This is a genomic window from Geodermatophilus sp. SYSU D01176 (assembly GCF_054050015.1).
This window is the reverse complement of the sequence record NZ_JBJGYN010000043.1, coordinates 1-41,073: the sequence shown is the minus strand read 5'-3', so window position 1 is coordinate 41,073 and position 41,073 is coordinate 1. Positions and strand designations below refer to the sequence as shown.

The 41,073-nt window shown below is 74.9% G+C and carries 35 protein-coding genes; 11 read left to right on the top strand and 24 right to left on the bottom strand.

From position 1 onward, the window contains the following. Window positions 1-220: 220 nt before the first annotated feature. The 3 genes from ACI78Z_RS19435 to ACI78Z_RS19425 form a co-directional block, all read right to left on the bottom strand. The gene (locus tag ACI78Z_RS19435; protein WP_457038188.1) at window positions 221-2,869 is read right to left on the bottom strand and encodes a hypothetical protein; all 2,649 of its coding nucleotides are present in this window, start codon (window positions 2,867-2,869) and stop codon (window positions 221-223) included. A 71-nt stretch (window positions 2,870-2,940) separates the two neighbouring features. Further along, entirely contained in the window at window positions 2,941-4,665 is a 1,725-nt protein-coding gene (locus ACI78Z_RS19430) for a reprolysin-like metallopeptidase (RefSeq protein WP_457038187.1), read from the bottom strand. Window positions 4,666-4,847: 182 nt separating this feature from the next. Next, window positions 4,848-6,251, bottom strand: a complete 1,404-nt coding sequence (locus tag ACI78Z_RS19425) for an NAD(P)H-quinone dehydrogenase (RefSeq protein WP_457038186.1) — start codon at window positions 6,249-6,251, stop codon at window positions 4,848-4,850. 117 nt (window positions 6,252-6,368) lie between these two features. Between ACI78Z_RS19425 and ACI78Z_RS19420 the strand changes: the two genes are divergently transcribed. Beyond that, window positions 6,369-6,842: a gamma-glutamylcyclotransferase gene (locus ACI78Z_RS19420; RefSeq protein WP_457038185.1), complete on the top strand. Its 474-nt coding sequence runs from the start codon at window positions 6,369-6,371 to the stop codon at window positions 6,840-6,842. A gap of 120 nt (window positions 6,843-6,962) precedes the next feature. On the opposite strand, the gene ACI78Z_RS19415 is transcribed toward ACI78Z_RS19420, so the two are convergent. From ACI78Z_RS19415 to ACI78Z_RS19375, 9 genes are all read right to left on the bottom strand, one after another. Next, on the bottom strand, window positions 6,963-7,367 hold the full coding sequence (locus ACI78Z_RS19415) for a hypothetical protein (RefSeq protein WP_457038184.1): 405 nt from the start codon (window positions 7,365-7,367) through the stop codon (window positions 6,963-6,965). Window positions 7,368-7,442: 75 nt separating this feature from the next. After that, window positions 7,443-7,682: a hypothetical protein gene (locus tag ACI78Z_RS19410; protein WP_457038183.1), complete on the bottom strand. Its 240-nt coding sequence runs from the start codon at window positions 7,680-7,682 to the stop codon at window positions 7,443-7,445. A 108-nt stretch (window positions 7,683-7,790) separates the two neighbouring features. Next, entirely contained in the window at window positions 7,791-8,018 is a 228-nt protein-coding gene (locus tag ACI78Z_RS19405; RefSeq protein WP_457038182.1) for a hypothetical protein, read from the bottom strand. 74 nt (window positions 8,019-8,092) lie between these two features. Continuing rightward, a complete protein-coding gene (gene meaB / locus ACI78Z_RS19400; RefSeq protein WP_457038181.1) occupies window positions 8,093-9,088 on the bottom strand; it encodes a methylmalonyl Co-A mutase-associated GTPase MeaB in 996 nt (331 codons plus the stop codon). Next, a complete protein-coding gene (scpA, locus tag ACI78Z_RS19395) occupies window positions 9,088-11,313 on the bottom strand; it encodes a methylmalonyl-CoA mutase (RefSeq protein ID WP_457038180.1) in 2,226 nt (741 codons plus the stop codon). Before scpA ends, meaB begins: the two co-directional genes overlap by 1 nt. Further along, window positions 11,310-13,217, bottom strand: coding sequence for a methylmalonyl-CoA mutase subunit beta (locus tag ACI78Z_RS19390; protein WP_457038179.1), 1,908 nt, complete (start codon window positions 13,215-13,217; stop codon window positions 11,310-11,312). Before ACI78Z_RS19390 ends, scpA begins: the two co-directional genes overlap by 4 nt. Before the next feature lie 37 nt (window positions 13,218-13,254). Beyond that, window positions 13,255-14,502, bottom strand: coding sequence for an amidohydrolase (locus tag ACI78Z_RS19385; RefSeq protein ID WP_457038178.1), 1,248 nt, complete (start codon window positions 14,500-14,502; stop codon window positions 13,255-13,257). A gap of 13 nt (window positions 14,503-14,515) precedes the next feature. After that, window positions 14,516-15,721, bottom strand: a complete 1,206-nt coding sequence (locus ACI78Z_RS19380; RefSeq protein ID WP_457038177.1) for a glutamate--cysteine ligase — start codon at window positions 15,719-15,721, stop codon at window positions 14,516-14,518. 10 nt (window positions 15,722-15,731) lie between these two features. Continuing rightward, complete coding sequence (locus ACI78Z_RS19375; RefSeq protein WP_457038176.1) at window positions 15,732-17,255, bottom strand: hypothetical protein; 1,524 nt, start codon at window positions 17,253-17,255, stop codon at window positions 15,732-15,734. Window positions 17,256-17,366: 111 nt separating this feature from the next. Here ACI78Z_RS19375 and ACI78Z_RS19370 point away from each other — a divergent pair, with 111 nt between their 5' ends. From ACI78Z_RS19370 to ACI78Z_RS19345, 6 genes are all read left to right on the top strand, one after another. Continuing rightward, the gene (locus ACI78Z_RS19370; protein WP_457038175.1) at window positions 17,367-18,176 is read left to right on the top strand and encodes a purine-nucleoside phosphorylase; all 810 of its coding nucleotides are present in this window, start codon (window positions 17,367-17,369) and stop codon (window positions 18,174-18,176) included. Between the two features lie 37 nt (window positions 18,177-18,213). Next, window positions 18,214-19,029 carry an NAD-dependent epimerase/dehydratase family protein gene (locus ACI78Z_RS19365; RefSeq protein ID WP_457038174.1) on the top strand — a complete coding sequence of 272 codons (816 nt, stop codon included), beginning with the start codon at window positions 18,214-18,216 and terminating at the stop codon, window positions 19,027-19,029. Then, window positions 19,026-20,651, top strand: coding sequence for a phospho-sugar mutase (locus tag ACI78Z_RS19360; protein ID WP_457038173.1), 1,626 nt, complete (start codon window positions 19,026-19,028; stop codon window positions 20,649-20,651). Before ACI78Z_RS19365 ends, ACI78Z_RS19360 begins: the two co-directional genes overlap by 4 nt. Continuing rightward, complete coding sequence (locus ACI78Z_RS19355) at window positions 20,651-21,343, top strand: haloacid dehalogenase type II (RefSeq protein ID WP_457038172.1); 693 nt, start codon at window positions 20,651-20,653, stop codon at window positions 21,341-21,343. The genes ACI78Z_RS19360 and ACI78Z_RS19355 overlap by 1 nt, the downstream gene beginning before the upstream one ends. A 167-nt stretch (window positions 21,344-21,510) precedes the next feature. Beyond that, window positions 21,511-22,092, top strand: coding sequence for a DUF6318 family protein (locus ACI78Z_RS19350; protein WP_457038171.1), 582 nt, complete (start codon window positions 21,511-21,513; stop codon window positions 22,090-22,092). 464 nt (window positions 22,093-22,556) lie between these two features. Further along, on the top strand, window positions 22,557-23,009 hold the full coding sequence (locus ACI78Z_RS19345; protein WP_457038170.1) for a hypothetical protein: 453 nt from the start codon (window positions 22,557-22,559) through the stop codon (window positions 23,007-23,009). Window positions 23,010-23,103: 94 nt separating this feature from the next. Here the strand turns inward: ACI78Z_RS19345 and ACI78Z_RS19340 are convergent, their stop codons facing one another. The 3 genes from ACI78Z_RS19340 to upp all read right to left on the bottom strand — a co-directional run bounded on the left by ACI78Z_RS19340 (window position 23,104) and on the right by upp (window position 25,115). Next, on the bottom strand, window positions 23,104-23,508 hold the full coding sequence (locus ACI78Z_RS19340; RefSeq protein ID WP_457038169.1) for a DUF805 domain-containing protein: 405 nt from the start codon (window positions 23,506-23,508) through the stop codon (window positions 23,104-23,106). Between the two features lie 84 nt (window positions 23,509-23,592). Next, window positions 23,593-24,489: a Gfo/Idh/MocA family protein gene (locus tag ACI78Z_RS19335; RefSeq protein ID WP_457038168.1), complete on the bottom strand. Its 897-nt coding sequence runs from the start codon at window positions 24,487-24,489 to the stop codon at window positions 23,593-23,595. 2 nt (window positions 24,490-24,491) lie between these two features. Further along, complete coding sequence (gene upp / locus ACI78Z_RS19330) at window positions 24,492-25,115, bottom strand: uracil phosphoribosyltransferase (protein WP_457038167.1); 624 nt, start codon at window positions 25,113-25,115, stop codon at window positions 24,492-24,494. Between the two features lie 106 nt (window positions 25,116-25,221). Here upp and deoC point away from each other — a divergent pair, with 106 nt between their 5' ends. The 4 genes from deoC to ACI78Z_RS19310 are packed head-to-tail and all read left to right on the top strand — an operon-like array spanning window position 25,222 to window position 30,014. Next, a complete protein-coding gene (deoC, locus tag ACI78Z_RS19325) occupies window positions 25,222-26,217 on the top strand; it encodes a deoxyribose-phosphate aldolase (RefSeq protein WP_457038166.1) in 996 nt (331 codons plus the stop codon). Then, the gene (locus ACI78Z_RS19320) at window positions 26,217-27,662 is read left to right on the top strand and encodes an aldehyde dehydrogenase family protein (protein ID WP_457038165.1); all 1,446 of its coding nucleotides are present in this window, start codon (window positions 26,217-26,219) and stop codon (window positions 27,660-27,662) included. Before deoC ends, ACI78Z_RS19320 begins: the two co-directional genes overlap by 1 nt. Further along, the gene (locus tag ACI78Z_RS19315; RefSeq protein ID WP_457038164.1) at window positions 27,659-28,525 is read left to right on the top strand and encodes an aldehyde dehydrogenase family protein; all 867 of its coding nucleotides are present in this window, start codon (window positions 27,659-27,661) and stop codon (window positions 28,523-28,525) included. Before ACI78Z_RS19320 ends, ACI78Z_RS19315 begins: the two co-directional genes overlap by 4 nt. A gap of 58 nt (window positions 28,526-28,583) precedes the next feature. Further along, window positions 28,584-30,014, top strand: coding sequence for a hypothetical protein (locus tag ACI78Z_RS19310; RefSeq protein ID WP_457038163.1), 1,431 nt, complete (start codon window positions 28,584-28,586; stop codon window positions 30,012-30,014). Between the two features lie 151 nt (window positions 30,015-30,165). Here ACI78Z_RS19310 and ACI78Z_RS19305 read toward each other — a convergent pair whose 3' ends face one another. The 9 genes from ACI78Z_RS19305 to ACI78Z_RS19265 form a co-directional block, all read right to left on the bottom strand. Beyond that, window positions 30,166-31,704: a DEAD/DEAH box helicase gene (locus ACI78Z_RS19305; protein ID WP_457038162.1), complete on the bottom strand. Its 1,539-nt coding sequence runs from the start codon at window positions 31,702-31,704 to the stop codon at window positions 30,166-30,168. Between the two features lie 213 nt (window positions 31,705-31,917). Then, window positions 31,918-32,994 carry an adenosine deaminase gene (locus ACI78Z_RS19300; RefSeq protein WP_457038161.1) on the bottom strand — a complete coding sequence of 359 codons (1,077 nt, stop codon included), beginning with the start codon at window positions 32,992-32,994 and terminating at the stop codon, window positions 31,918-31,920. A gap of 80 nt (window positions 32,995-33,074) precedes the next feature. Next, the gene (locus tag ACI78Z_RS19295; RefSeq protein ID WP_457038160.1) at window positions 33,075-33,896 is read right to left on the bottom strand and encodes an ABC transporter permease; all 822 of its coding nucleotides are present in this window, start codon (window positions 33,894-33,896) and stop codon (window positions 33,075-33,077) included. A gap of 67 nt (window positions 33,897-33,963) precedes the next feature. After that, a complete protein-coding gene (locus ACI78Z_RS19290; protein WP_457038159.1) occupies window positions 33,964-34,782 on the bottom strand; it encodes an ABC transporter ATP-binding protein in 819 nt (272 codons plus the stop codon). Between the two features lie 259 nt (window positions 34,783-35,041). Next, window positions 35,042-36,322, bottom strand: coding sequence for a thymidine phosphorylase (locus ACI78Z_RS19285; protein ID WP_457038158.1), 1,281 nt, complete (start codon window positions 36,320-36,322; stop codon window positions 35,042-35,044). Further along, a complete protein-coding gene (locus tag ACI78Z_RS19280) occupies window positions 36,319-36,744 on the bottom strand; it encodes a cytidine deaminase (protein ID WP_457038157.1) in 426 nt (141 codons plus the stop codon). Before ACI78Z_RS19280 ends, ACI78Z_RS19285 begins: the two co-directional genes overlap by 4 nt. Continuing rightward, on the bottom strand, window positions 36,744-38,021 hold the full coding sequence (locus tag ACI78Z_RS19275; protein ID WP_457038156.1) for an ABC transporter permease: 1,278 nt from the start codon (window positions 38,019-38,021) through the stop codon (window positions 36,744-36,746). Before ACI78Z_RS19275 ends, ACI78Z_RS19280 begins: the two co-directional genes overlap by 1 nt. After that, on the bottom strand, window positions 38,018-39,229 hold the full coding sequence (locus ACI78Z_RS19270) for an ABC transporter permease (protein ID WP_457038155.1): 1,212 nt from the start codon (window positions 39,227-39,229) through the stop codon (window positions 38,018-38,020). The genes ACI78Z_RS19275 and ACI78Z_RS19270 overlap by 4 nt, the downstream gene beginning before the upstream one ends. Then, window positions 39,226-40,794 carry an ABC transporter ATP-binding protein gene (locus tag ACI78Z_RS19265; protein WP_457038154.1) on the bottom strand — a complete coding sequence of 523 codons (1,569 nt, stop codon included), beginning with the start codon at window positions 40,792-40,794 and terminating at the stop codon, window positions 39,226-39,228. The genes ACI78Z_RS19270 and ACI78Z_RS19265 overlap by 4 nt, the downstream gene beginning before the upstream one ends. Window positions 40,795-41,073 lie beyond the last annotated feature (279 nt).

Genomic DNA, 41,073 nt, shown 5'->3' with positions numbered 1-41,073 from the left:
TGTGCGCGGGGGGGGGCCCACGTGACAGTCGCGGGGGGAAATTTTCACCTTGGCCCGCGGGTGTTACCCCCCCGGCCACCGGGGGCCCCCCCCCTTGACCGGGGGGGGCGCCCCCTCGTCGGTCCCGTCCCGAGGCCCACCCCGAGGGGTGAGGAGGACGGGCGGCCCCCTGCAGGGTCCCGCCGTGAGCTCGCGAGTGGCGGGGCGCTGGGGTCCTTGGTCAACCGGTGGTGGTCTCGATCCGCCCGTCGGTCCGCTCGGTGACGACGCCGTGCTGGAAGCGGACCTGCCAGCCGCCACCGCCGGGCAGCGCGGCGTGGCCGGTGACCGGGAACCCGAGCGGCCCGGTGGGTCCCCCGGTGGCCAGCCAGTGGGCGAGGATCCCGCCCCGGACGGCGTGCGCGCCGGTGTCCGGCGACCAGTAGACCGACCCGCCGGCGAAGTGCGACACCCGCCCGCCGGGCACCGACAGCTCGTCACTGGTCGGATAGCCCAGCGCCCCGGTCTGCGCCCCCAGCTCCCGCCAGCGCGCCAGGATCGCCCCGAACACCACGTGCGCCCCGGTCCGCGACGACCAGTAGACCGCCCCGCGCTCCAGCCGCACCAGCGCCCCGGTCCCGTCGGCGGTCCCCCCGTCGTCGGCGACCGGGAACCCCAGCGCCCCCGGCCCGCCCGCGGCCACGTACCGCTCCAGGATCGCCCCCCGCACCAGCCGCGGCCCGGTCGCCGGCGACCAGTAGACCGACCCGCCGGCGAAGTGCGACACCCGCCCGCCGGGCACCGACAGCTCGTCACTGGTCGGATAGCCCAGCGCCCCGGTCTGCGCCCCCAGCTCCCGCCAGCGCGCCAGGATCGCCCCGAACACCACGTGCGCCCCGGTCCGCGACGACCAGTAGACCGCCCCGCGCTCCAGCCGCACCAGCGCCCCGGTCCCGTCGGCGGTCCCCCCGTCGTCGGCGACCGGGAACCCCAGCGCCCCCGGCCCGCCCGCGGCCACGTACCGCTCCAGGATCGCCCCCCGCACCAGCCGCGGCCCGGTCGCCGGCGACCAGTAGACCGACCCGCCGGCGAAAGCGGTGAAGGCACCGCCCGGGAGCGGGGCGTCCCCGCCCAGCGGGAAGCCGAGCGCTCCGCGGACCTCCCGCCAGCGGGCCAGGATCGCGCCGCGCACCACGTGCGCCCCCGTCGACGGGGACCAGACGATGTCGCCCTCGGGGAAGGAGACGGTGCGGCCGGTGGTGCCCCCGAGGCTCAGGTCGGTCTCGTCCCCCAGGGGGTAGCCGAGCCAGGTGGGTCCGGCGAGCAGCTCGTACCGCTGGGCGACGGCGGGGCTGAGCAGCGTGACCCGACCGTTCCTGGGGTTCCAGTACAGCGACCCCTTCGCGTAGGCCCGGCGGCAGCCGCCGTCCCGCAGCCCGCAGACGCGAGCCGACGTCGGCTCGCCGAGCACCGCGCTGCCACCCAGCCGCTCGTAGGCCGCGTCGATCGGGTGCGGGGCGATCCGGATCCGCGCCCCGGAGGCCGTGGCTTCCAGCACCGTCACCGTGAACGGCGCGTCCCCGACCGACACCGGCCTGTTCCCGGGCACCGCGACGGCCAGATCCGAGGGCCACCAGGCTTCCTGGGGCGGGGTCCCGTCGAGCAGGAACGAGGTGTTCTCGCCGTCGTTGCCGCCGACGAGCCGGACCAGCACGCCGGTCTGGAGCTCGGGCCAGTTGGCCGCCGTGCCCAGGAAGGCGTCCCGGCCGGTCGCCGTCCGGTACTCCAGCCAGTACACGTCCCCGTCGCCGTCGTCGAGCCTGACCGCGCGCGTGCCGGTCCGAGCTCCGACCGGCGCGAGCAGGAACTCCGTGGTGGCAGCGCCCGCGGCCAGGGTGGGGGCGGCCGCAGCGGGCAGCACCCCGAGCAGGTCGGCGTGCGGCGCGCTGAGGGAGCCGACCTCGTCCCAGGAGACGCCCATGACGTCGTACATGTCGTAGTAGGAGCGGATGTAGCAGGCGGCGCCGTGCACCACGCCGGCGCACTGGAGGTGGGAGGCGTGGCCGAGACCGAGGTTGTGCCCGAACTCGTGCGCGATGAGCGAGGTGGCCGTCGCCCGCACGTACGCCAGGCCGCCGGAGCCGACGCTGCCGGTGCCGATCGTGCCGAGTCCGTACGAACACCCCGACGAGCCGTGGGGGACGTAGACCAGCAGGTGCTTGTCCGGCCCCGCGGTCCACCCGGCGCGCGTGGCCGCCTCCTCCCAGAGGGCGAAGGGATCGGCGCAGGTGAGCGCGGAAGGCTCCGTCGGCCAGTCGAAGCCGGCCACGGTGCCGAACCGGACCGCCCCGTCGGTCTGCTCCGCCCAGAAGTCGGCGACGGGGCCGTCCACCGCCGCTCTCACCTGCGCCAGGGTGGTGGCGTCCCGGGCAGCTCCGGCCGGCTGCAGCATCACCACCGTGACCTCGTGGTTGATCGCGCCGGTGGCGGGAGCCGTCCTCGGCTCCTCCGGCGCGGAGACGACCTCGCTGGCCAGCACGTCCATCGCCGGCTCGAGCCCCTCCGCGGTCGCCTCGTCCGCGACCGGCTCGCCGAGCACCACCTCGACCGTGGAGCCGGCCTCGACGTCCTCGACGTCCTCGGTCGGTACCCGCACGGCCTCGCCGTCGTCGGACCGCACCCAGCTGAGCAGCGTGCCGTCGTCCTCGTGCGCGTCATCGGCGACCTCGGCCGGGGCCGGGTCGGCGTAGCCCTGGACGAGCTCACCGACGACCGTGTCGCCGGCGGCGGGAGCCTCCTCGGCGGTGGCCGGTGGTGCGGTCAGCACCGGGAGGACGGCAGCGGCCGCGACGGTGAGCGCCAGCAGCCGGGGGGAGCGCACAGGGGGCACGGACGGTCTCCAAGCGAGAGGGGGCCGGTCCCCCTCATCGGCAGGTCGGACCCGGAACTGGAGGTGGGCGCTCAGTCCCGGGCGCGCGCGCCACGCTTCCGGGTGACCGTCCAGCCGGTGAGCGCGACGGTGGCCAGGCCCACGGCGCCCGCGGCCGGCGTGGCCCAGCCGGTGCCCGAGGCGACCCGGACGGCGGCCGGCGCCGGCTCGGCGACCAGCGCGTCCTCCACGACCGGCGCCGCAGGGACCTCCGGCGCGGCGGCACCCTCGGGCAGCGGGGTCACCGGGACGGACGGCGCGGCCGGCACCGCGGCCGGGACCGCGGCCGGCGCGGTGGCCGGCCCGGCGGCCAGGACCTCCGGCGCGGCGTCGCCCTCGGGCAGCGGGGTCACCGGGACGGCGGCACCGGCGGCGGGGACGACGGTCAGGGTCGCCCCGGCCGCGGTGACGGCGTCCACGGTCACGGTGAAGGCGCCACCGGCGACCGGCACCGGCACGCCGACGGGCAGCGCGGCCTGCAGGTCGTCGTCCCACCGCGCGGCGGGTGACGGGGTGCCGTCGAGCAGCAGCGCGGTGTCGGGCATCCGGCCGGTGCGGTGCAGCAGGACGCCGGCGTCGAGGCCGAAGCGGTTGCCGGCCGAGGCGAGCCAGGCGTCGCGGCCGACGGCGGTGCGCAGCTCCAGCCAGTAGGTGCTCCCCGCCGCGTCGGTCAGCCGCAGCACCCGGGTGCCGGCCCGCGAGCCGAGCGGGGCGAGGGTGGCCGTCGTCACCGGCCCGGTCGCGGCGACCGCGAGCTGGGCGGAGGCGGGCAGCACGCCCAGCTGCGCGGCCTGGGGGGCGTTGAGCGACCCGACCTCACGCCACGAGGCGCCCATGACGTCGTAGTAGTCGCGGTAGGGGGCGGTGCGGCAGATGCTGGTCTCCACCGCGTCGTCGCACTGGTGCCCCGAGGAGTGGCCGAGGCCGAAGTTGTGGCCCAGCTCGTGGGCGATGACCGCGGGCAGCACGTCGCGGACGTAGACCCGCCCGCCTGCGCCGACCCCGGTGCCGACCTGGCCGAGCGCGTAGGAGCAGCCGGGGAGGTCTCGCGGCCGACTGCTGACGTAGACGAGGAGGTGCCGGCCGGGCCCGGGCTCGAAGCCGGTGCGGTCGGCGGCCTCGTGCCACATCGCGGTGGGGTCCGCGCACCCGGCGGTGGTCTGCAGCCAGTCGTGGGCCTCGGTCACCCCCAGCCGGACGGCGCCGTCGGTCTCCCCCGCCCAGAACTCGGCCACCGGCCCGTCGACGGCGGTCACCAGCTGGGCGAGGGTCGCGCCGTCCGCCGTCCCCCCGGCCGGGACCACCATCGCCACGGTGACCCGGTTGGTCAGCCCGGCCACCCGCGCGGCGCGGACCTCCGGCGCCTCCTGCAGCAGCTGGGCGTCGAGCACGTCGCGGGCGGGCTCAAGGCCGTCCTGCCCCGCGGCGTCGGGGACGGCGCCCCCCACGGTGACCTCGACGGTGGCGCCGACCCCGATGCCGGCGACCGCCTCGGTGGGCACCCGGACGGCCTCGCCCGTCGCGCTCTCCACCCAGGTCAGCGGGGCCTCGGCGTGCTCCTCCGCGTCGGAGCCGGCCAGCTCACCCTCGGGCCAGGCCTGCACGATCTCGCCGACGACGGTGTCCGGGCCCACGGCCTCGTCGGCCCGGGCCGCCGTCGCCGGCAGCGCCAGCGAGAGGGCCAGCGCGGTCGCCGCACCGGCCAGCGCCCGGAACGGGCGGCGGCGGGGGGTGGGGGTGTTCCGGTGGGGGCGCATCCCCCCTGTCCTCGGCGGCCCGCGCGCGGATCGGCACCGGCGGCCGGGAGTCCACCCGAACCCGCCGTCACATCCGCCCCGCGGCTCCCCCGCGCCCCCGCCGTCCCGAGAAGGACCCCGTCCTCCCCACCCCTCGCAAGCTCGGGGCGGTGCCCTGGACGGGGCCGAGGGCAGAGGGTCCTTCAGGCCAGCGCGTCGGCCCTCATCAGCCGCCGCCCGGCCTCGGTGATCGACCCCGACAGCGACGGGTAGATCGCGAAGGTGTGCGCGAGGTCGCTGACCGTCAGCCCCTTCGTGACCGCCAGCGCGATCGGCAGGACCAGCTCCGACGCCCCCGGGGCGACGACGACCCCGCCGACGACCACCCCGGTCGCCTGCCGGGCGAAGAGCTTCACGAAGCCGTCGCGCAGGTCGGCCATCTTGGCCCGCGCGTTGGTGGCCAGCGGCAGCCGCACGACCTCGATGTCGGCGCCCTCGGACAGCGTCTTCTCCTGCACGCCGACCGTGGCGATCTCCGGGTGGGTGAAGACGTTCGCCGAGACGGTCTTGAGCCGGATCGGGGTGACCGCCTCGCCGAGGGCGTGCCACATCGCGATCCGCCCCTGCATCGCGGCGACCGACGCGAGCTGGAAGACCCCGGTGACGTCGCCGGCGGCGTAGATGCCGGGCACGCTGGTGCGCGACACCCGGTCGACGACGACGTGCCCGGACGGCGCGAGCTCCACCCCGACCCGCTCCAGGTTGAGCTCGGCGGTGTTGGGCACCGTGCCGACGGTCATCAGCGCGTGCGAGCCCTCGACGGTGCGCCCGTCGGTGAGCTCGACGACGACCCCCTTCTCGGATCGCCGGACGCCGGCGGCCCGGCCGCGTTCCAGTCGGCCGCCGCGGGACTGGAAGACGTCCTCGAGCACCTCGGCGGCGTCGGAGTCCTCCCCGGGCAGGACCCGGTCGCGCGAGGACACCAGCGTCACCGGGACCCCGGCCTCGAGGTAGCCGGAGGCGAACTCCGCACCGGTCACGCCCGAGCCGACGACGACCAGGTGCTCGGGCATCTCCTGGATGTCGTAGACGTCGCGCCAGTCGAGGATCCGCTCGTGGTCGGGCTCGGCGCCGGGCAGCACGCGGGGGTCGGCGCCGGTGGCGATGAGGACGACGTCGCACTCCAGCGTGTCGGTGACCGCGCCGTCGCCGTCCACCACCTCGACCCGGTGCTCGGCCAGGCCGCGGACCTCGTCCGAGAGCCGGCCCTGCCCGGGGAGGACCCGCACGCCCTCGGCGACCAGCCGCGCCCGGATGTCGGCGGACTGCGCCACGGCCAGCCCCTTGACCCGCTGGTTGACCGCGGCCAGGTCGATGCCGACGGTGGCCAGCTCCGAGCCCTGGACGCCGAGCGCGGCCGAGTCGCGCACGTTGGTCATCGCGCCGGCCGAGGCGATGAAGGTCTTGGACGGGACGCAGTCGGTGAGCACGCTGGCCCCGCCGACGCCGTCGCGCTCCACCACGGTGACCTGGGCACCGAGGGATGCGGCGACCAGCGCCGCCTCGTAGCCGGCAGGGCCACCGCCGATGATCACGATGCGGGTCATGGGAGTCCTTCTCGGTGCGGTGCGGACACGTGCCGCGCGCCATTCTCCCCGTTCCGGGTGACGACGTGGCCCCTCTCCCTCCGAGGGTCCTGCCACACCGCCGTAGGCTGCCCGGTGATGGGCCTCTACGCCGCCTACGGGTCGAACATGGACCCCGCACAGATGCTCCGGCGCTGTCCGGCCTCCCCGCACACCGGCACCGGCTGGATCCAGGGCTGGCGGCTGACGTTCGGCGCCGAGGAGTACGGCTGGGAGGGCGCGCTGGCCACCCTCGTGCCGGACGACACCGCACCGGGCGGATCGCTGTCCCCCGGCGTCTTCGTGGCCCTCTACGACCTCACCGAGACCGACGAGCAGGAACTCGACGCCTGGGAAGGCGCCGACCGGGGGCTCTACCGGAAGCTGCACCTGCGGGTGCACACCCTCACCGGTGACCAGGTGGCGTGGGTCTACGTGCTCGACGCCTTCGAGGGTGGGCTGCCCTCGGCGCGGTACCTGGGCGCGCTCGCCGACGCCGCCGAGGCCGCCGGTGCGCCCGACGACTACCTCGCCGAGCTCCGCGCCCGGGAGTGCCGCTCCACCGGCGTCTGACCCGAGGCCCCTCCCCCGCGATCATGGCGTCGTGACGACCGCCAGGCGGCGACCGGTGGTCACAGCACCATGATCGTCCGGCGGGGGCGCCATGATCGCGGGGGGCGCGAAGACCCCGGCTCAGGCCGGCGTCTCCAGCAGCTTGCGCAGCGCGTCGTCCACCTGCTCGACGTAGGACGGCGAGAGCCCGAACAGCGCGGCGTGGCCGTGCACGTCCTCGATCACCCGGAAGTCGCTGTCGGGGATCAGTTGCTGCTCGGCGGCGCAGTCCTCGGGCGGGAAGAACTTGTCGGTGCTGATCGGCATGACCACCGTCCTCGCGGTGATCCGTCCCAGGGCGGCGGCGAGGTCCCCGTCGGTGTGCCGGCTGACGTCGCCGTGCTGCCACTTCCACGCCTGGGTCAGCAGGTCGCCGGCGTCCATGGGCTCGAAGTAGGCCTCCAGGAAGCCGACTCCGAAGTCCTCCGGCGAGCTGAAGCCCAGCGCCCGCCAGTGCTCCCCGGTCCAGAACTCGTTGGACAGCACGTGCAGGGCGAACAGGCCGGCGTGCCGCTGCAGGCCGCCGCGGACGTCCCCGGGGTCGCGGTACCAGCCCCCGGCCTACCCCGGGTCGGAGGTGAGGGCGTCGACCAGCGTCTGCGCCCAGATGACGCAGTGCTGGTACATCCGCGCGGTACCGGCCAGGGGCGCGGCCCGCTCGACCCGGTCGGGGAACCGGACGGCCCACTCGTAGGTCTGCTGGGCACCCATCGACCTGCCGAAGACCAACGCCAGCTCCTCGACGCCGAGCACCTCGCGCAGCAACCGCTCCTGGGCGACCACGTCGTCCGCGATGCGCACCCGCGGGAAGCGGCCCCGGCCGTAGGGGGCCGGCCAGGTTGTGCGGCGAGGTGCCCAGCCCGCTGCCGATCTGGTTGACCAGGACGACGAAGTGCTCCGCGGGGTCGATCACCCGGCCCGGCCCGACGTAGGTGTCCCGCATGACCGAGTGGTTGCCCCGGACCAGGTCGGGATCAGGACCGCGTTGTCCTTCGCCGCGTTGAGCGTGCCGAGGGTCTGGTAGGCCAGCTGGCAGCCGCGGAGGGTGACGCCCTCCTCCAGCACGAGGTCGCCGATGTCGGCGACCTCGAACTCGCCGTGGACCGCAGCGGAGTAGTACGGGTTGTCGATCGGCATGGGCGGCCTCGTCTCGGCGGCGGGCTGGACCGCGGGCGCGGTCCAGCCCGGACGCTGACGACCCGTGACGGCGCTCACACCTCGGGCGCGGCGAGGAAGGTCTCCAGCAGCTGCTGGGCGGCCAGCGCCGGAGTCAGCTCGCCGGCCAGCACCGCCTTCTCCAGCTCCGGCACGGCGGCCCGGACGCCGGGGTGGGCGCGCAGCCGGTGCTCCAGCCCGTCGCGCACCAGCTGCCGGGTCCAGCGCACCTGCTGGGTGCGCCGCTGCTCGTCGAACGCGCCCGAGGCCTTGCGCCGGTCCTGGTGCTCGACCAGCTTGGCCCACACCTCGTCGAGCCCCTCTCCGGTCAGCCCGGCGCAGGTGAGCACCGGGACGTGCCAGTCCTCGCCATGGCCCCGCAGCATCCGGATCGCCCCGGCCAGCTCGCGGGCGGCCTTGCGCGCGTCGGCCGCACCCGGCCCGTCGGCCTTGTTCACGGCGATGACGTCGGCGATCTCGAGGATGCCGCGCTTGATCCCCTGCAGCTGGTCGCCGGTGCGGGCCAGCGTCAGGAACAGGAACGAGTCGACCATCTCGGCGACGGTGATCTCCGACTGCCCGACGCCGACGGTCTCCACCAGGACGACGTCGTGGCCGGCCGCCTCGACGACGACCATCGACTCCCGCGTCGCCTGCGCGACCCCGCCGAGCGTGCCCGACGTCGGCGAGGGCCGGATGAAGGCGTTCGGGTCGACCGACAGCCGCGCCATCCGGGTCTTGTCGCCGAGGATCGACCCGCCCGAGCGGGCGGACGACGGGTCGACGGCGAGCACCGCAACCTTCGACCCGGCGGCCGTCAGCATGACCCCGAGCTGGTCGATGAACGTCGACTTCCCCACGCCGGGGACGCCGCTGATCCCGACCCGCCGGGCGTTCCCGGCGTGCGGCAGCAGCTCGACCAGCAGCTCCTGCGCCCGCTCCCGGTGGTCGGCGCGGTGGGACTCCACGAGCGTGATGGCCCGCGCCACGGCCCGCCGGTCGCCCTCGAGCACGCCCTCGACGAGCGCGGGGACGTCGACCGACCGCGCCATCAGTGACCGAGGCGCGAGGACAGCGTCCGCAGCAGCCCCTGCGCCGCCTCGGCGACCACCGTGCCGGGCAGGAACACCTCGGCCGCGCCCATCTCCTTGAGCGTCGGCACGTCGTCGGGCGGGATGACGCCGCCGACGACGATCATGACGTCCTCGGCCCCGAGGTCGGCGAGCGCCTGCCTCAGCGCCGGCACAAGCGTCAGGTGGCCGGCGGCCAGGGACGAGACGCCGACGATGTGCACGTCGGCCTCGACCGCCTGCCGGGCGACCTCCTCGGGGGTCTGGAACAGCGGGCCGACGTCGACGTCGAAACCGAGGTCGGCGAAGGCCGTCGCGATGACCTTCTGCCCGCGGTCGTGGCCGTCCTGGCCCATCTTGGCGACGAGGATGCGGGGACGGCGTCCCTCGGCCTCCTCGAACGCCTCGGCCAGGCGGCGGGTCTCCTCCATCGGGTTGTCTCCTCCCGCCCAGCCCGCCCCGGCCGCCTCGTCGCGGTAGACGCCGGAGATGGTGCGCACCTGGCCGGCGTGCCGCCCGTAGACCTCCTCGAGCGCGTCGGAGATCTCCCCGACGGTCGCCTTGGCCCGGGCCGCGTCGACGGCCAGCTTGAGCAGGTTCGAGTCCAGCGACGAGTCCCGCCGTCCCTCGGCCGCCGCGCGGGCGGCGTCGGTCAGCCGGGCGAGCGCCGCGCGCACCGCGCCGTCGTCCCGGGAGGCCCGCAGCTCCTCCAGCTTGGCCTTCTGCTGGGCGAGCACGTCGGCGTTGTCGACCCGCAGCACCTCGATCGCCTCGTCGGCGTCCACGCGGTACTTGTTCACGCCGATGACCGGCTGGCGGCCGGAGTCGATGCGCGCCTGGGTGCGGGCGGCGGCCTCCTCGATGCGCAGCTTCGGGATGCCGTCGTCGATCGCCTGCGCCATGCCGCCGTGCTCGGCGACCTCCTGGATGTGCGCCCAGGCACGGCGGGCCAGGTCGTAGGTGAGCTTCTCGACGTAGGCCGAGCCGCCCCACGGGTCGATGACCCGCGTGGTCCCCGACTCCTGCTGCAGCAGCAGCTGGGTGTTGCGGGCGATGCGGGCGGAGAAGTCGGTGGGCAGCGCCAGCGCCTCGTCGAGGGCGTTGGTGTGCAGCGACTGGGTGTGGCCCTGGGTGGCGGCCATCGCCTCCAGGCAGGTCCGGACGACGTTGTTGTAGACGTCCTGCGCGGTCAGCGACCAGCCCGAGGTCTGCGAGTGGGTGCGCAGCGACAGCGACTTGTCCTTCTCTGCGCCGGCCTCCTTGACCAGCCGCGCCCACAGCAGCCGCCCGGCCCGCAGCTTCGCGACCTCCATGAAGAAGTTCATGCCGATCGCCCAGAAGAAGCTCAGCCGGGGCGCGAACGCGTCGACGTCCAGCCCGGCGGCCTTGCCCGCGTTCAGGTACTCCACGCCGTCCGCGAGCGTGTAGGCCAGCTCCAGGTCGGCCGTCGCCCCGGCCTCCTGGATGTGGTAGCCGGAGATGGAGATCGAGTTGAACCGCGGCATCTCCTGCGAGGTGAACGCGAAGATGTCGCTGATGATCTGCATCGACGGCTTGGGCGGGTAGATGTAGGTGTTGCGGACCATGAACTCCTTGAGGATGTCGTTCTGGATGGTCCCGGTCAGCTGACCGTGGGACGCCCCCTGCTCCTCGGCCGCGACGATGTAGAGCGCCAGCACCGGCAGCACCGCACCGTTCATGGTCATCGAGACGCTCATCCGGTCCAGCGGGATGCCGTCGAACAGCTGCCGCATGTCCAGGATCGAGTCGACCGCGACCCCGGCCATGCCGACGTCGCCGACCACGCGCGGGTGGTCGGAGTCGTAGCCGCGGTGGGTGGGCAGGTCGAAGGCGATCGACAGGCCCTTCTGCCCCGCGGCGAGGTTGCGGCGGTAGAAGGCGTTGGACTCCGCGGCGGTGGAGAAGCCCGCGTACTGGCGGACCGTCCACGGCTGGGTCGTGTACATGGTCGGGTAGGGCCCGCGCAGGTAGGGCGGCAGCCCCGGGTGGGTGTGCAGGAAGTCCAGGGCGTCGAGGTCGGCCGGCGTGTACAGCGGCGGGACGGCGATGCCCTCCGGCGTCTCCCAGGTCGCCTCCTCCACGCCACGGCCGGTGACCTCCTTGAACCGCTTGGCCCAGTCGTCGGCCGAGGCGGCTGACGACGGGCGGCCCAGTTCGACGCCGCTGAAGTCGGGGATTGCACTCATGCCCGCTCCTCCTCCTGGCGGTCCCCGCGGGGATCGCCGTCGAGACCCAGCTGCTCGTGGACTCGCTGCAGGACGTCGAGTGCGTCGCACCCGGCGTACACGTACCCGTCGACGCCCTCGACGCCGAGCGACGGCTTGCCGGCCAGCCACACCGCGGTGGCCCCGGCGGCGCGCAGCTCCGCGGCGAGCGCCGCCGCTGACTCCGCGTAGTCCCGGTCGGTCCCGCAGATGCAGGCGACCGTCGTGCCCGCCTCGGCCAGACCGGAGGCGCCGTCGCCGGACGGCGTCGCCACTCCCCCGGCCTGGAACAGGTTGCCGGCGAAGGTGGCCCGCGCGGTGTGCCGGGCGATCGGGCCGATGGTGGCGAGGTAGACCGCCGGCCGGGTCGGCGCGGCGTCGGCGCGGTCGCGGAGCTCCTCGAACGCCTGCGCCGCCCGCACCCGCGGCAGGCCGCCGGTCGGGTGCAGGTCCGCGGCGGGTTGCCGTTCGGGGAGCCTCTCGGCCAGGTTGGGGAACTCGCTGACGCCGGTGATCGCGTCGGTGCGGTGCGCCAGCCGCTCGGCGCGGGCGTCCCATGCGGCGGCGATCCGGTCGCGGACCAGGCCCGAGTCCAGCGCGGCGGCCAGCCCGCCGGCCCGCTCGATCTCGGTGAACCAGTCCCACGCGGCGTCGGCCAGGGCGTCGGTGAGCGCCTCGACGTACCAGGAGCCGCCGCCCGGGTCGAGGACGCGGGCCAGGTGCCCCTCCTCCACCAGCAGGTTCTGGGTGTTGCGGGCGATCCGGCGGGAGAAGGCGTCGGGCAGGCCGAGCGCGGCGTCGAAGGGCTGCACGGTGACGACGTCGGCCCCGCCCACGCCGGCGGCGAAGCAGGCGACCGTCGTCCGCAGCATGTTGACCCACGGGTCGCGCCTGGTCGTCATGACCGAGGAGGTGACGGCGTGCTGCCGCTGGGCACGGGCGTCGGGCGAGGCGCCGCTGACCTCGCCGACCCGGTCCCACAGCCGGCGGGCGGCGCGCAGCGCGGCGATGGTCGTGAACTGGTCGGCGCCGGCCGCGTAGCGGAACTCGAGCGCGGCGCAGGCCTCGTCCACCGACAGCCCGCCGTCGGTCAGGGCCCGCAGGTAGGCGACGCCCGCGGCCAGCGAGCAGCCGATCTCCTCGACGGCGGAGGCGCCGGCGTCGTGGAAGACGGTGGCGTCGACGACGACGGTGCGCCAGCCGGCGGGTGCCCGGCGGGCCACGTCGGCGAGCCCGGTGAGGTCCTGCGGCCGGCCCGAGGCGGCGTGCACACCGAGGGGGTCCAGGCCCAGGGAGCCGCCCGGCGCGAGGTCGGTGCGGCCCTCGACGTGGGCCAGCAGGGCCTCGGCGGCCGGGAGCCCACCGGAGACCGACACCGGCGCGAGGTCGAGGTAGACGTCGGCCAGGACGTCGCCGAGCGCGGCGACCGGGACGGCCCCGTCGCCGAGCTCCAGCCACAGCGAGGTGACGCCGTTCTCCAGGTCCGCGGCGATCGCCTCCTTCGTCAGCACGACGTCGGGGTGGGCGTGCCGCTGGCGGACGTCCCACCCGCCGGGCACGTCGCCGGGCGAGCCCGCTCGGGCGCCGCGGACGAAGGGGGCCAGGCCCGGGACGCCGACCGCGGCGGGCAGGTCACCGGCGTCCTCGGCGGTGTAGAGCGGGGCCACGCTGACGCCGGTGGCCACCGGCACCCGGAGCGCGTCCTCGACCGGGTCGGGCAGGTCCTCGCGGCCGGCCTTGCGCAGCACCCCCGCGACGAGCTCCCGCCACGCCTCCCGGGTGGCGGCCGGGAAGTCCGCGGCCAGCCGCAGCTCGTCGGGGACCTCGTGCTCGGCCGGCACCTCGGCGTCGGCGTGCGCGGGGGTCTGCTGATCGGCGGAACTCATCGTCGGGCTCCCGTCGTCGGTCGATCGGCGTCAGTGTCTACCGTCGGGCGCCCGGACCGGAACCGCTGGGGTGCGGTCTCGGGCCGGGGGGTGGGGCGCCCGCGTCGGCCGCGAGCGCGTGCAGGGCCGTGCGCGCCAGGAGCCGGACCCCGACCGAGATGGCCCGCTCGTCGACGTCGAAGGTCCCCCGGTGCAGGTCCAGCGGCGCGCCGCCACCGTGCGTGCCCAACCGGGCCAGCGCGATGGGCAGGACGTCGGCGAACCAGCCGAAGTCCTCCCCGCCCATGCTCTGCGGGGACAGCCGCAGACCCTCACTGCCGACCGTCTCCAGCGCCGCCGAGCGCAGCAGCGCCACCGCCCGCGGGTCGTTGACCACCGGCGGGACCCCGCGGACGTAGTCGACCTCCACGTCGGCGCCGGTGGTGGCCGCGACCCGCACGACCAGCGAGCGCAGCAGCGCCTCGGCGTCCTGCCAGGTGTCGCGGTCCAGCACCCGCACGGTGCCGCGCAGGCAGCCCCGCTGCGGGATGGCGTTGGCCGCGACCCCGGCGTTGACCGCGCCCCACACCAGCGACATGCCGGCGCGCGGGTCGACCTGCCGGGACAGCAGCGCGGGCAGGTCGGTGATCAGCCGGCCGAGGGCGTCGACCAGGTCGACGGTCAGCTGCGGTCGGGCGGTGTGCCCGCCGGGGCCGGTGAGGGTGACGTCCATCCGGTCACAGGCGGCGGTGATCGCCCCGGTGCGCAGCCCGATGCTGCCGACCGGGAGGGAGGGGTCGCAGTGCAGGGCGAAGGCGCGGGAGGCGCCCTCGAGCACGCCGGCCGCGACCACCTCGGTGGCGCCGCCGGGCACCGTCTCCTCGGCGGGCTGGAAGACGCAGCGCACGGTGCCGGGCACGTCGTCGAGGGCGGCGAGGGCCAGCGCCGCCCCGACGACGACGGTGGTGTGCACGTCGTGCCCGCAGGCGTGGCACAGGCCCTCGCGGGTGGAGGCGTACGGGGCGTCCTTGAGGTCGGCCAGCGGCAGCGCGTCGATGTCGGCGCGCAGCACCACGACCGGGTCCCCCGAGCCCACCTCGACGACCAGGCCGGTGCCCGAGGGCAGCCGCTTGGGGTCCAGGCCGGCGTTGCGCAGCCGCTGCTCGAGGAAGGACGTCGTCTCGAACTCGGCGTAGGCGAGCTCGGGGTGGGCGTGCAGGTGCCGCCGCACGGCGACCAGCTGCTGCTGCCGCTCGACGACCCACTCGTCGACCGCCGTCCCCAGCTTCTCCGGGAACGCGGTCATGCCGCGGCGTCCCTCATGCGGCGTGGCCTCCGGAGCAGTCGGCCGGGCCGGGCACCGGCCCGGGGGGCTGGTCGGCGGGCCCGCTCGAGGGCAGGCCGTCCCGCAGCTCGGCCAGCAGGCTGTCGACGACGGCGGTCAGGTCGCCGCCGGTGGCCGCGGCGACCGCGCGCTGCCGCTGGTAGGAGGCGCCGACCTCCAGGACGCGGTGGACGTCGGCCAGCTCGTCCTCGCAGCCCAGCCGGCGGGCGGTGGGCGCGAGCTCCTCGACCAGGTCGGTGATCGCCTGGCGCACCGGCCGCACGGTGCCCTTCTCGTCGACCACGATGTCGGCGTCCAGGCCGTAGCGGGCCGCCCGCCACTTGTTCTCCCGCAGCACCCAGGAGGCCGGCGTGGGCAGGGTGTAGCCGCGGTCGAGCTGGGTGTCGAACTGCTCGACCAGGCACTGGGACAGCGCCGCGACCGCGCCGATCTCGTCGAGGGTGGGCAGCCCGTCGCAGATGCGCAGCTCGACGGTGCCGAAGTCCGGGTGCGGGCGGATGTCCCACCACACCTCGCGGACGCTCTCGATGGCGTGCGTGGAGATCAGCGTCTCCATGTACTCCTCGAAGCGGTCCCAGCCGGAGAGCTGGTAGGGCAGCCCGGCGGTCGGCATCCCCTCGAAGACCTTGGAGCGGGCCGAGGCGAGCCCGGTGTCGCAGCCGACCCAGAACGGGGAGGACGCCGAGAGCGCGAGGAAGTGCGGCACGTACTGGGTGAGCGCGTTGACCATCGGGATGGCCTTCTCCGGCGCCCGGACGCCGACGTGCACGTGGACGCCGAAGATCTGCAGCCGGCGGGCCAGCCACTGCATCTTCTCGACCAGCTGCAGGTACCGCTCCTTGGGCGAGATCTGCTGCGTCTGCCAGTCGGTGATCGGGTGGGTGCCCGCGCACATCAGGCCCAGGCCGCGGCGCTCGGCGGCGGCCCGGACCTCGGCGAGGGTGCCCGCCAGGTCCGCCTTCGCCTCGGCGACGGTCGTGCAGACGCCGGTGATGATCTCGATCGTCGACTGCAGCAGCTCGTGCTTGGCCTTGGGGTGCTCCTCGGCGCCGTCGGGCCGGATCTCCCGCAGGATCTCGACGGCCCCGGCGGTCAGCTGCCGCGTCTGCAGGTCCACGAGCTGCAGCTCCCACTCGACGCCGAGGCTGGCTCGCTCGGAGGACCGGAACGGGATCTGCACCCTGGCGAGTCTAGGGACGACCGGCCGCCCCGGCCCCCGGAGAAGCGGCCCCCACCAGGTCGTCCCCGGGCGCGGCCGGGCGCGGCAGCCAGCGGGCGACCGGCACCCGCGCCTGCACCGCCGCGACGGCCCGCCGTCCGAAGCGCTCCTCGTCGACGACCGCGCTGCACAGGTTGCGCCCGACGACGACGACCGCCCGGCCGTCCTGCGTCGGCAGCGCGGCCTCGACCAGCTCCCACGGGATGGAGTGCACGTCGCCGTCGCTGTCGCGGTGGGCCAGCTCGCGCTCCCCGACGACCAGGGCGAGCCGGCTGTTCCCCCGGGAGAGCAGCCGGGCCAGCGCCGAGGGCCGGAAGGTCTGCCCCACCGGCAGCTCGGTCTGCAGGTTGCACACGTACCGGCGCTCGACGGCCCCGCCCGGGCCGGCGTAGTCGACCTCCTCGGGCACGTACAGGATCGCCGTCGGCTGCGTGCCGCGCAGCGCCGCCGCGACCCGGTCGGGGGTCACCTCGCGCCAGGCCTCCAGCACGTCCTGCACCGGGCGGAACGGCAGGCCGCCGACCGCGCAGCAGGCCGCGTCGGCCAGCTCGGACTCGACGACGGCGCGCTCGTCGGCGTCCAGCTCCTCCTCGAACCCGGCCACCGCGTGCGCCAGCTCCGCCGCGGTCGGGCCGGATCCGCACAGCTCCGTGTAGGCCTGCCAGAGCAGGCCGGCCACGGCGTCGTCCTGCCCCTGCCGGGCGTCGACGACGACGGCGACCTCGCGCCGGTCGCCCGCGAGCTCCAGGGCCATCGAGTCGACGGAGTAGCTGAGGCCGCGGCCGTGCCGGGCGGTGTCGCGGAGCCGCTCCTTGAGGACCTCGACGCCGACCGTCAGGGCGGGGTCGCCCGCACCGCCGGCGGACAGCAGCAGGCCGACGCCGGCGCCGTGCCCCTTGGTCCACACCGGCCCGGTCTGCGGACGCGGGCACGGGACCGGCCGCTCGGGACGCGGGCCGTCCGGCAGCGGCAGCCGCAGGTCGGCCGGCAGCGGTCCGGCGCACCACAGCGCGGCGTTGCCGCGGACGAACCAGCGGCGGGCGTGCGCCCGCACGGTCTCCGCGGTGAGGTACTCCGGGCCCGGTCCGTCGGCCACGGCGAGACCGGGACCGGCCAGGCCGAAGCGGGCGGCCCACAGCCCGCCGAGGGTGGAGTGCGCCGTGGAGCAGTTCTCCGCCTGCAGGACGCCGACCTCCAGCTCCATCCGCTCGGTCGGCAGGTCGGCCAGCGCGCGGCAGATGCCCTCGAGGAACGCGCCCACCGCCTCCGGCCGGCCGGTCGCGAAGAAGGTCGTGGTGTCGACGTCGGTGACGGCGTTGCAGCGCAGGTGGGACTTGGGCAACGCGCCCATCGCGAGGTGCTCGACGAGGTGGGTGACCTCGATGGTCGCGAACGTCTCGTCGCGGAGCCCGACCCCGAAGACCAGGGCCGCGGTGGTCCGCGCCGGGCCGTCGGCGGTGAAGACGGGGACGCCGTCGATGTCGATGCGCTGCACCTCGACACAGTCGGCCGCCCGCCGCCCGGGTTCCAGCGGACACGCCCGCATCGGGGCTGCTGGGGTGCGTGTGGCTGCTCACGGTCACGGGCCCTGGGCTAGCGTCCGACCGTGAGCGCACTCCCCGCCGACGACCCCGCCGCCCTGGCCGACCGGGCGGCCGACCACCTGACCAGCGCGTTCGGCGGCGGCCACGAGGTGGCCGTCGTCATGGGGTCGGGTTGGGCCCCGGCCGCCGACGCCTTCGGCAGCGTCGAGGGCGGCGTCGCCATCGGTGGGCTGCCGGGCTTCGCCGCCCCGACCGCGGTCGGCCACGGCGGGGAGGTCCGCTCGGTGCGGGTGGGCGACCGGAAGGCGCTGCTCTTCCTCGGCCGCACCCACCTCTACGAGGGCCGCGGCGTCGAGCCGGTCGTGCACGGCGTGCGGACGGCGGCCGCGGCGGGCGTGCGCACCGTCGTCCTCACCAACGCCGCCGGCGGGCTGGCTCCGGACCACCGGGTCGGCCAGGCGGTGCTGATCAGCGACCACCTCAACCTCACCGCCCGGTCGCCGCTGGTCGGCGCCACCTTCGTCGACCTCACCGACCTGTACTCGGCGCGGCTGCGGTCGCTGGCCCGCGAGCTGGACCCGTCGCTGACCGAGGGCGTCTACGCGGCGCTGCCCGGGCCGCACTACGAGACCCCGGCCGAGATCCGGATGCTGCGCACCCTCGGCGCGGACCTGGTCGGCATGTCCACGGCGCTGGAGGCGATCGCCGCGCGCGCCGCGGGGCTGGAGGTGCTGGGGCTGTCGATGGTCACCAACGCCGCGGCCGGGATCACCGGGAAGAAGCTCGACCACGAGGAGGTGCTCGCGGCGGGGAAGGCGGCCGCGGGGCGGCTGGGCGAGTTCCTGGTGGAGTTCGTCGGGCGGCTGCCGTGACGGCGATCCCCGCGGGGACCGCCGCAGGGGGGTCCCGGTGAGCGGGCCCGTGCTGGTCACCGGCGCGGCCGGGCGGATCGGCACGGTGCTGCGCGGCGGGCTGCCCGAGCGCGGCTGGGCGCTGCGCTCGCTGGACGTCGTCCCGATCGCCGACCCCCGCCCCGGCGAGGAGCAGGTGGTCGCCGACGTCACCGACCTGGCCGCGCTGACCGACGCCGCGGAGGGCGCGAGCGCCGTCGTCCACCTCGGCGGCATCTCCGGCGAGTCGACGTGGGCGGCCGTCTCGCACGCCAACATCGACGGCACCCGGTGCGTGCTGGAGGCGGCGCGGCGGGCCGGCGTCCCCCGGGTGGTGCTGGCGTCGAGCAACCACGCCACCGGCTTCACCCCGCGCCCGGCGTCCGGTCTCCTGCGGGAGGACGACGGCCTCGCGCGGCCGGACACCTACTACGGGGTGTCCAAGGTGGCGATGGAGGCGCTCGGCTCGCTCTACGCCGACCGGTACGGCCTGGACGTCGTCTGCCTGCGCATCGGCACCGCCGCCCCCGAGCCGACGACGACCCGTCACCTGGCCACCTGGCTGTCCCCGGGAGACTCCGTGCGCCTGGTCGACGCCGCGCTGCTGGCGCCCTCCCCCGGGTTCGCCGTGGTGTGGGGCATCTCGGCCAACACCCGCGCCTGGTGGGACCTCACCGCCGCCCGGGCGCTGGGCTACGAGCCGGCCGACGACGCCGAGGTGTACGCGGAGGCGCTCGTCGCGGTGCACGGCGAGCCCGACCCCGCCGACCCGGTGCACGGCCGCGTGGGTGGGGAGTTCACGCTGCCGCAGTACGACGCCGAGGAGGACGCGTGAGCCTGCTCGAGACCGCCCGGGCCTGGGCCGACGCCGATCCGCACGACGGTGACCGGGCCGAGATGGAGGCGCTGATCGAGGCGGAGAACCGGGCGGAGCTGGAGCGCCGGTTCGCCGGGCCGCTGACCTTCGGCACCGCCGGGCTGCGCGGCCCGCTGCGGGCCGGTCCGGCCGGGATGAACGCCGCCGTGGTCACCCGCGCGGCGGCGGGCCTGGGCCGCTGGCTGGCCGGCTCCGGGCACGCGGGCGGCGGCGTGGTGATCGGCTTCGACGCACGCCGGCGCTCCGACGAGTTCGCGCGGGTGACGGCCGCGGTGCTGTCCGCCGCCGGGTTCGCCGTCCAGGTGCTGCCGCGGCCGCTCCCGACGCCGGTGCTCGCCTTCGCCGTCCGGCACCTGGGCTGCGTGGCCGGGGTGATGGTCACCGCCAGCCACAACCCGCCCGACGACAACGGGTACAAGGTCTACCTCGGCGACGGCGCGCAGCTGGTGCCGCCGGCCGACCGGGAGATCGAGGCGGCCATCGCCGCGATCGGACCGGCCCGCGAGGTGCCCACGTCCGACGACTGGCTGACCCTCGGGGACGACGTCGAGGCCGACTACGTCGCCGCGGTCGTGCGGGCCCTGGACCCCGCCGCGGTGCCGGCCATCGTGCGGCAGGGGCTGACCGTCGCCTACACCGCGATGCACGGGGTGGGCGCGGCGACGACGCGAGCGGTGTTCGCCGCGGCCGGTCTCGCGCCGCCGGTCGGCGTGGCCGAGCAGGACGAGCCCGACCCCGCCTTCCCGACGGTCACCTTCCCCAACCCGGAGGAGCCGGGCGCGGTCGACCTGCTGCAGGAGCTGTCCTCCCGGCTGGGCGCCGACGTGGCGATCGCCCAGGACCCCGACGCCGACCGCTGCTCGGTGGTCTGCGACGGGCGGCAGCTCACCGGTGACGAGGTGGGCGGGCTGCTCGCCGACTGGCTGCTGCGCCGCGGGGTGCGGGGCACGTACGCCGCGTCGCTGGTGAGCGGCTCGCTGCTGCACGCCCTGGCCGGCGCGCACCGGGTGCGGTTCGCCGAGACGCCGACCGGCTTCAAGTGGATCGTCCGCGCGGGGACGGACGACGAGCCGCTGGTCTTCGGCTACGAGGAGGCGCTGGGCTACGCCGTCGCGCCGGACGTCGTGAAGGACAAGGACGGCATCTCCGCCGCGCTGGCGGTCGCGCTGCTCGCCGCGGAGCTCCGGGCCACCGGCCGCTCGCTGACCGACCGGCTGGACGAGCTGGCCGTGCAGCACGGGCTGTTCGTGACCGGGCAGCTGTCGGTGCGGGTCGAGGACCTGTCCCGGATCGGCGCGATGATGGCGCGGCTGCGGTCCTCGCCGCCGGCGCGGCTGCTGGGGCGTCCGGTCGTCGCCTCCGACCTGCTCGAGGAGACCCCCGCCGTGGACGCCGTCCGGCTGCTCGGCGACGGGGTGCGGGTGATCGTGCGGCCCAGCGGCACCGAGCCGAAGCTCAAGGCGTACCTGGAGACCGTCGTCCCCGTGCACGAGGACGCCGGGATCATCGCCGCCCGCGGCCGGGGCGCCGACGAGCTCGACCGGCTGCGGGACGAGATGTCAGCGGCACTGGGGCTGTAGTGGACGTCCGCGCGCTGGTGTTCGACGTCTTCGGCACCGTCGTGGACTGGCGCGGCGGCGTCGCCCGCGAGGTGCGCCGGCTGCTCGGCCCGTCGGTGGATGCGACCGCCCTCGCCGACGACTGGCGCGGCCGGTACGTGCCGTCGATGGAGCGGGTGCGCTCGGGCGAGCTGCCGTGGACGCCGCTGGACGCCCTGCACCGCTCCTCGCTGTCCTCGGTGCTCGCGGACGCCGGGCTGGGCGACGTCCCGGCGGAGGTGCGCGAGGAGCTGGTGCTCGCCTGGCACCGGCTGGACCCGTGGCCGGACGTGCTGCCGGGCCTCCGCCGGCTGGCGCGCTCCCACGTGCTGGCGCCGCTGTCGAACGGCAACATCGCGCTGCAGGTGGACCTGGCGCGGCGGTCCGGGCTGCCGTGGGACTGCGTGCTCGGCGCCGAGGTCGTGCGGCACTACAAGCCCGACCCGGAGGTCTACGACTCCGCGGCGGAGCTGCTGGCGGTGCCCCCGTCGTCCGTGGTCATGGTCGCCGCACACGTCGACGACCTCGCCGCGGCGCGGGCGCGGGGGCTCCGGACGGCCTACGTGCACCGGCCCGACGAGTTCGGCGGCCGCATCGTGCCGCCTGCGCCGGACCCCGAGGCCGACTGGTCGGTGGCCTCGTTCGAGGAGCTCGCCGAGGCGCTGGGGGTCTGAGGGCCGCCGTTGCCGGCGATCCTCGTGCACCGCCGGTGCTGCAGCGGCCGCGGTCCGCGGGGAACCCCGGCAATGCGTTCGGGTGGTTGTCCACAGCGGCGCGTGCCCGGGACGGCGGCACTCCGTAGTCTCCCGGCGATCGGTGATCGACACGGGGGTGGACGACGGTGACACGGCGCTGGACCCTGCGACTGGCGGCGAGCCTCGCGGCCGGTGTGGTCGTGCTGAGCGGCTGCTCGGAGCGGCAGGAGGCGAGCGACACCCTGCCGGAGGCGGACGCCTCGCCCAGCACGTCGGCGCCGGAGCTCCCACCCCTCGGCCCACCCGACCTGCCGATGCCCGCCGAGGCCCGCACCCAGGACGCCGCCGGCGCCGAGGCCTTCGTCCGGTACTACATCGACCTCATCAACCGGACGTCGACCGTCATGGACGCCGCTCCCCTGCGCGAGTTCAGCGACGGCTGTCTCGATTGCGATCGCATCGCGACCGACGCCGAAAACGATGCCGCCGCTGGCTACAGGTATAAGGGGGGCGAATTGACCATCACTTGGATGGAAGCCTTCATGCCTGGCGACACCGTGGAAGTAGGATTTGTCGTGGACCAGGCCCCACTTGAGGTCGTGGACGCAGAGGGGCGCCCGGTTGCAGGTCTGACCTTCAATGCAAAGTCCGGGCTACAGTCCGGCACAACTATGTCCTGGGATGCACAAAGTCACTCGTGGGTCATGACTGGTCTTACGTTGGGATGACCTCTCCAGCGAAAGCCCTCACGTCAGCCGCACTTCTATTGGGCGCAACGTTCTTCTATCCGTCGCACCCAGCAACGGCGCAAGAGCTTGGCTGCAGGCTGTCATGCGAAACCCCTGAAGTTTCATTCGGCTCGGGTGCACTCACTGCCAGCTATGCAACAGCAAGCTCCGGCGGCTACTGGGCTGCGAGCAATGCACCCCCTCCCTCTCACCCCTATACATACCGACTAATCGATCCCTGCGTCGCGAACGACGCGACGACCGGGAGCTGTCAGGGTCAGGACTTTCGCAACTGCCCAACGCCTCCGGGTCGCGTAGCGGACTTTCGCCTGATCCAGCAACAGCGACTTGTGCTGCCCGACGGCACAACCATCGATGGTTTTGCTGTAGCCCCGGGAACTGCTCCTGGCACAGCCGTCGGCGCGTGGCTAGAGGTCGCGCGTGCGTGCGTCGACATCACGGCGTTGAACCCACCGCCGTCCCCCGGCGAGGTCTACCGCTACTTCCAGACCCTGCCGCTGCCCGACCTGCCCACCCAGCAGCAGCCGCCGGGCAACGCGCTGGCCGGCCTGCCGGTCGTCTTCTACACCGACGGCCCCACCACGCAGACCTTCACCGTGGACATCCGCGGCTTCACCGTCGACATCGTCGCCACGGCCACCGGCTTCAGCTGGGACACCGGCGACGGCACCGTCCTGCGGACCACCGACCCCGGCGCGCCCTACCCGGACCACACGGTCAGTCATGACTACCGCAGTGGCACCTACACCGCGTCGCTGACGACCACCTGGAGCGGCACCTTCAGCGTGAACGGCGGCGCGACGGTCGACGTCCCCGGCACCACGACCACTGACGGCCCGCCCGCCACCTTCACGGTGCTCCAGACCAGTCCCGTCCTCACCAACCCGTTCGACTGACCCACTCTTGCGCTGTTCCACCTGCTTCTGCGGCGTTGCAACAGCGCAAGAGCGGGTGGAACAGCGCGAGAGTGCGCGCCAGGCCGAGCGCGGTTCACCAGGGCTGCGGCGGCGCCTGCTGCCCCGGCGGGAACCCGTACCGGTTGGGCACCGGCTGACCGGCCAGGAACCCGGTCTGGACGAGCAGCACGAGCCACCCGACGAGGGGCACGAGCCACCACAGCAGCCACCACGCCGAGTGCCCGCGGTCGTGGAGCCGGGTCACCGCCGAACTGATCGACGGCACGATCGTCAGCAGCGAGACCACCGTCGTCAGCGGGCCGCCGAGGACGGCCCAGGCGCTCCCGGTGTCGACCGTCGTCGAGAAGACGGGGTAGCCCAGGGACGCGTCCGCGAGGTTCGCCAGGAGGCCCAGCCCGGCGATCGGCAGCGTGTAGTGCAACCACCACGTGCGCCGATCGATCCGTCCACGTCGCACGTACCACTCGCCGAGACCCACGTCCGCTCCCGCCCGGCTCCACCGTGGAGCCCGCCAGCAGGGTGCCGCCCCGGTGTCCCGAGCGGGGTTCGTGCGGGCGCCACGTCACCCCGACGAGGGCACCGGCTCCCGGCAGCCGGAGTCGAGCGCTCGCGCGGCGGTCGCCAGCACGGCCACGACATCGCGCGCGAAGCCGACGTCGCACGGGTGCGTCCCGCCGGTCAGCACCGCCGCCTCGAGCTCGTCGACCGCCGCGGAGAACGACTCGACCGGGCTCTCGGTGTCCGGCAGCAGCACCAGCCGGCCGGCGTCCCCGTGCACGAAGAACTCGATGCCCGTCGACATCGGCGCGACGGTGTGCGACAGCGTGACCGTCGAGGTGACGCCGGGGGTGGCGTGCTGCAGCACCAGGTGCACGGTGTCCCCCGCGCCCGCCCCGGCCTGCACGGAGACCACCGGCCCGAGGCTGGGCAGCAGCAGCGAGAGCGCGTGCGGGCCGATGTCCCACAGGGCGCCGTGCTCGCGGCGCCAGGCCGAGTCGAACGGGCTGCCGGCCAGCGCGCTCAGCCACGAGCCGGCGCCCCCGGCCAGGCGGGTCCGGGCGGCCTGGGCCAGCCACGTCGACGTCCCGGCCTGGAAGCGGAAGGTGAAGAACACGACCGAGGCCACCCCCGCGGAGCGGACCGCCGCGACCACCCGGTCGGCCTCGTCGAGCGAGAGCCCGATCGGCTTCTCCAGCAGCAGGTGCTTCCCGGCGGCCGCGGCCTGCTCGGCCAGCCCGACCTGCACCGACGGCGGGACGGCGATGGCCACGGCGTCCACCTGGTCGAGCAGCGCGGCCAGGTCCGCGGAGCCGGGGACGTCGAACTCCGCGCCGACCTCCTCCGCCTTGACCGGGTCGCGCCCCCAGACGCCGACCAGCTCGGCCGTCGGGTGCCCGGCCAGGGCGGCCGCGTGGACCGTCCGCGCCCAGTGACCGGTGCCGAGCACCCCGAACCGCACGGTCAGACCGCCCCGAACTGGCGGTCGCCGGCGTCGCCGAGGCCCGGGACGATGTAGGCCTTGTCGTTGAGCCCCTCGTCGACCGAGGCGGTGAACACCCGCAGCGGCAGCCCGCTCTCCTCCAGCCGGCGGATGCCCTCGGGGGCGGCCAGCGCGCAGAGCACGGTGATCGAGGTGGCGCCGCGCCCGGTCAGCAGCCCGCAGCAGTGCACCAGCGAGCCCCCGGTGGCCAGCATCGGGTCGAGGACGAACACCTCCCGGTCCACCAGGGACGCCGGCAGCGACGCCATGTACGCCTCCGGCTGGAAGGTCACCTCGTTGCGGGCCAGGCCGACGAAGCCCATCTGCGACTCCGGCAGCATCCCGTGCGCCGTGTCCGCCATCCCGAGCCCGGCCCGCAGCACCGGCACGATGAGCGGCGGCGCGGCCAGCCGGTAGCCGGTGGTCCCGGTGACCGGCGTGGTGATCGGCTCCTCGGCGACGGGCAGGTCGCGGGTGGCCTCGTAGACCAGCATCTGGGTCAGCTCGGCCAGCGCCGCGCGGAACGCCGCGTTGTCGGTCCGCTCGTCCCGCATGCGGGTCAGACGGGCACGGGCCAGCGGGTGGTCGACGACGGTGAGCTGCACGCGCGACACGGTAGCGGCCGGGGTGACCGGTCCCCACCGCGCTGGCACGCACTCCGACCGGGTGAGGGACGTCGGCCCACGGTGAGCGCAGGGGAGAATGCCCGGCATGACCCACGTGCTCGACCCCGATGCGCCGGCGGCGGCGATCCCGCCGCGGCGCGAGCCCCTGGCGCCGTACCGCGACGTGACCCGCTCCGACGCCGCCTTCCGGGCCTTCCTGCACGGCCTGCCGGGGGTGGACCAGGTCGGCGCCGAGTCGCGGGTCGCCGTCCTCGGCACCCGGTCGATCAAGACCACCGCCAAGGCCTGGGCGATCGACACCGCGATCGCCATGGTCGACCTCACCACGCTCGAGGGTGCGGACACCCCGGGCAAGGTCCGTTCGCTGGCCGCCAAGGCGCGCCGTCCCGACCCCACCGACCCGTCCTGCCCGCCAGTGGCGGCGGTCTGCGTGTACGGCGACCTGGCCGGCGTCGCCAGGGAGGCGCTGACCGGCACCGGCATCCACGTCGCGGCCGTCGCGACCGCGTTCCCGAGCGGCCGGGCCAGCCGGGCGGTCAAGATCGCCGACGTCCGCGACGCCGTAGCCAACGGCGCCGACGAGATCGACATGGTCATCGACCGCGGCGCCTTCCTCGCCGGCCGCTACCTCGACGTCCACGACGAGATCGTGGCGGTCAAGGAGGCCTGCGGGGACGCCCACCTCAAGGTCATCCTCGAGACCGGTGAGCTGGTCACCCTCGACAACGTCCGGCGCGCCTCCTGGCTGGCGATGCTCGCCGGCGGCAACTTCATCAAGACCTCCACCGGCAAGGTCTCCCCCGCTGCGACGCTGCCGGTCTGCCTGGTGATGCTGGAGGCGGTCCGCGACTTCCGCGCCGCCACCGGCCGCCAGGTCGGCGTCAAGCCCGCCGGTGGCATCCGGACGACGAAGGACGCGATCAAGCACCTCGTGCTGGTGAACGAGGTCGCCGGGCCCGACTGGCTCTCCCCCGACTGGTTCCGCCTCGGCGCCTCCAGCCTGCTCAACGACCTGCTCCTGCAGCGGCAGAAGCTGCGCACCGGCCACTACTCCGGCCCCGACCACGTGAGCGTCGACTGATGACCCGACTGTTCGAGTACGCCCCCGCCCCCGAGTCGCGCTCCATCGTCGACATCGCGCCGTCCTACGGCCTCTTCGTCGACGGCGAGTTCGTCGACGGGACCGGCGAGTCCTCCAAGACGGTCAACCCGGCCACCGAGGAGGTGCTCTCGGAGGTCGCGGCCGCCACCGACGCCGACGTCGACCGCGCCGTCCGCGCCGCCCGCCGCGCGTTCACCCGCGTGTGGGGGCCGATGCGCCCGGCCGACCGCGGCAAGTACCTGTTCCGCATCGCCCGGCTGCTGCAGGAGCGGGCGCGGGAGTTCGCCGTCCTGGAGTCGCTGGACAACGGCAAGCCGATCCGGGAGTCCCGCGACGTCGACGTCCCCCTGGCCGCGGCGCACTTCTTCTACCACGCGGGCTGGGCCGACAAGCTGGACTGGGCGGGCCTCGGTCCCGGCCCGAGGCCGCTGGGCGTGGCCGGTCAGGTCATCCCGTGGAACTTCCCGCTGCTCATGCTGGCGTGGAAGATCGCGCCGGCGCTGGCCACCGGCAACACCGTCGTCCTCAAGCCGGCCGAGACCACCCCGCTGACCGCGCTGCTGTTCGCCGAGGTCTGCCGCCAGGCCGACCTGCCGCCCGGCGTGGTCAACATCGTGACCGGCGCCGGCGACACCGGTCGCGCCGTCGTCGAGCACGCGGACGTCGACAAGGTCGCGTTCACCGGGTCGACCGAGGTGGGCCGGTCCATCGCCCGCGCGGTCGCCGGCACCCGCAAGAAGCTCACGCTGGAACTCGGCGGCAAGGCGGCCAACATCGTCTTCGACGACGCCCCGATCGACCAGGCCGTCGAGGGCATCGTGCAGGGCATCTTCTTCAACCAGGGCCACGTGTGCTGCGCCGGCAGCCGGCTGCTGGTGCAGGAGAACGTCCACGACGAGGTGATCGCCTCGCTGCAGCGGCGCATCGGCACGCTGCGCGTCGGCGACCCGCTGGACAAGAACACCGACATCGGCGCGATCAACTCCGCGGAGCAGCTCGCCCGGATCCGCGAGTTGTCCGACCACGGCGAGGCGGAGGGGGCGCAGCGCTGGCAGCCGGCCTGCGACCTCCCCGAGCGCGGCTACTGGTTCCCGCCGACCGTCTTCACCGGCGTCTCCCCCGCCCACCGGATCGCCCGCGACGAGGTGTTCGGCCCGGTCCTCTCCGTGCTGACCTTCCGCACCCCCGACGAGGCCGTCGCCAAGGCCAACAACACCACCTACGGGCTCTCGGCCGGCATCTGGACCGAGAAGGGCTCCCGGATCCTCGCGACCGCCGACCAGCTCCGCGCCGGCGTGGTCTGGGCCAATTGCTTCAACCAGTTCGACCCGACGTCGCCGTTCGGCGGCTACAAGCAGTCCGGCTACGGCCGCGAGGGCGGCCGGCACGGGCTCGCCGCGTACCTGAAGGGGGCCTCGGAGTGAGCGACCGGCTGGCGGTCCGCAAGACCTACAAGCTCTACGTCAACGGCGCGTTCCCGCGCTCGGAGTCCGGCCGCACCTACGAGGTCACCGACAGCAAGGGAGCGTTCCTGGCCAACGCCGCGTGGGCCTCCCGCAAGGACGCCCGGGACGCCGTCGTCGCCGCGCGCGCCGCGTTCGGGAAGTGGTCGCGCGCCACCGCCTACAACCGGGGCCAGGTGCTCTACCGCGTCGCGGAGGTGATGGAGGGCCGGCACGCCCAGTTCTGCGAGGAGGTCGCCGCGGGCGAGGGGTTGAGCAGCTCCCGGGCCCGCGCCGCCGTCGACGCCGCCATCGACCGGTGGGTCTGGTACGCCGGGTGGACCGACAAGCTCGGCGCCGTCCTCGGCGGGGCCAACCCGGTCGCCGGGCCGTACTTCGACTTCTCGCTGCCCGAGCCGACCGGCGTCGTCGCCGTCCTCGCGCCGCAGCGCTCGTCGCTGCTCGGCCTGGTCAGCGTGCTCGCCCCCGTGCTGGCCGGGGGCAACACCGCCGTCGTCGTCACCTCGCGGACCCGGCCGCTGCCCGCCGTCACCCTCGGGGAGGTGCTGGCCACCAGCGACGTCCCGGGCGGGGTGGTCAACCTGCTCACCGGGGACGCCGGAGAGGTCGGCCCGTGGCTGGCCGAGCACGACGACGTCGACGCGATCGACCTCGCCGGGGCCCCGGCCGACCACGCGATGGAGCTCGAGCGGCTCGCCGCGGGCAGCATCAAGCGGGTCGTGCGGCCGCCGGCCGAGGAGCCGGACTGGTCGGCCGACCCGGGCCTGTCGCGGCTGACGCCGTTCCTGGAGACCAAGACGGTGTGGCACCCGATGGGGGTCTGAACTCCGCGGGTCAGCAACCCGGGCGTGCGGGCCCAGGGTGAGCGGGCAGGATGGGCGCGTGGCTCGGCCCAGCATCGTCCCCATCGCCCTCACCGTCGACGACCGCACCGGTTTCACCCTGTGGGCCCCGCCGTGGGAGGAGAACGGCGAGGAGTGGCAGGCCTTCCTCGGCACCTCCGAGGGCGACCGTGCCCGCGTCCACCTCTTCCCGACCCCCGCGGCGCTGGCCTCCTTCTGCCGCACCCGCACCGACCACGACCTCGCCGACCACCCGGTCTGGCCGGTCGTGCTCGGGCTGGGCGCGGCGGACCTGACGCCCGACGACGACCACCGCTACGACCTCGACGGCGTCTACGACATCGCCGCCGAGAACCCCGACCGCTGGGCGGTCGAGGAGCTGGCCGCGACCATCGACATCGTCACCCGGCTGGCCGAGTGCCTCGACACCAGCGAGGACACCGGCGCGGACGAGGACGTCGACGACGAGCTGACCGACACCGACCGGGACGTCGACGACGACATCGAGCTGGAGCGCCGTCCGGGCGGCGACGTGGCACGCGGCGGGGAGTTCGGCGCGCTGGCCGAGCTGGTCTCCCGGCCGGAGATCGGGTCGCTCGGGCTGGGCGTCGAGGCGTTCCTCGGCCGCTCGGGCGAGGACGCCTGGGTGGGCGTCGGCGGGGCGCTCGACGAGCTCTGGGAGGACGTCCTCGAGGAGCTGGGCGCCCACCTGGACTGGACCGGGGGCGGCACGGTCGCCGTCGAGGAGTACCCCTCGGCCGCCGAGGAGGACGAGTTCGACGACGAGGACGACCTCGAGGACGCCGCCCCTGCGGCGCGCGCGGCCGGCGGCGCCACCGCGGCCTCGGCTGCCGCGGCCGGCGTGAGCACCATCGCCCGTCCCGGCCGGATCTCCGCCTCGGCGACGGAGGTCGCCGAGGCGGCGGAGTTCTGGGAGGCCGTCGGCATCCTGCCGGTGGAGGTCGTCGTGCCGGAGGGGTCCGGCGTGACGCTGCGCTGCTACGTCGAGGACCGGGCCCGGTTCCTCGGCCGGGACGGCGAGGTCTTCCTCTTCGACTCCCCCGCGGACCTCACCCGCTTCTGCCGCGGCACGGAGTCCCACGACCTCACCGAGATCGCCTCCTGGCCGGAGGTGGCCGACACCGACACCCCGCCGCTGCCGTCGGACCAGGACCGCTACGACCTCACCGAGCTGACCGCGGTGCTCGGCGAGGTGGCCGGCGGGGCGGCCGGGCTGGTCGACCACCGCGTCCTCGCCCAGCAGGTCGAGGGCGTCCGCGACATCGCCGAGTACGCCGGCCTGGCCCGCGTCGACGAGCTGCTGCGCCCGGACGCGCCCCTCGGCCGGGCGGTCGCCCGCAGCGAGCGGGTGCCGGACACGCCGCTGCCCCCGGAGGACGCCGCCGCGGTGCGCCCGGCCTGGGACGAGGTCGTCGGCGAGGTCAGCCGGGCGCTGGTCTTCCGCGACTGAAGAAGGACCACCCCCCCACGTCTCGCACGCTCAGGCGGAGGGACCCTGAAGGGTGGCGGCCGTCGGACAGCCCGAAACGGCAGCGGCCGGCCCCGGGGAACCGGGACCGGCCGCTGCCGTGTGGGTGGCCCTCCTGCTGGAGGGCCCTCGCTCAGTCCGCCGACCGCTCGGGCCGCCGGCCCTGACCGCGGTACGGGCTGGACCGACGGTCCCCGCGCTCGCCGTAGGACCGCTCGCCGCCGTAGGGCCGGTCGCCGGTCCCGCGAGAACGCTCGCCGTACGGCCGGTCACCGAACGCCGGCCGGTCGCCGTCCCGGCGCGGACGCTCCCCGTGGGGACGACGCGGCCGGTCACCGTCGCGGCGCGGCCGCTCGCCGTCCCGGCGCGGACGCCGGCCACCGGGGCCACCGGAGGGACGCCGGGACTCGCGCACCGGGCGCTCCACCGGCTCGACGTGCACGCCGCTGGCGACGAGCTCGGCGATCGGGGCGTCGCCCGGACGGACCCGGGAGACCTGCGGCTCCACCTTGGCCTGGCGGAACCGGCGCTTGGCCTGGCCCACCTGGTCGGGCAGCAGCAGCGAGACCACCACACCGCCGGCGCCGGCACGGGCGGTGCGGCCCGAGCGGTGCAGGTAGGTCTTGTGGTCCGCCGGCGGGTCGTAGTGCAGCACCAGCGAGACGTCGTCGACGTGGATGCCGCGGGCGGCGACGTCGGTGGCGACCAGCACCGGGCTGCGGGCGTCGGTGAACGCCTCCAGCGCCCGGCGGCGGGCACCCTGCGGCAGCCCGCCGTGGATCGCCTCGGCCTTGATGCCGGCGGCCTGCAGGTTGCCGGCCAGCCGGTCGGCGCCGAGCTGGGTGCGCACGAAGACGATCGTGCGGCCCGGCCGGGCGGCCAGCTGCTCGGTCACCGGGACCTTGTCGCGGAAGGCGACGCTGTAGGCGAGGTGCTCGGCGGGCGGGGCGTCGTCCCCGGCGCGCTTGACCTCGTGCCGGGCCGGGTCCTTCAGGTAGCGGCGGACCAGGGTGTCGACCTCGCCGTCCAGCGTGGCCGAGAACAGCAGCCGCTGGGCGTCGGGGCGGGTCTGGTCGAGCAGCTCCTGCACGACCGGCAGGAAGCCGAGGTCGGACATGAAGTCGGCCTCGTCGATGACGGTGACCTCGACCTCGTCGAGGGTGACCTCGCCCTGGCCGATGAGGTCCTGCAGCCGGCCGGGGGTGGCGATGACGGCGTCCACGCCGCGGCGCAGCTGCTGGATCTGCCGGTACATCGAGGCACCGCCGTAGACGGTGGTCAGCTGGACGCCGATGGACTGGCCCAGCGGCGACAGGTTGTCGTACACCTGCTGCGCCAGCTCGCGGGTCGGCACGAGGACCAGCGCGCGCGGGGCACGCGGGCCCCGCCGGGCGGTCTCGCCCATGCGAGCGAGCAGCGGCAGGCCGAAGGCCAGGGTCTTGCCCGAGCCGGTGGCGGCCTTGCCCAGCACGTCGCGCCCGCTGAGGGCGTCGGGCAGGGCGGAGGCCTGGATGGCGAAGGGGTGCCGGATGCCGCGCCGCTCGAGCGCGGTCACCAGCTGCTGGGGCAGGCCCAGCTGGGCGAAGGTCGGGCCAGTCGGCTCGGCGGGGACCTCGACCTCGGGGGTGTTCTCAGAGACGTTCTGGACGTCGACAGTGTCGAACGTGGTCATACGGGTGTGGGACTCCGATGCTTCTCGGCGCGCGTCCCGTGGTGGTGGGCGGACACCGTGGACCGGCGTCCTCACTGGCGATCACGACGTCAGGAGACGCTGCGGATCTGCACGGATGCGCTCATGCCCGGACGGACCGTCCGGAGAGGATGACCGGCGACTGCCGGTACACCTACCGTAGCAGCGCCGGGCACCGGGGCATTCCGCCAGTGATCAGGCTCGCAGCGCCGCGTACCCCGGGCGGACGACGTCGGCCAGCAGCCGGGCACGCTCGTCGTCGGGCAGGAACGCGGCGGCCACCGCCCGCTCGGTCACCCGCTGGACGTCGTCCCAGCCCCAGCCGAACGTGGTCGCGACGTCGGTCAGCTCGCTGGTGACCGAGACGCCGCTCATCAGCCGGTTGTCGGTGTTGACGGTGACCGCGAAGCCCCGCCGGTGCAGCCGGTCGACCGGGTGACCGGCCAGCGACGGGTAGGCGCCGGTCTGCACGTTGGACGACGGCGCGACCTCCAGCGGCACCTGCTGGTCGAGCACCCGCTGCGCGACCGGCCCCAGCGTGCCGTCCTCGGCCACCTCGTCGGCGATGCGCACCCCGTGCCCGAGCCGCTCGGCCCGGGCGCCGTCGAGGGCGGCGAGGATGCTGTCGATGCCGGCCGCCTCGCCGGCGTGCACCGTGCGGTGCGCGCCCGCGCGGTCCAGCAGCGCGATGGCCGACGGGTGCCGGTCGGGCGGGAAGCCGAGCTCCGGCCCGGCCAGGTCGAAGCCGACCACCCCGGCGTCCCGGTGGCGGACCACCAGGCCGGCGACCTCGTCCCACCGGTCGTTCTGCCGCATGGCGCACAGCAGCGTGCCGACCGTGATCGGCGTGCCCTGCGCGGCGGCCTCGGCGCTGCCCTTGGCGAAGCCGTCGAGGATGGCCTCGACCGCCTCCTCGATCGGCGTGCCGCCGTCGCTGAGCAGCTCCGGTGCCATGCGGACCTCGGCGTACACGACGCCGTCGGCGGCCAGGTCGAGGGCGCACTCGCGGGCGACCCGGGTGACCGCCTCGGGACGCTGCATCACCGCGACCGTGTGCGCGAAGGTCTCCAGGTAGCGCACCAGCGAGCCCGAGTCGGCGGCCTCCCGGAACCAGCGGCCCAGGCCCTCGGGGTCGTCGGCCGGGAGGTTCCGGTAGCCGGCCTCGTCGGCGAGCTCGAGCACCGTCCGCGGCCGCAGCCCGCCGTCCAGGTGGTCGTGCAGCAGGACCTTGGGGGCGCGGCGGATCGAGTCGGCGTTCAGCGGTGCGGGCACGGCCTCATCTTCGTGGTCCGCCCGTGCGCCCCCGTCCCGGGGTGCCGACTGATCCGGCGCTTTCCGCGGAAAACGCCGGATCAGTCGGTGCCGCGGTCCTGCCAGCGGAAGGTCAGGGCGCACAGCACCAGGCCGGCCACGCACCAGAGGCCGAGCACCAGCGCGACGGTGCCGAGCTCCCACGACCCGGCCGGCTCGCGAGCGGCCAGCGCGTCGGGGAGGAACACCGAGCGCAGGCCCTGCGCCAGCCACTTCACCGGGAACACCGCGGCGACGTCCTGCAGCCAGCCGGGCACCTGGTCGAAGGGCAGGAAGACCCCGGAGACGAACTCCAGCACCAGCGCGATGGGGGTGACCGTCGCCGACGCCGACCGGCCGTTGCGCGCCAGGCTCGAGACGACGATGCCCAGCAGCGTGCACGCGGCGGCGCCCAGCACCGACACCCAGGCGAAGGTCAGCCAGTCGGTGCCCGAGGGCAGGTCGATGCCGTACACCAGGACGCCGACGAGCAGCAGCAGCGCGATCGTCGCGACCGCCACCGCGAGCACCTGCACGACCTTCCCGACGAAGTAGGCGCTGGCGGGCATCGGCGTGCCGCGGAGGCTCTTGAGCGTGCCGTCGGAGCGCTCCGCGGCGATGTGGATCGCCATGTTCTGCAGGCTGGCGCCGACGACGCCGGCGGTGATGACCCCGGCCATGAAGTACTGCGGGAAGCCGACGCCGGCGCCGAGGTCGTAGTCGAGCACCGCCCCCAGGCCCAGCAGCAGGATCACCGGGAACACGAGCGTGAAGACGACCGACTCGCGCTGGCGGAAGAACTCCTTGAGCTCGACGCCGGCGCGGGTGAGGAAGACCCGGCCGAGCGGGGCCAGCGCGGTGCGCTCGCGGGCGGCGGTGGTCACGGTGACACCTCCTCGCTCCGCGAGGCCGCTCGCCCCGCTCCTCGCTCGCTGGCGCTCGCTGCGGTGCTCACTCATTGGAGGCCCTGCCGATCATCTTCAGGTAGACGTCCTCGAGCGTGGGCCGGGCCACCGTCAGGTCGGGCACCTCGCCGGGGAAGCGCGCGGCCAGCTCCCGCACGAACGCGGTCGGCGTGGTCGTCTCGGCGGTGCGCCGGACACCGTCCTCGGTCCAGCGGACGACGGCGGGTGCGGTGCCCCGTCCCCCGAGCGCGGCGGGGACGGCGACCTCCGCGAGCTGGCCCCGGGCGAGGACGCCGACCCGGTCGGCCAGCGCCTCGGCCTCGTCGAGGTAGTGCGTGGTGAGCAGCATCGTGGTGCCCAGGTCGCGCAGCGAGCGGATGAGCGCCCAGAACTGCCGGCGCGCCTCGGGGTCGAAGCCGGTGGTCGGCTCGTCCAGGAACAGCAGCCGCGGCCGGCCGACGATGCCCAGCGCCACGTCCAGCCGCCGGCGCTGACCCCCCGAGAGGGTGCGGCCGCGGGCTCCCGCCTTGTCGGTGAGCCCGACCAGCTCCAGCACCTCGTCGGGGTCGCGGGGCTCGGCGTAGTACGACGCCCGGGCCGTCAGCAGCTCCCGCACCGACAGCTGACTGTCCCCCGCGCCGGACTGCAGCACGATGCCCAGCTCGGCCTTCCAGCGCCGTCCGCCCCGGGCCGGGTCGGTGCCCAGCACGCGGACATCGCCGCCGTCCCGCTTGCGGTAGCCCTCCAGCACCTCGACGGTGGTGGTCTTGCCGGCGCCGTTGGGGCCCAGCAGCGCGAAGATCTCCCCGCGCCGGATGTCGAGGTCCAGGCCGTCGACGGCGGTGCGGTCGCCGTAGCGCTTCACCAGGCCGCGGATCGAGATCGCGGCGTCCGGATCGATCGGCTCCCTCCCGGGTCCCGCCCCGGCCCCGTCCCGGGCACCGCCCTGAGCTCGCGAAGGGTGGGGAGGACGGGGTCCTTTCCTGGTGGGGAGGAGGGAGTCCTTCGGCACGAGGACACAGTCTCCCCGGTCGGTGGAGGCCGGTGCGCGGTCCCCCCTCGCGATCATGGCGCGGGAGCCACGTCGAGGGCGTCCGGGGTGGTTCCGGCGCCATGACCGCGGGTCAGGAGGCGGTGATGCGGTCGAGCACCAGGGGCAGCGGCTGCTCACCGGTGTCGACGCCGACCGCGCCCTCCAGCGCCTCCAGCGCCCGCGGGATGCGGTGCGGGTCGTCGGTGTGCAGCTCCAGCAGCGGCTGCCCGGCAACCACCTGCTCCCCCACTCCCGCGGTCCACGTGATGCCCGCGGCCGCGGACACCGGGTCCTCCTTGCGCGCCCGGCCCGCGCCCAGCCGCCAGGCGGCCACCCCGAGGGCGTAGGCGTCCAGGCGGGTCAGCGTGCCCGTGGCCGGGGCGGTCACCACGTGCCGCTCGGCCGGCTGCGGCAGCGGCGCGTCGGGGTTCCCGCCCTGCGCGGTGATCATCCGCCGCCACACGTCCATGGCCCGCCCGTCGCGCAGGGGCTCGGCCGGGTCGACGTCGGCGCGCCCGACGCCGGCCAGCATCTCCCGGGCCAGCGCGAGGGTCAGCTCGACGACGTCGGCCGGGCCGCCGCCGGCGAGCACCTCCACCGACTCGGCCACCTCGACGGCGTTGCCGGCGGCGCGGCCCAGCGGCCGGTCCATCGCGGTCACCAACGCCACGGTGCGCACCCCGGCCGGCTCGCCGAGACCGACCATCGTCCGGGCCAGCTCGACCGACGACGCGACGTCCTTCATGAACGCGCCCGAGCCGGTCTTGACGTCCAGCACCAGCGCGTCGGCGCCCTCGGCGATCTTCTTGCTCATGATCGAGCTGGCGATCAGCGGGATCGACTCGACGGTGCCGGTGACGTCGCGCAGCGCGTAGAGCTTCTTGTCCGCGGGGGCCAGGTCCTGGCCGGCCGCGCAGATGACCGCACCCACCTCGCGCAGCTGCGCCAGGTAGGCCTCCTCGTGGACGTCGGCCCGCCAGCCGGGGATGGACTCCAGCTTGTCCAGCGTGCCGCCGGTGTGACCCAGCCCCCGCCCGGACAGCTGCGGCACCGCCACCCCGCAGGCGGCGACCAGCGGCGCCAGCGGCAGCGTGGTCTTGTCGCCGACCCCGCCGGTGGAGTGCTTGTCGGCGGTCGGCCGGCCGAGGGACGACAGGTCCTTGCGCTCGCCGGAGTCGATCATCGACTGCGTCCAGACGGCGAGCTCCTCGGGCGCCATGCCGCGGAAGAACACCGCCATGAGCAGCGCGCTGACCTGCTCGTCGGGCACCACCCCGCGGGTGTAGGCGTCGATCACCCAGCGGATCTGCTCAGGGCTGAGCTGCCCGCCGTCCCGCTTGGTGCGGATGACGTCGATCGCGTCGAAGGTCACCGCCCGGCCGCCTTGTCCAGGTCGTCGGGTCCGAAGGCGTCGGGCAGCACCTCGCGCATCGGCACGATGCCGAGCGACACCGTCTCGATGAGCATGTCCGGGCCGCCGTGCTCCCACAGCAGCTGCCGGCACCGGCCGCAGGGCATGAGCGGCTGCCCGTCGCCGCCGACACAGGAGACGGCCACCAGGCGGCCGCCCCCGGTGCGGACCAGGTCGCTGACCATCCCGCACTCGGCGCACAGGCCCAGCCCGTAGGAGGCGTTCTCCACGTTGCAGCCGGTCACGACGCGGCCGTCGTCCACCAGCCCGGCGACCCCCACGGGGAACCGCGAGTACGGGGCGTAGGCGTGCGTCATCGCCTCCCGGGCAGCGGTGCGCAGCCCGTCCCAGTCGATCAGGTCACCCCCGCCCGACCCACCCATCAGTGCTCTCCTCGTCGGTAGACCAACCCATCGGCTCTCGGCATCCGCAGGCGTTGGGAGGCCAGCGACAGCACGAGCAGCGTGGTCAGGTGCGGGGTGAAGAAGACGATGCCCTCGGGCAGCCGGTCGACGGTGAGGAAGCCGACCAGCGCGGCGGCGGCGAAGGCGCCGGCGAGCACCGCCTGCAGCGGCTTGCGGCGCACCGCCTGGAGGACCGCGACCCCGGCCAGCAGGACGGCGATGAGCAGCAGCAGCGCCACCACCGCGGTCTGGCTGCGCAGCTGTAGGGCGTCGGCGAAGCCGAACAGGCCCGCGCCGGCCGCCAGGCCGCCGGGGCGCCAGTTGCCGAAGATCAGCGCGGCCAGGCCGATGAAGCCGCGGCCGCCGGTCTGGCCCTCGCGGTAGATGCCGGCGACGAACACGAGGAAGACGCCGCCGAGACCGGCCAGCGCGCCGGAGACGATGACGGCCAGGTACTTCAGCCGGTAGACCGGCACGCCCAGGGAGTCCGCCGCGGCCGGGTTCTCGCCGCAGGAGCGCAGCCGCAGGCCGAACGCGGTGCGCCACAGCAGCAGGTAGGACACCGGGACCAGCAGGACGGCGAGCAGGGTCAGCAGGCCCACGCCGCTGGTCAGCCCGCGCAGCAGGCCGGCCAGGTCGCTGAGCAGGAACCAGTGCCGGCCCTCCAGGTCGCCGAGCAGGTCCGGCCCGGAGGACAGCACCGGCAGCGAGAAGGACGGCGGGTCGCTGGCCAGGGCCGGCGACTGCGTCGGGCCGCCGCCGGTGTCCTCGGTGAACAGCAGCTCGGACAGGAAGCGGACGACGCCGCCGGCGAGGATGTTGATCGCCACACCGGAGACCACGTGGTCGACCCCGAAGGTGACCGTGGCGATCGCGTGCAGCAGGCCCCCGACCGCGCCGAAGACCACGCCGCCGACGACCGCGCCGACCCAGCCCCACTGGTAGCCGGCCCACCCGGCACCCCAGGTGCCGAGGATCATCATCCCCTCGAGACCGATGTTGACCACGCCCGCGCGCTCGGACCACAGCCCACCGAGGGCGGCCAGGCCGATGGGGACGGCGAGCAGCAGCGCCGCCGCGAGAGTCGAGGACGAGGTGAGCTCCTGCTCGCCCGAGATGACCCGGACCAGCGAGAACAGCAGCCAGAGGCCGGCGAGCAGCCACAGCAGCCGCCGGGCCCGGCCGCCGCCGGTGAGCAGGTCGGTCAGGGGGCCGCGGCTGGGCTGCCCGGTGCGGGTCGTCGCCGTGGTGCTCATGCCTGCGCTCCCTGCTGGCCGCCCGGCACGCCGGTGTGGACCCGCTGTCCGCCGTCGGGTGCGGTGGGCGGTGGCGCGCCGTCGTCCGCACCGGTCTGCGGGCTCGGGCCGGCGGACGCGCCGGCCCGCTCGGCCGACCGCAGCGCCAGGCGGCGGGCGATCTCGTTGGCGATGACGACGGCGAGCACGATCGTGCCCTGGATGATCGTCACGACCGAGGACGGGATGTCGGCGAACTGCAGCGGCAGCGCCGCCCGGTCGAGGAAGGCGAACAGCAGCGCGGCCAGCGCGATGCCGATCGGGGTGCTGCGGCCGAGCAGGGCGACGGCGATGCCGAGGAAGCCCAGGCCGGCGGTGAACTCGGTGCCGTAGTCGTACTGCGAGCCGAGCAGGTCGGGCAGGCCGATCAGCCCGGCGATGCCGCCGGAGATGAGCATGGTCTTCACCACCATGCGGCGGGCGTCGACGCCGCTGGCGGTGGCCGCCGAGGGTGACAGGCCGGTGGCCCGCAGGTCGAACCCGAAGCGGGTGCGCTGGAGCAGCACGGCGACGGCGACGCCCACCACGAGCGCGACCAGCAGGAAGCCGTACAGGCCGCTGCGCGGCGCCGCCAGGCCGAGCGCGGTGAGCAGCCCGTTGAGGTCCGGCATCCGGCCGGACTCGGGGATCTCGGTGGTCGTGACGATCGAGGCGCCCGGCGGGCTGCCCCGCAGCGGGCCGGTGAGCAGGAACGACGCCAGGCCCAGCGCGATGAAGTTGAGCATGATCGAGCTGATGACCTCGCTGACACCGCGGGTCACCTTGAGCACCCCGACGATGCCCGCCCAGAGGGCCCCGACGACCATCGCGACGACGATCACGAGCAGCACGTGCAGCGGGCCGGGCAGGACCACGGCCGCCCCGGCCGCCGCGGCCAGGATGGTGGCCATCCGGTACTGGCCCTCGACGCCGATGTTGAACAGGCCCATCCGGAACGCGACCGCCACGGCCAGGCCGGCGAGGAACAGCGGCACCGCGCGGTTGAGGATCACCACGATGGACTGCACCTGCTGCGACGGGCTCTGGCCCAGGTCGGTCATCACCCGGAACGCCTCGACCGGGTCCTGCCCGATGAGGGCGATGACCACGGCGGAGATGACCAGCGCGACGAGGACGGCGAGCACCGGGCCGAGCAGGGGCAGCCCCACCCGGCGGAGGAGCCCGTTCACGCCGCACCCGCCGTCGTCCGCGCGCCGGTCATGTGCCCGCCCAGCTCCTCGGGGGTCACCCGCCGCGGGTCGAGGGTGGCCACCAGCCGACCGCGCAGCATCACGTGCAGTGTGTCGGACAGGCCGATCAGCTCGTCGAGGTCGGCCGAGATGAGCACGATCCCCAGCCCCTCGGCGCGGGCGTCCTTGAGCAGCTCCCAGATCACCGCCTGGGCCCCGACGTCGACACCGCGGGTCGGGTGGGCGGCGACCAGCAGCCGTGGCCGGGCGCTCATCTCCCGCCCGACGATGAGCTTCTGCTGGTTGCCGCCGGAGAGCGCGACAGCGAGGGTGTCCGGCCCGGGGGCGCGCACGTCGTACTCGCGCATGATGCGGGCGGTGTCGGCCCGCGCGCCGCGGCGGTCGATGAACGGGCCCTTCACCGCGGGCGGGCGGGTCTGGTGGCCGAGGATGCGGTTCTCCCACAGCGGCGCGTCCAGCAGCATGCCCTGGCGGTGCCGGTCCTCGGGGATGAAGCCGACGCCGGCCTCCCGCCGGGCGCGGGTGCTCCAGGCGGTGACGTCCTCCCCGCCGAGCAGCACCGAGCCGGCAGCCAGCGGGCGCAGGCCCATGATCGCGTCGACGAGCTCGGCCTGGCCGTTGCCCTCGACGCCCGCGATGCCGACGACCTCACCCTCCCGCACGGTCAGCGTGACGTCCTCCACCACCGGGCGGTCCCCGGCGTCGGTGACCGTCACACCGACCAGCTGCAGCACGGGGGTCGCGCGGACGGTGGACTCGCGGGTCTCCGGGGTGGGCAGCTCGGCGCCGACCATCATCTCGGCCAGCTGCTTGGCCGTCGTCGTCCGCGGGTCGGCGGTGCCGACGGTGGTGCCGCGGCGGATGACGGTGATCGAGTCGGCGACACGGCGCACCTCGTCGAGCTTGTGCGAGATGAAGATGACCGTGAGGCCCTCGCGCTTGAGCTCGGCCAGGTTGGCGAACAGCTCGTCGACCTCCTGCGGCACCAGGACGGCGGTCGGCTCGTCGAGGATCAGCGTCCGGGCGTCGCGGTAGAGCACCTTGGCGATCTCGACCCGCTGCCGGTCGCCGACGCCGAGGTCCTCGACGAGCGCGTCGGGCCGCAAGCCGAGGGCGTAGCGGTCGGAGATCTCGGTGATCCGGCGGCGGGCCTCGGCGACGTCCAGCCGGCCGGCCCTCGTGGGCTCGCTGCCCAGGACGATGTTCTCCAGGACGGTGAAGTTGTCCGCGAGCATGAAGTGCTGGTGCACCATGCCGATGCCGGCCGCGATGGCGTCCGCGGGGCTGCGGAAGTGCACCTCGCGGCCGTCGACCAGGATCTGGCCCTCGTCGGGCCGGTGCTCGCCGTAGAGGGTCTTCATCAGCGTCGACTTGCCGGCGCCGTTCTCGCCCACGATGGCGTGCACCTCGCCGCGGCGGACCCGCAGCTCGATGTCCTTGTTCGCCACCACGCCCGGGAAGCGCTTGGTGATCCCGCGCAGCTCGACGGCGAGGGGGACGTCACCCGCCGCGGAGCCGTCTGGGGGCGAGTTCGCTGGGGCCATGCCGGCATCTCCTCGCTGTGGACCCGCCGGTGGGCGGGAGGTCACTACGGACGGCGCCGGCGTGCGGGATCAGCCGCTCCACCAGCGCCTCGGCGGCCCGGGGGCCGTGGGTATGGTGCCGCACCCGCGGGGCCCCGTCCGAGCCCGGGGCGCGCCCGAGCACCGGGGGGGGGGGGGGGGGGGGGGGGGGGGGGGGGGGGGGGGGGGGGGGGGGGGGGGGGGGGGGGGGGGGGCGGGGGGGGGTGTTTTTTGTTAGAGCGTTTTTTAGTTGGTGGGTGT

What these genes read in the sequence shown, in the direction of transcription:
- ACI78Z_RS19390 (WP_457038179.1), bottom strand. Translation starts at nt 13,217, where the DNA reads ATGAGTTCCGCCGATCAGCAGACCCCCGCGCACGCCGACGCCGAGGTG.
- ACI78Z_RS19385 (WP_457038178.1), bottom strand. Translation starts at nt 14,502, where the DNA reads ATGACCGCGTTCCCGGAGAAGCTGGGGACGGCGGTCGACGAGTGGGTC.
- ACI78Z_RS19275 (WP_457038156.1), bottom strand. Translation starts at nt 38,021, where the DNA reads ATGAGCACCACGGCGACGACCCGCACCGGGCAGCCCAGCCGCGGCCCC.
- ACI78Z_RS19425 (WP_457038186.1), bottom strand. Translation starts at nt 6,251, where the DNA reads ATGACCCGCATCGTGATCATCGGCGGTGGCCCTGCCGGCTACGAGGCG.
- ACI78Z_RS19305 (WP_457038162.1), bottom strand. Translation starts at nt 31,704, where the DNA reads ATGACCACGTTCGACACTGTCGACGTCCAGAACGTCTCTGAGAACACC.
- ACI78Z_RS19430 (WP_457038187.1), bottom strand. Translation starts at nt 4,665, where the DNA reads ATGCGCCCCCACCGGAACACCCCCACCCCCCGCCGCCGCCCGTTCCGG.
- ACI78Z_RS19405 (WP_457038182.1), bottom strand. Translation starts at nt 8,018, where the DNA reads ATGCCGATCGACAACCCGTACTACTCCGCTGCGGTCCACGGCGAGTTC.
- meaB (WP_457038181.1), bottom strand. Translation starts at nt 9,088, where the DNA reads ATGGCGCGGTCGGTCGACGTCCCCGCGCTCGTCGAGGGCGTGCTCGAG.
- scpA (WP_457038180.1), bottom strand. Translation starts at nt 11,313, where the DNA reads ATGAGTGCAATCCCCGACTTCAGCGGCGTCGAACTGGGCCGCCCGTCG.
- ACI78Z_RS19280 (WP_457038157.1), bottom strand. Translation starts at nt 36,744, where the DNA reads ATGGGTGGGTCGGGCGGGGGTGACCTGATCGACTGGGACGGGCTGCGC.
- deoC (WP_457038166.1), top strand. Translation starts at nt 25,222, where the DNA reads ATGACCCACGTGCTCGACCCCGATGCGCCGGCGGCGGCGATCCCGCCG.
- ACI78Z_RS19420 (WP_457038185.1), top strand. Translation starts at nt 6,369, where the DNA reads ATGGGCCTCTACGCCGCCTACGGGTCGAACATGGACCCCGCACAGATG.
- ACI78Z_RS19265 (WP_457038154.1), bottom strand. Translation starts at nt 40,794, where the DNA reads ATGGCCCCAGCGAACTCGCCCCCAGACGGCTCCGCGGCGGGTGACGTC.
- ACI78Z_RS19320 (WP_457038165.1), top strand. Translation starts at nt 26,217, where the DNA reads ATGACCCGACTGTTCGAGTACGCCCCCGCCCCCGAGTCGCGCTCCATC.